At 73.3% G+C, this 54,071-nt stretch carries 55 protein-coding genes and 1 other RNA gene (2 of these 56 running past the window's edge); 28 read left to right on the plus strand and 28 right to left on the minus strand.

Annotated features, from left to right (window positions below; genetic code table 11):
* The 3 genes in view from ACFYUS_RS33540 to ACFYUS_RS33550 are tightly spaced (at most 29 nt apart) and all read left to right on the plus strand, a layout consistent with a single transcriptional unit that may run on beyond the window.
* On the plus strand, nucleotides 1–8 hold the end of the coding sequence (locus tag ACFYUS_RS33540) for a MaoC/PaaZ C-terminal domain-containing protein (protein WP_388860873.1). Its footprint begins 847 nt before the window's first position; 8 of the gene's 855 nt are visible here — the last part of the coding sequence; its start codon lies off the left edge, out of view; it ends in the stop codon at nucleotides 6–8.
* Nucleotides 9–37: 29 nt separating this feature from the next.
* Nucleotides 38–1,114 carry a Zn-dependent alcohol dehydrogenase gene (locus ACFYUS_RS33545; RefSeq protein WP_388860876.1) on the plus strand — a complete coding sequence of 359 codons (1,077 nt, stop codon included), beginning with the start codon at nucleotides 38–40 and terminating at the stop codon, nucleotides 1,112–1,114.
* 10 nt (nucleotides 1,115–1,124) lie between these two features.
* Nucleotides 1,125–2,066 carry a 3-oxoacyl-ACP reductase gene (locus tag ACFYUS_RS33550; RefSeq protein ID WP_388860879.1) on the plus strand — a complete coding sequence of 314 codons (942 nt, stop codon included), beginning with the start codon at nucleotides 1,125–1,127 and terminating at the stop codon, nucleotides 2,064–2,066.
* An 85-nt stretch (nucleotides 2,067–2,151) separates the two neighbouring features.
* On the opposite strand, the gene ACFYUS_RS33555 is transcribed toward ACFYUS_RS33550, so the two are convergent.
* On the minus strand, nucleotides 2,152–2,307 hold the full coding sequence (locus ACFYUS_RS33555) for a hypothetical protein (RefSeq protein WP_388860882.1): 156 nt from the start codon (nucleotides 2,305–2,307) through the stop codon (nucleotides 2,152–2,154).
* Nucleotides 2,308–2,354: 47 nt separating this feature from the next.
* Nucleotides 2,355–3,506 (minus strand): hypothetical protein, encoded by a 1,152-nt coding sequence (locus ACFYUS_RS33560; protein ID WP_388860884.1) that lies wholly within the window; start codon nucleotides 3,504–3,506, stop codon nucleotides 2,355–2,357.
* Nucleotides 3,507–3,901: 395 nt separating this feature from the next.
* On the opposite strand from ACFYUS_RS33560, the gene ACFYUS_RS33565 reads away from it, so the two are divergent.
* Genes ACFYUS_RS33565 through ACFYUS_RS33580 form a run of 4 tightly spaced genes read left to right on the plus strand, consistent with a single transcriptional unit; the run spans nucleotide 3,902 to nucleotide 7,921 of the window.
* On the plus strand, nucleotides 3,902–4,720 hold the full coding sequence (locus ACFYUS_RS33565; protein ID WP_388860887.1) for a Nif3-like dinuclear metal center hexameric protein: 819 nt from the start codon (nucleotides 3,902–3,904) through the stop codon (nucleotides 4,718–4,720).
* Entirely contained in the window at nucleotides 4,717–5,460 is a 744-nt protein-coding gene (locus ACFYUS_RS33570) for a zinc ribbon domain-containing protein (protein WP_388861158.1), read from the plus strand. Before ACFYUS_RS33565 ends, ACFYUS_RS33570 begins: the two co-directional genes overlap by 4 nt.
* The gene (locus ACFYUS_RS33575; protein ID WP_388860890.1) at nucleotides 5,460–7,037 is read left to right on the plus strand and encodes a bifunctional RNase H/acid phosphatase; all 1,578 of its coding nucleotides are present in this window, start codon (nucleotides 5,460–5,462) and stop codon (nucleotides 7,035–7,037) included. The genes ACFYUS_RS33570 and ACFYUS_RS33575 overlap by 1 nt, the downstream gene beginning before the upstream one ends.
* Before the next feature lie 50 nt (nucleotides 7,038–7,087).
* Nucleotides 7,088–7,921: a GNAT family N-acetyltransferase gene (locus tag ACFYUS_RS33580; protein ID WP_388860893.1), complete on the plus strand. Its 834-nt coding sequence runs from the start codon at nucleotides 7,088–7,090 to the stop codon at nucleotides 7,919–7,921.
* Here the strand turns inward: ACFYUS_RS33580 and eda are convergent.
* Nucleotides 7,911–8,555, minus strand: a complete 645-nt coding sequence (eda, locus tag ACFYUS_RS33585) for a bifunctional 4-hydroxy-2-oxoglutarate aldolase/2-dehydro-3-deoxy-phosphogluconate aldolase (RefSeq protein WP_388860896.1) — start codon at nucleotides 8,553–8,555, stop codon at nucleotides 7,911–7,913. The two genes, ACFYUS_RS33580 and eda, sit on opposite strands and share 11 nt — an antisense overlap.
* 99 nt (nucleotides 8,556–8,654) lie before the next feature.
* Nucleotides 8,655–9,422 (minus strand): peroxide stress protein YaaA, encoded by a 768-nt coding sequence (yaaA, locus tag ACFYUS_RS33590; RefSeq protein WP_388860899.1) that lies wholly within the window; start codon nucleotides 9,420–9,422, stop codon nucleotides 8,655–8,657.
* A gap of 95 nt (nucleotides 9,423–9,517) precedes the next feature.
* On the opposite strand from yaaA, the gene ACFYUS_RS33595 reads away from it, so the two are divergent.
* On the plus strand, nucleotides 9,518–10,960 hold the full coding sequence (locus ACFYUS_RS33595; RefSeq protein ID WP_388860902.1) for an RNB domain-containing ribonuclease: 1,443 nt from the start codon (nucleotides 9,518–9,520) through the stop codon (nucleotides 10,958–10,960).
* On the opposite strand, the gene ACFYUS_RS33600 is transcribed toward ACFYUS_RS33595, so the two are convergent.
* Together ACFYUS_RS33600 and ACFYUS_RS33605 are read right to left on the minus strand one after the other, a co-directional pair.
* On the minus strand, nucleotides 10,905–11,540 hold the full coding sequence (locus ACFYUS_RS33600) for a hypothetical protein (protein ID WP_388860905.1): 636 nt from the start codon (nucleotides 11,538–11,540) through the stop codon (nucleotides 10,905–10,907). The genes ACFYUS_RS33595 and ACFYUS_RS33600 overlap by 56 nt on opposite strands.
* Entirely contained in the window at nucleotides 11,537–12,307 is a 771-nt protein-coding gene (locus ACFYUS_RS33605; protein WP_388860908.1) for a MerR family transcriptional regulator, read from the minus strand. The genes ACFYUS_RS33600 and ACFYUS_RS33605 overlap by 4 nt, the downstream gene beginning before the upstream one ends.
* Nucleotides 12,308–12,385: 78 nt before the next feature.
* Between ACFYUS_RS33605 and rnpB the strand changes: the two genes are divergently transcribed.
* Nucleotides 12,386–12,784, plus strand: an RNA gene (gene rnpB, locus ACFYUS_RS33610) — RNase P RNA component class A.
* Nucleotides 12,785–12,828: 44 nt separating this feature from the next.
* Here rnpB and ACFYUS_RS33615 read toward each other — a convergent pair.
* Complete coding sequence (locus ACFYUS_RS33615) at nucleotides 12,829–13,488, minus strand: response regulator (RefSeq protein WP_388860911.1); 660 nt, start codon at nucleotides 13,486–13,488, stop codon at nucleotides 12,829–12,831.
* Nucleotides 13,479–14,636, minus strand: coding sequence for a sensor histidine kinase (locus tag ACFYUS_RS33620; RefSeq protein WP_388860914.1), 1,158 nt, complete (start codon nucleotides 14,634–14,636; stop codon nucleotides 13,479–13,481). Before ACFYUS_RS33620 ends, ACFYUS_RS33615 begins: the two co-directional genes overlap by 10 nt.
* 245 nt (nucleotides 14,637–14,881) lie before the next feature.
* Between ACFYUS_RS33620 and ACFYUS_RS33625 the strand changes: the two genes are divergently transcribed.
* Nucleotides 14,882–16,114, plus strand: coding sequence for a serine hydrolase domain-containing protein (locus ACFYUS_RS33625; protein WP_388860917.1), 1,233 nt, complete (start codon nucleotides 14,882–14,884; stop codon nucleotides 16,112–16,114).
* 10 nt (nucleotides 16,115–16,124) lie between these two features.
* Here the strand turns inward: ACFYUS_RS33625 and ACFYUS_RS33630 are convergent, their stop codons facing one another.
* Nucleotides 16,125–16,622, minus strand: coding sequence for a DUF1203 domain-containing protein (locus ACFYUS_RS33630; protein ID WP_388860920.1), 498 nt, complete (start codon nucleotides 16,620–16,622; stop codon nucleotides 16,125–16,127).
* Between the two features lie 141 nt (nucleotides 16,623–16,763).
* Here ACFYUS_RS33630 and ACFYUS_RS33635 point away from each other — a divergent pair, with 141 nt between their 5' ends.
* The 3 genes from ACFYUS_RS33635 (at nucleotide 16,764) to ACFYUS_RS33645 (ending at nucleotide 18,747) form a co-directional block, all read left to right on the plus strand.
* Complete coding sequence (locus tag ACFYUS_RS33635; protein WP_388860923.1) at nucleotides 16,764–17,225, plus strand: VOC family protein; 462 nt, start codon at nucleotides 16,764–16,766, stop codon at nucleotides 17,223–17,225.
* A gap of 85 nt (nucleotides 17,226–17,310) precedes the next feature.
* Nucleotides 17,311–18,345: an excalibur calcium-binding domain-containing protein gene (locus ACFYUS_RS33640; RefSeq protein ID WP_388860926.1), complete on the plus strand. Its 1,035-nt coding sequence runs from the start codon at nucleotides 17,311–17,313 to the stop codon at nucleotides 18,343–18,345.
* 78 nt (nucleotides 18,346–18,423) lie between these two features.
* The gene (locus ACFYUS_RS33645) at nucleotides 18,424–18,747 is read left to right on the plus strand and encodes a nuclear transport factor 2 family protein (RefSeq protein ID WP_388860929.1); all 324 of its coding nucleotides are present in this window, start codon (nucleotides 18,424–18,426) and stop codon (nucleotides 18,745–18,747) included.
* 28 nt (nucleotides 18,748–18,775) lie between these two features.
* On the opposite strand, the gene ACFYUS_RS33650 is transcribed toward ACFYUS_RS33645, so the two are convergent.
* Nucleotides 18,776–19,552, minus strand: a complete 777-nt coding sequence (locus ACFYUS_RS33650; RefSeq protein ID WP_388860932.1) for an SDR family oxidoreductase — start codon at nucleotides 19,550–19,552, stop codon at nucleotides 18,776–18,778.
* Between the two features lie 102 nt (nucleotides 19,553–19,654).
* Here ACFYUS_RS33650 and ACFYUS_RS33655 point away from each other — a divergent pair, with 102 nt between their 5' ends.
* Nucleotides 19,655–21,286: an alkaline phosphatase D family protein gene (locus tag ACFYUS_RS33655; RefSeq protein ID WP_388860935.1), complete on the plus strand. Its 1,632-nt coding sequence runs from the start codon at nucleotides 19,655–19,657 to the stop codon at nucleotides 21,284–21,286.
* On the opposite strand, the gene ACFYUS_RS33660 is transcribed toward ACFYUS_RS33655, so the two are convergent.
* A complete protein-coding gene (locus ACFYUS_RS33660) occupies nucleotides 21,273–22,268 on the minus strand; it encodes a Gfo/Idh/MocA family protein (protein WP_388860938.1) in 996 nt (331 codons plus the stop codon). The two genes, ACFYUS_RS33655 and ACFYUS_RS33660, sit on opposite strands and share 14 nt — an antisense overlap.
* Before the next feature lie 92 nt (nucleotides 22,269–22,360).
* Here ACFYUS_RS33660 and ACFYUS_RS33665 point away from each other — a divergent pair, with 92 nt between their 5' ends.
* Both ACFYUS_RS33665 and ACFYUS_RS33670 read left to right on the plus strand, forming a co-directional pair.
* On the plus strand, nucleotides 22,361–23,644 hold the full coding sequence (locus tag ACFYUS_RS33665; protein WP_388861161.1) for a Bcr/CflA family multidrug efflux MFS transporter: 1,284 nt from the start codon (nucleotides 22,361–22,363) through the stop codon (nucleotides 23,642–23,644).
* Between the two features lie 9 nt (nucleotides 23,645–23,653).
* A complete protein-coding gene (locus ACFYUS_RS33670; protein ID WP_388860941.1) occupies nucleotides 23,654–24,640 on the plus strand; it encodes a small ribosomal subunit Rsm22 family protein in 987 nt (328 codons plus the stop codon).
* Here ACFYUS_RS33670 and ddaH read toward each other — a convergent pair.
* On the minus strand, nucleotides 24,637–25,467 hold the full coding sequence (ddaH, locus tag ACFYUS_RS33675) for a dimethylargininase (RefSeq protein ID WP_388860944.1): 831 nt from the start codon (nucleotides 25,465–25,467) through the stop codon (nucleotides 24,637–24,639). The two genes, ACFYUS_RS33670 and ddaH, sit on opposite strands and share 4 nt — an antisense overlap.
* 153 nt (nucleotides 25,468–25,620) lie before the next feature.
* Between ddaH and ACFYUS_RS33680 the strand changes: the two genes are divergently transcribed.
* Both ACFYUS_RS33680 and ACFYUS_RS33685 read left to right on the plus strand, forming a co-directional pair.
* Nucleotides 25,621–26,274 (plus strand): TetR/AcrR family transcriptional regulator, encoded by a 654-nt coding sequence (locus ACFYUS_RS33680; RefSeq protein WP_388860947.1) that lies wholly within the window; start codon nucleotides 25,621–25,623, stop codon nucleotides 26,272–26,274.
* Nucleotides 26,275–26,367: 93 nt separating this feature from the next.
* Entirely contained in the window at nucleotides 26,368–27,135 is a 768-nt protein-coding gene (locus tag ACFYUS_RS33685) for a bifunctional DNA primase/polymerase (protein ID WP_388860950.1), read from the plus strand.
* 45 nt (nucleotides 27,136–27,180) lie between these two features.
* On the opposite strand, the gene ACFYUS_RS33690 is transcribed toward ACFYUS_RS33685, so the two are convergent.
* Genes ACFYUS_RS33690 through efeO form a run of 4 tightly spaced genes read right to left on the minus strand, consistent with a single transcriptional unit; the run spans nucleotide 27,181 to nucleotide 31,509 of the window.
* Nucleotides 27,181–28,206 (minus strand): hypothetical protein, encoded by a 1,026-nt coding sequence (locus ACFYUS_RS33690; RefSeq protein WP_388860953.1) that lies wholly within the window; start codon nucleotides 28,204–28,206, stop codon nucleotides 27,181–27,183.
* A complete protein-coding gene (efeU, locus tag ACFYUS_RS33695; RefSeq protein ID WP_388860956.1) occupies nucleotides 28,175–29,044 on the minus strand; it encodes an iron uptake transporter permease EfeU in 870 nt (289 codons plus the stop codon). Before efeU ends, ACFYUS_RS33690 begins: the two co-directional genes overlap by 32 nt.
* Before the next feature lie 18 nt (nucleotides 29,045–29,062).
* Complete coding sequence (efeB, locus tag ACFYUS_RS33700) at nucleotides 29,063–30,340, minus strand: iron uptake transporter deferrochelatase/peroxidase subunit (protein WP_388860959.1); 1,278 nt, start codon at nucleotides 30,338–30,340, stop codon at nucleotides 29,063–29,065.
* Between the two features lie 14 nt (nucleotides 30,341–30,354).
* A complete protein-coding gene (gene efeO / locus ACFYUS_RS33705; protein WP_388860962.1) occupies nucleotides 30,355–31,509 on the minus strand; it encodes an iron uptake system protein EfeO in 1,155 nt (384 codons plus the stop codon).
* Between the two features lie 257 nt (nucleotides 31,510–31,766).
* Between efeO and ACFYUS_RS33710 the strand changes: the two genes are divergently transcribed.
* A complete protein-coding gene (locus ACFYUS_RS33710; protein ID WP_388860965.1) occupies nucleotides 31,767–32,435 on the plus strand; it encodes a PhzF family phenazine biosynthesis protein in 669 nt (222 codons plus the stop codon).
* Between the two features lie 4 nt (nucleotides 32,436–32,439).
* Here ACFYUS_RS33710 and ACFYUS_RS33715 read toward each other — a convergent pair whose 3' ends face one another.
* Together ACFYUS_RS33715 and map are read right to left on the minus strand one after the other, a co-directional pair.
* On the minus strand, nucleotides 32,440–33,090 hold the full coding sequence (locus tag ACFYUS_RS33715) for a heme oxygenase (biliverdin-producing) (RefSeq protein WP_388860968.1): 651 nt from the start codon (nucleotides 33,088–33,090) through the stop codon (nucleotides 32,440–32,442).
* 114 nt (nucleotides 33,091–33,204) lie between these two features.
* Nucleotides 33,205–34,062, minus strand: coding sequence for a type I methionyl aminopeptidase (map, locus tag ACFYUS_RS33720; RefSeq protein WP_388860970.1), 858 nt, complete (start codon nucleotides 34,060–34,062; stop codon nucleotides 33,205–33,207).
* 61 nt (nucleotides 34,063–34,123) lie between these two features.
* Here map and ACFYUS_RS33725 point away from each other — a divergent pair, with 61 nt between their 5' ends.
* The gene (locus ACFYUS_RS33725) at nucleotides 34,124–34,357 is read left to right on the plus strand and encodes a hypothetical protein (RefSeq protein WP_388860973.1); all 234 of its coding nucleotides are present in this window, start codon (nucleotides 34,124–34,126) and stop codon (nucleotides 34,355–34,357) included.
* 177 nt (nucleotides 34,358–34,534) lie between these two features.
* Here ACFYUS_RS33725 and ACFYUS_RS33730 read toward each other — a convergent pair whose 3' ends face one another.
* Nucleotides 34,535–35,839, minus strand: a complete 1,305-nt coding sequence (locus tag ACFYUS_RS33730) for an MFS transporter (protein ID WP_388860976.1) — start codon at nucleotides 35,837–35,839, stop codon at nucleotides 34,535–34,537.
* Between the two features lie 128 nt (nucleotides 35,840–35,967).
* On the opposite strand from ACFYUS_RS33730, the gene ACFYUS_RS33735 reads away from it, so the two are divergent.
* The 3 genes from ACFYUS_RS33735 (at nucleotide 35,968) to ACFYUS_RS33745 (ending at nucleotide 37,606) form a co-directional block, all read left to right on the plus strand.
* The gene (locus tag ACFYUS_RS33735; protein ID WP_388860978.1) at nucleotides 35,968–36,570 is read left to right on the plus strand and encodes a hypothetical protein; all 603 of its coding nucleotides are present in this window, start codon (nucleotides 35,968–35,970) and stop codon (nucleotides 36,568–36,570) included.
* A 45-nt stretch (nucleotides 36,571–36,615) separates the two neighbouring features.
* Nucleotides 36,616–37,314, plus strand: coding sequence for an NADPH-dependent F420 reductase (gene npdG, locus ACFYUS_RS33740; protein WP_388860981.1), 699 nt, complete (start codon nucleotides 36,616–36,618; stop codon nucleotides 37,312–37,314).
* Nucleotides 37,315–37,417: 103 nt separating this feature from the next.
* On the plus strand, nucleotides 37,418–37,606 hold the full coding sequence (locus tag ACFYUS_RS33745) for a hypothetical protein (RefSeq protein ID WP_388860984.1): 189 nt from the start codon (nucleotides 37,418–37,420) through the stop codon (nucleotides 37,604–37,606).
* Here ACFYUS_RS33745 and ACFYUS_RS33750 read toward each other — a convergent pair.
* Nucleotides 37,603–38,397 carry a site-2 protease family protein gene (locus ACFYUS_RS33750; protein WP_388860987.1) on the minus strand — a complete coding sequence of 265 codons (795 nt, stop codon included), beginning with the start codon at nucleotides 38,395–38,397 and terminating at the stop codon, nucleotides 37,603–37,605. The genes ACFYUS_RS33745 and ACFYUS_RS33750 overlap by 4 nt on opposite strands.
* Before the next feature lie 158 nt (nucleotides 38,398–38,555).
* On the opposite strand from ACFYUS_RS33750, the gene ACFYUS_RS33755 reads away from it, so the two are divergent.
* Nucleotides 38,556–41,894, plus strand: a complete 3,339-nt coding sequence (locus tag ACFYUS_RS33755; protein WP_388860990.1) for a BTAD domain-containing putative transcriptional regulator — start codon at nucleotides 38,556–38,558, stop codon at nucleotides 41,892–41,894.
* Nucleotides 41,895–41,909: 15 nt separating this feature from the next.
* Here ACFYUS_RS33755 and ACFYUS_RS33760 read toward each other — a convergent pair whose 3' ends face one another.
* The 3 genes from ACFYUS_RS33760 to panB form a co-directional block, all read right to left on the minus strand.
* A complete protein-coding gene (locus tag ACFYUS_RS33760) occupies nucleotides 41,910–42,770 on the minus strand; it encodes an ABC transporter permease (protein WP_388860993.1) in 861 nt (286 codons plus the stop codon).
* Nucleotides 42,767–43,777 (minus strand): ATP-binding cassette domain-containing protein, encoded by a 1,011-nt coding sequence (locus ACFYUS_RS33765; protein WP_388860996.1) that lies wholly within the window; start codon nucleotides 43,775–43,777, stop codon nucleotides 42,767–42,769. Before ACFYUS_RS33765 ends, ACFYUS_RS33760 begins: the two co-directional genes overlap by 4 nt.
* A gap of 122 nt (nucleotides 43,778–43,899) precedes the next feature.
* Nucleotides 43,900–44,763, minus strand: coding sequence for a 3-methyl-2-oxobutanoate hydroxymethyltransferase (gene panB / locus ACFYUS_RS33770; protein WP_388860999.1), 864 nt, complete (start codon nucleotides 44,761–44,763; stop codon nucleotides 43,900–43,902).
* A 193-nt stretch (nucleotides 44,764–44,956) separates the two neighbouring features.
* Here panB and ACFYUS_RS33775 point away from each other — a divergent pair, with 193 nt between their 5' ends.
* From ACFYUS_RS33775 to ACFYUS_RS33785, 3 genes are all read left to right on the plus strand, one after another.
* On the plus strand, nucleotides 44,957–46,591 hold the full coding sequence (locus tag ACFYUS_RS33775; RefSeq protein WP_388861002.1) for an MFS transporter: 1,635 nt from the start codon (nucleotides 44,957–44,959) through the stop codon (nucleotides 46,589–46,591).
* Between the two features lie 93 nt (nucleotides 46,592–46,684).
* Nucleotides 46,685–47,356: a TetR/AcrR family transcriptional regulator gene (locus ACFYUS_RS33780; protein WP_388861005.1), complete on the plus strand. Its 672-nt coding sequence runs from the start codon at nucleotides 46,685–46,687 to the stop codon at nucleotides 47,354–47,356.
* 179 nt (nucleotides 47,357–47,535) lie between these two features.
* Entirely contained in the window at nucleotides 47,536–48,558 is a 1,023-nt protein-coding gene (locus tag ACFYUS_RS33785; protein ID WP_388861008.1) for an endonuclease/exonuclease/phosphatase family protein, read from the plus strand.
* Between the two features lie 63 nt (nucleotides 48,559–48,621).
* Here the strand turns inward: ACFYUS_RS33785 and ACFYUS_RS33790 are convergent, their stop codons facing one another.
* Nucleotides 48,622–50,376, minus strand: a complete 1,755-nt coding sequence (locus ACFYUS_RS33790; protein ID WP_388861011.1) for an NAD+ synthase — start codon at nucleotides 50,374–50,376, stop codon at nucleotides 48,622–48,624.
* Nucleotides 50,377–50,480: 104 nt separating this feature from the next.
* Here ACFYUS_RS33790 and ACFYUS_RS33795 point away from each other — a divergent pair, with 104 nt between their 5' ends.
* Nucleotides 50,481–51,959: an APC family permease gene (locus ACFYUS_RS33795; protein WP_388861014.1), complete on the plus strand. Its 1,479-nt coding sequence runs from the start codon at nucleotides 50,481–50,483 to the stop codon at nucleotides 51,957–51,959.
* A 55-nt stretch (nucleotides 51,960–52,014) separates the two neighbouring features.
* Here ACFYUS_RS33795 and ACFYUS_RS33800 read toward each other — a convergent pair whose 3' ends face one another.
* The 4 genes from ACFYUS_RS33800 to ACFYUS_RS33815 form a co-directional block, all read right to left on the minus strand.
* Nucleotides 52,015–52,434, minus strand: coding sequence for a CBS domain-containing protein (locus ACFYUS_RS33800; RefSeq protein ID WP_388861017.1), 420 nt, complete (start codon nucleotides 52,432–52,434; stop codon nucleotides 52,015–52,017).
* 114 nt (nucleotides 52,435–52,548) lie between these two features.
* Nucleotides 52,549–53,157: a DUF305 domain-containing protein gene (locus ACFYUS_RS33805; RefSeq protein WP_388861164.1), complete on the minus strand. Its 609-nt coding sequence runs from the start codon at nucleotides 53,155–53,157 to the stop codon at nucleotides 52,549–52,551.
* A 17-nt stretch (nucleotides 53,158–53,174) separates the two neighbouring features.
* Nucleotides 53,175–53,852: a DUF3105 domain-containing protein gene (locus ACFYUS_RS33810; RefSeq protein WP_388861020.1), complete on the minus strand. Its 678-nt coding sequence runs from the start codon at nucleotides 53,850–53,852 to the stop codon at nucleotides 53,175–53,177.
* A 69-nt stretch (nucleotides 53,853–53,921) separates the two neighbouring features.
* Nucleotides 53,922–54,071, minus strand: partial view of a hypothetical protein gene (locus ACFYUS_RS33815; RefSeq protein WP_388861023.1) — the end only. It continues 219 nt past the right edge of the window; the window shows 150 of its 369 coding nt (coding positions 220–369); the start codon falls outside the window, past its right edge; it ends in the stop codon at nucleotides 53,922–53,924.

Genomic DNA, 54,071 nt, shown 5'->3' on the forward strand with positions numbered 1-54,071 from the left:
ACTCCTGATCGCCTGTTCGCCTGATTGGAGCCGCACCATGCGCGCAGCCGTACTGCACGAGATCGGCCAGGACAAACTCGAAGTCGTCGACGACGTCGAGGCGGTGGGCTTCGGCCCGGGCAAGGTGCGGATCCGGGTGAGGGCCACCGGCCTGTGCCACTCCGACGTCTCCGCGATGAGCGGGGTCCTCCCGCAGCCCGCGCCCTTCATCCCCGGCCACGAGGGCGCCGGCGAGATCCTCGACGTCGGCGACGGCGTCACCGGACTCAGTCAGGGCCAGCGCGTCCTGCTCTGCTGGCTGCCCGCCTGCGGCAGCTGTCCCGCCTGCAAGCGCGGCCAGACCCAGCTGTGCCTGGCCGGCTTCATGAACGCCGGCATCCCCAACTTCAAGCGCCCCGGCGGTGACGTCTTCGGCTTCGCCGGCACCGGCACCTTCACCGAGGAGGTCGTCGTCGACGCGGGCTGCGCCGTCCCCATCCCCGACGACGTGCCCTTCGACATCGCCGCCCTCATCGGCTGCGGCGTCACCACCGGCCTCGGCGCCGCCATCAACACGGCCAAGGTGGAGGCCGGTTCGTCGGTCGCCGTCATCGGCTGCGGCGGCGTCGGCATCTCCGCGATCCAGGGCGCCAAGCTCCAGGGCGCCGCCCAGATCGTCGCCGTCGACCCCGTCGAGTCCCGGCGCGAGGCCGCGCTGAGGTTCGGCGCCACCGAGGCGGTCGCCCCGGAGGCGCTCGCCGACGCCAAGCAGCGGATCACCGGCGGCGAGGGCTTCGACTACGTCTTCGAGGTCGTCGGCAAGTCCGCCACCGCCCGCACCGCGTACGAGACGACCCGCCGCGGCGGCACCCTCTGCGTCGTCGGCGCGGGCGCCCTCGACGACTTCCTCCAGCTCAACATGTTCGAGCTGTTCTTCGACGAGAAGCGGATCCTGCCCTCGATGTACGGCGGCGGGGACGTGATCCGCTCGTACGAGCGGGCCATCGCGCTCTGGCGGGCCGGCCGCATCGACCTGGAGTCGCTCATCACCCACCGGGTGCCGCTGGCGGGCATCAACGAGGCCCTGGAGCAGATGCGGACCGGCGCGGCCCTCCGTACCTGCATCGAGATCTGAGGAGACTTCGATGTCACTGCCTCTTGAGGGGCTGAGCGCGATCGTCACCGGCGCCGGGCGCGGTCTCGGCCGCGCCGAGGCCCTGGAACTGGCCCGGCTCGGCGCCGCCGTCGTCGTCAACGACTACGGGCAGCCCGGCCGCGACGGCTCGGGCGAGGCCTCCGCCGCACCCGCCGAGGAGGTCGCGGCCGAGATCCGCGCGGCGGGCGGCCGGGCCGTCGCCCACCTCGGCGACGTCTCCGACTTCGAGACGGCGCGGGCCCTGGTCGACCTGGCGGTGTCCGAGTTCGGGAAGCTGGACGTCCTGGTCAACAACGCGGGCATCCTGCGCGACCGGATGGTCTTCTCGATGAGCGAGGACGAGTGGGACTCGGTCGTACGGGTCCACCTCAAGGGCCACTTCAACACCACCCACTTCGCGGCGGTGCACTGGCGGGGCCGCTCCAAGGCGGGCGAGACCGGCGTCTACGGCCGCATCGTCAACACCTCCTCGGAGGCCTTCCTCGCGGGCTCGGCCGGCCAGCCCAACTACGCGGCCGCCAAGGGCGGCATCGTGGGCCTGACCACCTCGTCGGCGCTCGCGCTCGCCCGGTACGGCGTGACCGCCAACGCGATCTGCCCGCGGGCCAGGACGCGGATGACCGAGGACGTCTTCGCGGGCTTCGGGGAGCCCGGGGAGGGGGAGCTCGACCCGCTGTCCCCGGACCACGTGGCGCCGCTCGTCGGCTATCTGGCCTCCCCGGCGGCGGCCGGGGTCAACGGCCAGCTGCTCGTCGTGCACGGCGGGATGGTCGCGATCGTGGACCGGCCGAGGGTCTCGGCCAAGTTCGACACGGCCAAGGAGGCCTTCACGTACGAGGAGCTGGACTCCCTCCTGACCCCGCACTACGCGTCCCGGCCGGCGGGCGAGACGTTCGCGGCCTCGGAGGTGCTGGGTCTGAAGAAGGGCTGAGCCACGGGGGTGGTGGTGGGGAAGGAAGCAGGGCCCCGGGGGAGACCCCGGGGCCCTGCTCGTCTTCTCCTCTTACCGCTTCCGCCTACCGCGCGTGGGCCATCTGCCTGTCGCGCGCGGCCTCGGCCTCGCGGCGGTGCCGGCCGTGCGGGGAGGACGTGGAGTCCTCCGCCGGGGACGCCTGGCCGCGGTGCTTCCCGGAGCCGTGCGACTCCGTACCCTGCGTGCTTGCTTCGGACATGCTGGAACTCACCCCGTTGGTCGTGCTCTTGCTGTGCGGCGGAGAGTCTAGCCAGCCGGTCTGCGGTCCGTCAGAGGAGCCTGCTGCAAAGGCACCGGGCGGCAGACCCGGGGCTCCTCGACGGTCACCGGCCCGGGCCCGGGCTCCGGCTCCGGGGGCACTTCCAGGGCGGCGAGACCGCACGGCGCCCCGGCCGTCGCGTACGGCAGCCGCAGCACGCCCCCGGCCGTCCACAGGCCCGCCCCGGCCAGCCAGCCCTGGGGCGCCGCCATGGGGGCCATCCGGCGGGACGAGGGCTGCCAGACGCCCACCCAGCTGCCGCCCGCCGCGTCGATCCGCAGCGCCACCGCGCAGCTCTCCGGCATCAGCACCTGTCCCGGCTGCACCGCGAACGGCGTCACCGCCGCGTCGTCGAGCCGCAGGCACTCGGGGAACCGCACCGGCAGCAGACTCCCGAGCACGCCCCAGCCGAGCCGGTCGTGCCCCGGGGACGGGGCGTCGGAGCGGATCAGGAGCAGCCCGCTGTCCGGGTCCGCGAGCAGCAGCCGGTCGTCGCTCTCCTCGGTGATCTGGAGCAGCGGCGTCACCTCCCCGCCCCGCTCCAGGTCGACGGCGACCGCCTTCACCGGGCCGTCGTCGAGCCGCCGGTCGAGCGCGAGCATCCGGCCCGTGCGGTCCAGCCACACCCCGCCCGAGCAGTGGCCCCTGACCTCCGCCACCTTCTCCGGGCCGAAGGCCCCGCCCGCCACCAGCCACAGCGTCGTCGTGTCGGGGCCGACGCACATCGCGTACGCGCAGATGCCGTCCGGCGAGGGCGGGAGCAGCACCAGGTGCTCGGAGCCGGGCGCCTCCACGGCGCCGAGCTGGAGCTCGCCGGTGGCCGGGCCGGTGGGGTAGAGCAGGGAGAACGTGTTCCGCCGCCCGTCGACGCGGCGGGCGACGAGGACCCGGCCGTCGGCGAGGGGCAGCAGCCGGGTGCAGGGCTCCTCAGGCTGGCCGAGGGGGAGCGGCACGGCGTACGGCTCCGGGCCGTCGAGGGTCCACCTCTCCACGTACAGGGCGTCACCGTCGCCCGCGAGCCTGGCCGCGTACGCGCCGTTGGCCGTGATCGTGAACCCCGTCGGCCGGCCGCCGTCACCGCCGGGAAGCCCCGCGCGGTCGTCGTCCTCGGCCGTGGTCTCGATGGCACACGCTGTCATCGACTCGTCACCTCCGGCCACGAAGCTAGTTTTCGCACTTCCAGCCGAACAACACGAGTGGGGTCACTTCACACATAAGGGTGGCCGTGCGGCGGTTCTGCTGAGGGGGAGGGGGTGGGTGTGCTGGAGTGACGCGTGGTGAGGGAGGTAAGGCGAACCTAAGTGGAGGCTCCGCCTCCGGTGTCCGCGGGTTCCCGCTGGTGTCCCTGCCGGCGTCCCTGCCGTGTTCCTGTCGGTATCCCTGCCGTGTCCCTGCCGGCGTTCCTGCCGTGTCCCTGTCGGCGTTCCTTCCGGGGTGACCCGTGCGGGAGCCCCGTGAAGCGGCGCCGGACCGTCCGGCCGGGTTATCCACAGGCCAGGGCGGCGGGACGCGGGGGCCAGGTAGCCTTTCCCTCGTGCCCCGTCTGTCTGAAGTCATCGCCGAGCTCGACGCCCTCTGGCCGCCAGAGCGAGCCGAGTCGTGGGACGCCGTCGGCACCGTCTGCGGCGACCCCGACGCCGAGGTCACCCGCGTCCTCTTCGCCGTCGACCCCGTCCAGGACATCGCCGACGAGGCGATCGCCCTCGGCGCCGACCTGATCGTCACCCACCACCCGCTCTATCTGCGCGGGACGACGACGGTCGCCGCCGGCCACTTCAAGGGCCGCGTCGTGCACACCCTCATCAAGCACGACATCGCCCTCCACGTGGCGCACACCAACGCCGACACCGCCGACCCCGGCGTCTCCGACGCCCTCGCCGGCGCGCTCGACCTCCGGGTCACCGGCCCCCTCGTCCCCGAGAACAACCTCGGCCGGATCTGCGAGCTCGACCACCCCGAGACCCTCGCCGAGTTCGCCGCCCGCGCCGCCAAGCGGCTGCCCGCCACCGCGCAGGGCATCCGCGTCGCCGGCGACCCCGGCATGATCCTGCGCCGCGTCGCCGTCAGCGGCGGCTCCGGCGACAGCCTCTTCGACGCCGTACGGGCCGCGGGCGTCGACGCCTTCCTCACCGCCGACCTGCGCCACCACCCGGTCTCCGAGGCGACCCAGCAGTCGCCCCTGGGCCTGGTCGACGCCGCCCACTGGGCCACCGAATGGCCCTGGTGCGAGCAGGCCGCCGCGCAGCTCGACTCGATCTCCGACCGCCACGGCTGGGACCTCCGCGTCCACGTCTCGAAGACGGTCACCGACCCCTGGTCCTCCCACCACACCTCTCCTGGAGCCCCCAACTGAACGCCGCGCCCGCCGACCAGATCCGCCTCCTCGACGTCCAGGCCCTGGACGTCCGCCTCCAGCAGCTCGCCCACAAGCGCCGCTCGCTGCCCGAGCACGCCGAGATCGAGGCGCTGACCAAGGACCTCACCCAGCTGCGCGACCTGCTCGTCGCCGCGCAGACCGAGGAGAGCGACTGCGGCCGCGAGCAGACCAAGGCCGAGCAGGACGTCGACCAGGTCCGCCAGCGCGCCGCGCGCGACCAGCAGCGCCTCGACTCCGGTGCCGTCTCCTCCCCGAAGGACCTGGAGAACCTCCAGCGCGAGATCGTCTCCCTCGCCAAGCGCCAGGGCGACCTGGAGGAGATCGTCCTGGAGGTCATGGAGCGCCGCGAGTCCGCCCAGGAGCGCCTCGCCGAGCTGACCGAGCGGGTCGCCGCCGTGCAGACCAAGGTCGACGACGCCACCGCGCGCCGCGACGCCGCCCAGGCCGAGCTGGACGCCGAGTCCGCCTCCGTCACCAAGGACCGCGAGGTCGTCGCCGGACCCCTCCCGGAGGACCTGCTCAAGCTGTACGACCGCCTGCGCGAGAAGCAGGGCGGCGTCGGCGCGGCCCGGCTCCACCAGCGCCGGTGCGAGGGGTGCCGCCTGGAGCTCGACATCACCGAGGTGAACGAGATCCGCGCCGCCGCGCCCGACAAGGTCGTCCGCTGCGAGAACTGCAGCCGCATCCTGGTCCGCACCGCGGAGTCCGGCCTGTAATGCGCGAACTCGTGGTCGAGGCCGACGGCGGCTCCCGGGGCAACCCGGGGCCCGCCGGATACGGCGCGGTCGTCCTCGACCCGGCGACGGGGGAGACCCTCGCGGAGGCCGCCGAGTACATCGGCGTGGCCACGAACAACGTCGCCGAGTACAAGGGCCTGGTCGCGGGCCTCAAGGCGGCCCGGGAGCTGTTCCCCGACGCCGCCGTCCACGTCCGCATGGACTCCAAGCTGGTCGTCGAGCAGATGTCCGGCCGCTGGAAGATCAAGCACCCGGACATGAAGCCGCTCGCCGCCGAGGCCGCCCGCGTCTTCCCACCGGGCCAGGTCCGCTACGAGTGGATCCCCCGCGAGCGGAACAAGCACGCCGACCGCCTCGCGAACGAGGCGATGGACGCCGGCAAGCACGGCCGCCAGTGGCAGCCCTCCGCCTCCACGGCCGGGCTGGACGCCTCGGCCGCCCGCAACGCCGCGACCCCGCCGCCCTCGGGCCCGCCCGGAGACGCGGCAGCGGGCGCGGCCCGCGCCCGCGCGGCACTGGCGACGTCGTCCCCCGGACCGGCGGCCGCCCCGGGCGGTACGGGTACGGGCGCCTGGCCGAGCGCCGTGGCGCGCCCGACGAACTCCGCCGAGACGCTGGACGACGGCCTGTTCGCCGCCGAGGAGGCCGTCGCGGCCTCGGTGGCCTCCGGTGACTTCGAGGCCGAGGCGGGCGCCCTGGCGCCGACGGGCCACGCGGCCCGCGCCCACGCGCCGGCCACGCCGCCCACGCCGCCCGGGACGGGCGAGCGGCCCCTCGCGCCCGAGCCGGCGCGCGACACCGCCGCGCCCGCGCAGGCGCCGGCCCAGGACGCCACGGGTCTCGCCGCGCCCGCGCACGGCGATGCCACCGCCCCGGCGGCTCGGCCGCAGGCCCCCGCCGCCTCCGGCCAGGGCTGGGCCGGCCCCGACATGGGGGCGCCCGCGACCTTCGTGCTGCTGCGGCACGGGGAGACCGCGCTCACGCCCGAGAAGAGGTTCTCGGGGAGCGGGGGCAGCGACCCCGAGCTGTCGGCGGCCGGGCTGCGGCAGGCCGAGGCCGTCGCGGAGGCGCTGGCCGCGCGCGGCACCATCCAGGAGATCGTGAGCTCGCCGCTCACCCGCTGCCGCCAGACGGCGGGGGCCGTCGCCGCCCGGCTCGGGCTGGACGTGCGGATCGAGCAGGGGCTGAGGGAGACGGACTTCGGTGCCTGGGAGGGCCTGACGTTCGGCGAGGTCCGGGAGCGCCACCCCGAGGACCTCGACGCGTGGCTGGCCTCGGCGAGGGCCGAGCCGACCGGCGGAGGCGAGAGCTTCGCGGCCGTCGCCCGGCGCGTCGCCGCGACCCGGGACCGGCTGGCCGCCGCGTACGCGGGCCGTACGGTCCTGCTCGTCACCCACGTGACGCCGATCAAGACGCTGGTGCGGCTCGCGCTCGGCGCCCCGCCGGAGTCGCTGTTCCGGATGGAGCTGTCGGCCGCGTCGATCTCGGCCGTGGCGTACTACGCGGACGGCAACGCGTCCGTACGGCTCCTGAACGACACCTCGCACCTGCGGTAGCGGCGCAAACCGGTGGCGGCGGGCCCCGTCCCCGTACCACCATCACCCGCATGACGTGGTCCTTCACCGACAGCCCCGCCGCCTTCCGGGCGGCCGCCGCAGAACACCTTGTCGCCGACGCCGCCCGCAACACCGCCGTACTCACGCTGATGGACACGGCCGGTCGGCTCGGCTGGTGGGAGGAGGCGGACGGCCGGGTCACCGGCGTCCTCGTCGTCTCCCCGCCCGGCGCGCCCTCCCTCGGGGCCATGACGGAGGAGGCGGCCCGCGCGCTCGCCCTCCCCGGAGGACTCCCCGGTGGACTCCCCGGAGGACTTCCCGGCGGCGAGGAGCCGACGGAGGTGCGCGGCGAGACCGCCGCCGTCGAGGCGTACGCGGAGGCCACCGGACGCCCCTGGGCGCCCACCACCCGCATGCGGCTCTTCCGGCTCGGCGAGCTGACCCCGCCGGACCCCGCCCCGGAGGGCCGCGCCAGGGTCGCCGCCGGGGCCGACGTCCCGCTCGTCGCCGCCTGGACCAGGGAGTTCGTGGCGGCCATCGGCGAGGAGCCCGCCGAGGACTACACCGGCTTCGTCACCGAGCGGGTCTCCGAGGGACGGCTGTGGCTCTGGGAAGGACCCGACGGCCGCCCCGTCTCGATGGCCGCCGTCTCCCGCACGATCGAGGGCCAGGCCCGCGTCCACCTCGTCTACACCCCGCCCGCCGAGCGCGGCCGGGGGTACGCGGCCGGGGCCACCGAGGCGGTCAGCCGGGCCGCGCTCGACGGGGGCACCGCGCAGGTCCTGCTCTTCACGGACCTGGCCAACCCCACCAGCAACGCCCTGTACCAGCGCCTCGGCTACCGGGCCGTCACCGACCACCTCACCGTGACGTTCACGGGCTGACCGGCGCCCGCAGCCCCGCCGCCCCGCGCGCCAGCGCCTCCACCCGCGCCCAGTCGCGGGCCGCGAGGGCGTCCGGCGGCAGCATCCACGTACCACCGACGCAGCCGACGTTCGACAGGGCGAGGTAGGCGGGGGCGGAGGCCGGGGAGATGCCGCCCGTGGGGCAGAAGCGGGCCCGGGGGAGCGGGCCCGCGAGGGACGTGAGGTACGGGATGCCGCCCGCCGCCTCGGCCGGGAAGAACTTCATGTCCCGCACGCCGTGTTCGAGGAGGGCCACCACCTCCGAGGCCGTCGACACCCCCGGCAGGAACGGCACGCCCGAGTCACGCATCGCGCCGAGCAGCCGCTCGGTCCACCCCGGGCTGACCAGGAACCGCGCCCCGGCGCCCACCGCGTCGGCGACCCCGGCCGCGGAGACGACGGTGCCCGCGCCGACGACCGCCTCCGGCACCTCGGCCGCGACCGCGCGGAGGGCGTCGAGCGCGGCCGGGGTCCGCAGGGTGACCTCGATCAGCGGCAGCCCGCCCGCCACCAGGGCCCGCGCCAGCGGCACGGCGTCGGCGGCGTCCTCGATCACGACGACGGGGACCACGGGGACGGTCGGGGCAAGGCCGAACACGCTCGTCGAGGACATGGGCGTCATCCTGCCCAGCACGAGCGTCACCCGCAACGAGCGTTGCGGAGGGCGCAACGCGGTCTGGGGTCCGTCCGGCGGATCGGGGTCGGACAGGCCCTAGTGGACCTCGTCCACGAGGACGTCGAGCGCCCCCGCCTTCCCGCCCTCCTCCACCACGTACCGCAGATCCCGCAGCGTCTCCGCCAGCTCCGCCGGCGATCCCGGCTCCGCGCCCGCCTCCAGGAGGCTCCGTACGATCCGGCCCTTCGTCGCCTTGTTGAAGTGGCTGACCACCTTCCGGGTCGGCGCGTGCAGCACCCGCACCGTCGCCGTCCGGGCCGCGACCTCACCCTTCGGCTTCCACGCCGACGCGTACGCCGAGGAGCGCAGGTCCAGGACGAGCCCGTCCCCGGCCGCCTCCGGCAGCACCGAGGCCATCGCGCCCCGCCAGTGCGCGCCGAGCGCCCCGAGGCCCGGCAGCTTGATCCCCATCGAGCAGCGGTAGGACGGGATCCGGTCCGTCACCTTCACCGCGCCCCACAGGCCCGAGAACACGAGCAGCGAGTCCCCGGCCCGCTTCCGCGCCGCCCCGTCGAGCGTCGCCAGACCCAGCGCGTCGTACAGCACGCCCGTGTAGATCTCCCCGGCCGGACGCGCGCCCGCCGTCCGCAGCTCCGCGTTCTTCGCGACCTCGCCGCGCAGCCCCTCGCTCAGGCCCAGCACCTCGCGCGCCTTCTCCTCGTCGGCGGCGCACAGCTCGACCAGCTCGTCCAGGACCGCCGCCCGCGCCTCCGCGAGCCCCGGCAGGGACAGCGACTCCGGCTTCAGCGGCGCCCCGCGCCCCGAGGAGGCCTTGCCTTCGGAGGGCGGCAACAGCACGAGCACGGTGGTTCTCCTTCGTCCGTACGGGGATGGGGGTGCGGCCCCGGCCATCCAGCCTACGAGGTGCCGCACCCCCCTCCAGCTCATACGCTCGGTCCATGCCCCGCCGCCACATCCACGTGACCGGCGCAGCCGAGGCTCCGCTGCGGGCCGCCCTGCGCGCACTCCGTACCGGGCTCGCGATCCCCGAGGGCTTCCCGCCCGCCGTCCTCGCCGAGGCCGAAGCCGCCGCCGAGAACCCCCGGCTCCCCTCGTACGACGCCACCGACCTCCCCTTCCTCACCATCGACCCGCCCGGCTCCACCGACCTCGACCAGGCCATGCACCTGGCCCGCCGGGCCGACGGCGGCTACCGCGTCCACTACGCCATCGCCGACGTCGCCGCCTTCGTCACCCCCGGCGGCGCGCTCGACGCCGAGGCCCACCGGCGCGTCCTCACCCTCTACTTCCCCGACGAGAAGGTCCCCCTCCACCCCGCCGTCCTCTCCGAGGGCGCCGCCAGCCTCCTCCCCGGCGAACCCCGCCCCGCCCTCCTCTGGCGCATCGACCTCGACGCCGACGGCCGGCGGGTCGCCACCGACGTCCGCCGCGCCCTCGTCCGCAGCCGCGCCCGACTCGACTACGCGGGCGTGCAGCGGCAGATCGACGACGGCACGGCGGAGGAACCCCTCGCCCTCCTCCGGGACATCGGCCGCCTCCGCGAGGCCCTCGAAGCCGAACGCGGCGGGATCTCCCTCAACGTCCCCGAACAGGAGATCGTCGAGCGGGACCACACCTACACCCTCGAATACCGCGCCCCGCTCCCCGCCGAGGCCTGGAACGCCCAGATCTCCCTGCTCACCGGCATGGCCGCCGCCGACCTCATGACCGCCGCCGGCACCGGCATCCTGCGCACCCTCCCCACCGCCCCCGACGGCGCCGTCGCCCGGCTGCGCCGCTCCGCCCAGGCCCTCGGCGTCGACTGGCCGCACCACGTCTCGTACGCCGACGTCGTCCGCTCCGCCGACCCCGCCAACCCCCGCCACGCCGCCTTCCTCCAGGAGTGCACCACCCTCCTGCGCGGCGCCGGCTACACCGTCTTCACCGACGGCCACGTCCCCACCCCGGCCGTCCACGCCGCCGTCGCCGACGAGTACACCCACTGCACCGCGCCGCTGCGCCGCCTCGTCGACCGGTACGCGGGCGAGCTGTGCGTGGCGGCCGTCGCCGGGGACGAGCCGCCCGAGTGGGTACGGGCCGTGCTGCCCGCCCTCCCCGACGAGATGGCCGGCGGCGCCCGCCGCGCCAACACCGTCGAACGCGAGAGCGTCGACATCGTCGAGGCGGCGCTCCTGAAGGAACGGGTCGGCGAGATCTTCGACGCGTACGTCATCGACGTGAAGGAACGCGAGCCGGCCGTCGGCACCGTCCACCTGGAGGACCCGGCGGTCGTCGCTCGCATCGAGGGCGGCGAGGCGAAGTTGCCGCTGGGGGAGTGGCTGCGGGTCAGACTGTCGGAAGCGGACCCGGGGACGGCGAAGGTGCTGTTCGCGCCCGCGTGAGCGCGTCGACGAGGGCCCTGGGGTCGTCCGCGTGCAGCCGGATCAGCCGTACGGGACGGGGCGCGCCGAGCAGCCGGGGCGCGTCGACCGGCTCGGTCAGCTCGATCGTGACGGAGGTCTGCGAGCCGACGGCGAGGTTCAGCTCGCCCTCCCCCTTCTCGTGCGAGAAGAGGGACTCGCGCCGGACGGCCGCGATCCGGTCCACCGGGACGCGCACATCGACGTGCGCGGCCTGCCGCACCCGCAGGACACCCCCGGTGAGCGTGTGCGGACGGGTCGCCGAGGCGGCGTGCAGCCCGAGCACGAACAGCACCGTGTAGACGTCGAGGACGAGCACGACCGCGTGGACGAGGGGCCGGTCGGCCAGCAGGTACGACATGCCGACCGTCTCGACCGCGCACACGAACCCGAAGCCGTACATCAGCGCCGCCTGGTCCCGGGCGTACGGAAACACCCCGCCCGCCCCCGCCACCCCGTCCGGCCGCCGCCCCACCCACCGCACGAGGCTCACCATGAGCCGCAGCTCGTGCCCGACCAGCCGCAGAACGGCCTCGCCCGGCCGCCGCACGGTGCTCGTCATCGGTCCGCCACCCCTTCCTCCGTCCTCTCCGTCCGTCGAGCCGCCACCAGCTCCACCGCCCGTCGCAGCGCCGCCGACTGCGCCGGGGCGAGGTCCGCGAAGAACGTGTCGGCGAGGCCCCCGGCACCCTCCGCCGGCAGTTCCACCGCCATCTCGTCGGGCAGGACGGCGGCCAGGGCCCGGGCCGCCCCCTCGACCCGGGGGTCGTCCGGCTCCGCGTCGGCGAGGGCGTCCAGGAGGCCGTACAGCTCCCGTGCGCTGCCCGCCGCCCCGTGCATCAGCTCCATCAGCCGGGCCCGCTCCGCCTCGGGCAGGACGGTGTCGAGGAGGGCGAGGACCTCCCGGTCCTTCGCCGCCATCGGGGACCCGAACTGCTCGCCGAGACCCGCGAGCAGCGCCGTCAGCTCCGGCGAGAGAGGGCCCTCGGCGGGCAGGCGGCCGGCGCGGGCCTCGGCGAGCAGCGGGGCGAGGCGTTCCCGACGCTCCCGGATCACCGCCTCCTGACGGGCCAGGTCGTCCGACAGCTCCTCCAGGACCTCCACGAGCCCCCGCCCCTCGTCGTCCGCCAGCACGTCCCGCACCTCGTCGAGGCCGAGCCCCAGCTCGGTCAGCCGCCGGATCCGGGCGAGCAGCACGGCGTCCCTGACCCCGTACTCCCGGTACCCGTTGGCCCGCCGCCCCGGCTCGGGCAGCAGCCCCGACTGGTGGTAGTGCCGCACGGCCCGGGGGGTCACCCCGACGAGCGCGGCGATCTCTCCGATCCTCATGCGCCCAGTAGAAACCCTGACGCTGCGGCAGGGTCAAGCACGACCGGCGGCGACAGGTAGCATGGTCGGCACGGCAGACGAGCCGGGCGGACGGCCGCGTGGAGATCCTCGGATCTCCCCGAGGAACGTCCGGGCTCCACAGAGCAGGGTGGTGGCTAACGGCCACCCGGGGTGACCCGCGGGACAGTGCCACAGAAAACAGACCGCCGGGGACCTCGGTCCTCGGTAAGGGTGAAACGGTGGTGTAAGAGACCACCAGCGCCTGAGGTGACTCAGGCGGCTAGGTAAACCCCACTCGGAGCAAGGTCAAAAGGGGACACCCCGGTGTCCCTGCGCGGATGTTCGAGGGCTGCTCGCCCGAGTCCGCGGGTAGACCGCAGGAGGCCGGCGGCAACGCCGGTCCTAGATGGATGGCCGTCGCCCCGACGACCGCGAGGTCCCGGGGCACAGAACCCGGCGTACAGCCCGACTCGTCTGCCCCCTTCAGCGAAGACCCCTCACCGGGGCCCCTTCCCGACGGCTCAACCGGACTCCGGGCCGCCGTGGTGGCGGAGGTAGGCCAGGACGGCGCGGACCCTGCGGTGGCCGCTGTCGCCGGAGGACAGGCCGAGCTTGAGGAAGACGCCGCCGATGTGTTTGTGGACGGCGTTGTCGGTGACGAAGAGCCGCTGGGCGATGCCGGCGTTGTCGTGGCCTTCGGCCATCAGCGCCAGGACCTCGCGCTCGCGGGGGGTGAGGGCCTCGACGGGGTCGCCGCGGACGGCGAGGAGCTGGGCGATGACCTCGGGGTCCATCGCGGTGCCGCCGGAGGCCACGCGGCGCAGGGCGTCGGTGAACTCGGCGATGCGGCTGACCCGGTCCTTGAGCAGGTAGCCGATGCCGCCGCGGGTGTCGGAGAGGAGACGGCCGGCGTACTCCTGCTCGACGTACTGGGACAGGACGAGGACGGGAAGCCCGGGGTGGTCGCGGCGGGCCTGGAGGGCGGCGCGGATCCCCTCGTCGCGGAAGGCCGGGGGGAGCCGCACGTCGACGATGGTGACGTCCGGGCGATGGGTCTCGACGGCGGCGAGGAAGCCGGGGGCGTCCCCGGCGATCGCGGCGACCTCGAAGCCCTGGGAGCCCAGGAGGAGTTCGAGCCCGGAGGCCAGCAGGACGTTGTCCTCGGCGATGACTACGCGCACGGCAGCTCCACGGTGATGACGGTCGGCCCGCCCGGCGGGCTGCTGATCTTCATGGTGCCGTCCAGGGCGGCGGCGCGGCGGCGGATTCCGTCCAGACCGCTGCCCCGTGCCGCGTCCGCCCCGCCGGCCCCGTCGTCGGTGATCCGTGCGGACAGCGTCGCGCCGTCGCGGGCGACGCGGACGGCGGCCTTGGCGGCCCGGCTGTGCCGGGCGATGTTCGCCAGCGCCTCGGTGACGGCGAAGTAGACGACCACCTCGACCGCGGCGGGGACCTCGCCGAGCTCGCCGACGTCGATGCGGGTCGGCACGCCGGCCCGGGGGCCCAGGGTGCCGAGCGCGCCGGCGAGACCCTGGTCGGCCAGGACCGGGGGGTAGATGGTGCGGATGACGGAACGCAGCTCGGTCATGGCCTCCTCGGTCTCGGCCTGGGCCTGCCGCACGAGGGCACCGGCCGCGTCCGGATCACGCGGAAGGGTCTCCCCGGCCACCGCGAGCCGCATGGCGATGGCCACGAGCCGGGCCTGGGTGCCGTCGTGCAGGTCGCGTTCGATCCGGCGGAGTTCCGCGCCGTGCGCCTGGAGGACGTCCGTCCGCGTCCGGGTCAGTTCGCTGACCCGCGCGGCCAGCCGGTCCGCCGGGGACGGCGCCAGGACGGCCAGGCAGCACCGCGCGTGCAGCCGGGCGAGCGGCGGCAGGACGACGGCCGCCAGCACCGCGAGGAGCAGGAACTGCGCCAGGTTGAGCGTCAGCGCGGGACCCCAGCCGTCGACGCGCGCGCCGGACAGCAGCAGCCCGGGCGGATCCTCCGCGGGGAAGGCCCACCACCCCACGGTGACGACGAGCGTGAGGAGCAGATTGCCCAGGCACAGCAGGGCGAAGGCCCCCGCGGGCAGGCCGAGGACCACCTGCGTCACGAGCCAGGCGAGGTCACGGCGGGAGGCGCGCGGGCGCGGCTCCACCGGTCGGCCGAGCAGCGCCCCGGCCCGCCGGCGCTGGCGCTCCGCCCAGGGAGCCGCCAGCGACGGCACGCACAGCAGCGGCGCCGCGACGAGCGAGACCGCCGCCGTCATCAGGGTGTCGAGCAGGTAGCGTCCGCCGCGCCCGGTCTCGACCGACCGTGCGCGGGCCTCGCCGATCACGCGGTGCACCGGTCCGTCCTCGCTGTCGTACGGGAGCTGTCGTACAGGAACTGTCGTACGGGAGTTGTCGTACGGGAGTTGTCGTACGGGGCCGGGAGCGGCCCCTCGGCCCGTCCGGCGGATCAAGATCGGACAGGCCCTCGGCGCGTCACTGTACGGGCCGGTCGCCCCCGCGGCACTACAGCAGGCTGTAGGCCGGGAGCGGCCACGCGCGGTAACGACGCGCGCAGGGGCGCCTCCCTAGCGTGGCGTCCATGACATCCACGACCCCGGCCTCCGCGCCGCAGCGCCACCCGTCCCCGCAGCGCCACCGCCGGATCGGCCGGAAGTGGCTGGCCGTCGCGGCGGCCGCACTCGGCACGGTGGGGGCGGCCATCGCCCTCCAGCCCGCCGACGGCGCGTCCGCGCCGCCCGCGTCCGGCTACCGGCAGGCCGACCTGAGCCGGGACACCGAGGCCCTCCGGGCGCTGGGGATCACCGGCGTCCAGGCGCGGGTGACCACCGCCTCCGGCCGGGACCTGGTCGCCACCGCCGGCGTCGCCGTCGCCGGCGCGAACCGCCCGGTGCCCCGCGACGGCTACTTCCGGATCGCCAGCACCGGCAAGGCGCTCATGGCCACGGTGATCCTGCAACTGGTCGACGAGGGCAAGCTGTCGCTGGACGACACGGTGGACAGCCGGCTGCCCGGAGTGATCGCCGGAAACGGCAACGACGGACGGAAGATCACCGTCCGTCAGCTCCTGCAGAACACCAGCGGCCTCCACGACGACCTGCCCGGCTTCGACACCCCGCAGCAGTACCGGCAGCACCGCCACGACACCTACACGCCCGAACAGATCGTCGCCCGGGCGATGAGGCACCACCCGGACTTCGCCCCCGGCACCGGCTGGGGCTACTCCAACACCGGCTACGTCGTCCTCGGCATGATCGTCGACGAGGTCGCCGGCCGCCCGTGGCAGGAGGAGGTCGAGAGCCGGATCCTGGAACCGCTCGGCATGCGGCACACGTACCTCTCGGGCGCGGAGTCCACCCTCCGGAGCCCGCACGCCGACGGCTACCAGGTCTTCTCCACCGGCGAACGCGTCGACGTCACCGAGCAGATCGTCCCCGACCTCGGCGGCTACGTCTCCACGACGGCCGACGTCAACCGCTTCCTCCAGGGACTCCTGGGCGGCGAACTGCTGTCCGAGGCGCGGATGGCCGAGATGAAGCACACCGTCCCGGTCCCCAAGCCCTTCGACACCTTCTGGCCCGGCGGACGCTACGGCCTCGGCCTGGTCGAACGCCCCTTGAGCTGCGGCGGCGGCTACTGGAGCCACGAGGGCGGCGAGGCCGGCTACATCACCCTGAACGGCGCCACCGCCGACGGCCGCCGCACCGTCACCGTCTCCCTGACCACCAGCTTCAACGACATGAACAAGACGATCCGGCAGCAGAAGGCCGCCAGCGACCTCGTCGACCGCGCGCTGTGCGGACGGGGAGAGTAGCCCTCGGGGGTCAGGGGCGCCGGACCTCGAAGTGGAAGCAGCCGTACTCGACGGCCCGGACGTGCACCAGGGCGACGGCCGGATCCGCGAAGGCCTCCGCGAAGGCCCGGTCGAAGCCCTCGGCAGGGGTCTCGGGCAGCTCCAGGAGGCGGCCGCCGATGATCCGCCCGCCCGCGTCGTAGCGGCGCAGGGTGCGGAGCGCCCCCGCACGGGAGAAGGGGTACGCCTCCGAGGGCGCGGGCCCGCCGCAGTCCTCGGCGTGGATGAAGACGGGACCCTGCTCGTCGTACGCGCCGGGCTCGGCCCCGCTCTCGGCGGCCCAGCGGCGGAGCGGCGCGTACGAGACGAGGGCGATCCGCTCGCCGGGCTCGGACGGGCGCAGGCAGCAGCGGAGGGGATGGCCGCCGTCGGTGGCGGTGTACGGCGCGCAGGCGCGGCCGGCGTCGTCGGTGACGCGCAGCCGGTCGAGGGCGGAAGGGGCGATGGGGCGGGCGGAGTAGGTGTTCATGGCGTCAGGATCACGTGGGGCGGCACCGTGGCGCTGGCGCAATTCGGACGCCGCGCTCGGCCGGGCGTTCCGCGGGCCGACTGTCAGTGGGCTTCGGTACGGTCGCAACGCGAACCGCTACGAACCGAACGGAGCCTTCCGATGAGCCGTCAGTTCCAGGTCACCTTCGACGCCCACGACCCCCGGGCCCTGTCCTCCTTCTGGCGTGACGCGCTGAAGTACGTCCACCCCGGGCCGCCCGGGGTCGAGTTGCCCGAGGGCGCCGACCCGCTGGCCGCCTGGGACGAGTTCCTCGCCCGGATCGGCGTACCGGAGGAGCAGCGCAACACGCGGTCGGCCATCGAGGACCCGGAGGGGCGGGGCCCCCGGGTGTTCTTCCAGCGGGTGCCCGAGGACAAGGTCGCCAAGAACCGCGTCCACCTCGACGTCCGGGCCGCCCCCGGGCTCCAGGGGGAGGAGCGGATGGCGGCCCTCGAAGCCGAGTGCGACCGGCTCGTGGGGCTCGGGGCGAAGCGGGTGCGCCGCTTCGAGCCCGTTCCGCCGATGAGCGCCGGGCACATCGTGATGACCGACCCCGAGGGCAACGAGTTCTGCCTCGACTGACCGGCCCCACCCTGGCGGCGTCCGGTGAAAGCGCAGGTCATACCCTGTGTGGCGCTGAGATGTCGTCAGGGAGGGGCGGGGCCGGGTGGGCGTGTCGCTGGACAAGGGACCGGGACAGGGGCTGGGGCAGGGGCCGGTACGGGAGTCGCGGTGGCGGCGGCCCGGAGTCATCGTCCTCTGCCTGGTCCTCCTGCCGCCCCTGGGGATCGTCCTCGCCTGGCGGAGCCGCTGGTCGCCGGGGCGCAAGGTGCTCGCGACCGTGCTGTCCGCCGTCTGGTTCGTGACCGTGGGCACGAGCGACCCGCCGGCGGACAAGCCCGCGGTCGCCGACGCCGCGCCGAAGGCCGACGCGTTCCCGTCGTACACCCCGTACACCCCGTACACCCCCACGCCGACCCCCACCGTGCGCCGGGTCGTCGTCGACTACACCGGCCAGAACCTGGAGACCGCGTCGCAGGCCGCGTACGAGGCCGGTTTCCGGGCGCGTTCGCACGACGCCACCGAGGACGACAAGGCGCAGTTCGTCGACCGCAACTGGAAGGTCTGCTTCCAGGAGCCGGTCGCCGGGGAGACCGTCACCGCCGACGAAGGACGGCGGACCCGCATCGAGTTCGCCGTCGTCGAGAAGAGCAGTCCCTGCCCGGCGCGCGACGGCGAGGCCGTCGTCTTCCCCAAGGTGCCGCACGTCGTCGGCAAGACCTTCGCGACCGGCTCCGCGGTGCTCCGCAAGGCGGGCCTCACCGAGATCCGGGGCACGAGCGTGTACACGGACGTCGACCTGGCGGCCCGTCACGACGACTGGCGGATCTGCTTCCAGGACCCGGAGGCCGGTGAGGACATCGAGCGGCCCGCCTACATGTCCGTACGCCTCTCCCTCGCCCGCCCCGGCCTCTCCTGCCCCTCCGAGGACTACGCCCAGCTGAACCCGCACCCGGACCCGAACCGCCACGGCAGCGGAAGCAGCGGCGGCTCCGACGGCTCCGGGGGTGGCGGCTCCGCCTACTACAAGAACTGCGACGCCGTCCGCGCCGCCGGCAAGGCCCCCATCTACGCCGGCCAGCCCGGCTACCGCTCCGGCCTCGACCGCGACGGCGACGGCAAGGCCTGCGACTGGTCCTGACGGTTCCGGGCCGCTGTCGGAGGGACCTCGCGGCCGGGGCGCACGGGGACAGGAGTCCCGCGGGTGTACGGGTGGGGCATGACCATTCCCGTGCATCAGCTCAGTGACCCGACCGTGCGCGACTTCGTCACCGCCCTCAACGCCAACGACCGGTCGGCCCTCTTCGGGCTCCTGGCGCCCGGTGTGACCATGTCCGACGACGGGTCCGACCGGGAGGTGGGGGACTGGCTCGACCGTGAGGTGTTCTCCTCGAACGGGCACATGGACGTCGAGAGCGAGACGGGCGGGGGCCGGGAGCTCGTCGCCACCTATCGCAACGACACGTGGGGAGCGATGCGTACCGCCTGGCGGTTCACCGTCGAGGGCGGGAAGGTCGCGCGGTTCGAGACCGGGCAGGCCTGACCTCCCGTGCCGTCGGCCGGGGCGCGCGCTAGCCCCGGCCGATGTACGGCATCGTCGTCGCCATCACCGTGGCGAACTGCACGTTCGCCTCCAGGGGGAGCGAGGCCATGTGCACCACCGTGGCGGCCACGTCCGCCGCGGCCATCACCGGTTCCACCGCGGTCTCGCCGTTGGCCTGGAGGATGCCGGTCCGCATGCGGGCCGTCATGTCCGTGGCGGCGTTGCCGATGTCGAGCTGGCCGCAGGCGATCCGGTACGGGCGTCCGTCGAGCGAGAGGGACTTGGTGAGGCCCGTCATCGCGTGCTTCGTCGCCGTGTACGCGATCGAGTGGGGGCGGGGCACGTGGGCCGAGATGGAGCCGTTGTTGATGATCCGGCCGCCCTGGGGGGTCTGGTCCTTCATGGCGCGGAAGGCCGCCTGGGCGCAGAGGAAGGCGCCCGTCAGGTTCACGTCGACGACCGAGCGCCAGACCGCAGGGTCCAGGTCCTCGACGGGGACGCCGCCGCCCGCGAACGTGCCGGCGTTGTTGAAGAGCAGGTCGACCCGGCCCCAGCGGTCCCGTACCGCCGCGAAGAGGGCGGTGACCTCCTCCTCCGAGGTCACGTCCGTCGGGACGCGCAGGAAATCGCCGGCCGGGAGGGCCGCGGCCGTCTCCTCCAGGGCCTCGGCCCTGCGGCCCGCGAGGGCCACCGACCAGCCGGCCGCCGCGAGGGCCAGCGCCACGCTCCGGCCGATGCCCGAACCGGCTCCCGTCACCACTGCGATGCTCATGGGCGCGCAGCGTACGCGAGACGTGTGCCCCATGAACTCATCCGTCCGACACGTGGATGTTCTGTACTCGACAAGGTGGAGTCGCCCCGTCCCCCTCGAATGAGGGACGGACAGCATCCGTCTGGGGAGGGGTACATGAACCACGTACAGGAGCATTCCGAGGAACTCCGCGCCGCCGCACGCCACTTCGGGCGCCGCCGGTTCCTGACCGTCACCGGCGCCGCCGCCGCGCTCGCCTTCGCCACCCAGCTGCCCGCGGCCGGCGCCGCGGCCGCCGCCGAGCTCGACGCCCGGCGTGTCACGGAGGACCCGTTCACCCTGGGCGTCGCCTCCGGCGACCCGCTGCCCGGCTCCGTACTGCTCTGGACGCGGCTCGCGCCCCGCCCCTTCGAGCCCGAGGGCGGACTGCCGGCCGAGCGGGTCTCCGTGCACTGGGAGCTCGCCCGTGACGAGCGGTTCACCCGGATCGTCCGGCGCGGCCTGGCCGTCGCGCACCCGGAGTTCCGGCACGCGGTCCACGTCGAGGTCGAGCACCTCGAATCCGACCGGGTGTTCTTCTACCGCTTCCGGGCCGGCGACTGGATCAGCCCGGTGGGGCGGACCCGCACCGCCCCCGCCCCCGACGCGCGGAACAGCGGGCTGAAGCTCGCCGCCGTGTCCTGCCAGGCCTACCACGACGGGTACTTCACGGCCTACCGCCACCTCGCGGACGAGGACGTCGACGTCGTCTTCCACCTCGGCGACTACCTGTACGAGTACGCCGTCGACGCCACCGGCGGCGCCCGCGCCTACACCGACCGGACCCTCCCGGACGTCTTCGGCAGGGAGACCCTCACCCTGGAGGACTACCGGCTCCGCTACGCGCTCTACAAGTCGGACCCCGACCTGCGCGCCGCGCACGCCGCCCACCCCTTCGTCGTCACCTGGGACGACCACGAGACCGAGAACAACTACGCGGGCGACGTCCCCGAGAACGACGTCCCGCCGGAGGAGTTCCTGCTCCGCCGCGCCGCCGCCTACCGCGCGTACTGGGAGCACCAGCCGCTGCGCCGCCCCCAGCTGCCCGAGGGCCCGGACATGAGGCTGTACCGGCGGCTGCGCTTCGGGCGGCTCGCCCAGTTCGACATCCTCGACACCCGCCAGTACCGCTCCGACCAGGCGTACGGGGACGGCTGGCAGGTCCCCGGGCCCGAGTCCGAGGACCCGGCGCGCACCCTGACCGGCGCCGCGCAGGAGCGCTGGCTGCTCGACGGCTGGCAGGCCTCCGGCGCCCGCTGGAACGTGCTGCCGCAGCAGGTCGTCTTCTCCGAGCGCCGTGACCGCGCCACCGCAGGCTTCAAGGTCTCCATGGACTCCTGGGACGGCTATCCGGCCTCCCGGCAGCGGATCCTGGCGGGGGCGGAGGCCGCCGGCGTCGAGAACCTGCTGGTGCTCACCGGCGACGTCCACGTCGGCTACGGCCTGGACATCAAGGCCGACTTCCGCGACCCGGCCTCCCGGACCGTCGGCACCGAGATCGTCGCCACCTCGATCACCAGCGGCAAGGACGGAGCCGACCGGCCCTCGAACTACGACAAGCTCATGCGGGCCAACCCGCACCTGCGGTTCTTCAACGGGCGGCGCGGCTACGTGACGGTCGCCCTCGGCGAGGAGAGCGCCCGCGCCGACTTCCGTACGGTGCCGTACGTGACCCGGCCGGGCGCTCCCGTCACCACCGCCGCGTCCTACGTGACGGAGGCGGGCGACCCGGGGCTCAAGCCGGCGTGATCTCCTGCGGGTAGCGGACGCCGACGCGGTCCCGTACCGCGTCGAGCGTCCGCATCACCGCGAGCGAGCCGTCGAGGGGGACGAGCGGGGACTCCGTCTCGCCCGCGCGGAGCGCGCGCGTCACCTCGGCGGCCTCGTGCCGGAAGGAGAGCGGGTCGTCCGTCGACACGTACTCCTCCGGCTCGTGGCCGTGGCGGTGCAGGACGAACCGCTCGGGGAAGAAGAAGCCGCGCGGGATGTCGATCCGGCCCTCCGTGCCCGTCACCGAGGCCGTCAGCGGCGTGTCCGCCTCCAGCGAGCAGGACAGCAGCGCCGAGGCGCCCGAGTCCCAGCCCAGCAGCATCCCCGTGTTCAGGTCGACGCCCTCCGGCGAGAGCAGCGCGTGCGCGTGGACCGTGGACGGTTCGCCGAGCAGCAGGTGCGCGAACGACACCGGGTAGACGCCCAGGTCGAGCAGGGCCCCGCCGCCCACGGCCGGGTCCCGCAGCCGGTGGCCGGCGTCGAAGGGGCCCTGGAGCCCGAAGTCCGCCTGGACGGTCCGGACCTCGCCGATCGCCCCGTCGCGGACCAGTTCCGCGATCCGGCGGATCAGCGGATGGCAGTACATCCACATGGCCTCCATGAGGAAGAGCCCGCGGCCCCGGGCGAGAGCGACCAGTTCCTCCGCCTCGCGGGCGTTGAGCGTGAGAGCCTTCTCGCAGAGCACCGCCTTGCCCGCCTCCAGGGCGAGGCCGGCCGCCGCGCGGTGCGCGTGGTGCGGAGTCGCCACGTACACCACGTCGACGTCCTCGTCGGCGAAGAGCCCGGCCCACTCCCCGTACGCCCGGGGAATCCCGAACCGGTCCGCGAAGGCGCTCGCCGACGCCTCCGTGCGGGACGCCACCGCGACGACCTCGGCGCCGTCGAGCGCCAGCAGGTCCGTGGTGAACCGCTGTGCGATGCCGCCCGTCGCCAGGATTCCCCAGCGCACCGTGTCACTCATCTTCCCCACCCGTCCCCGTCCACCCACAGAGGTCTCGACCACACCGGTCGAACTGAGAGCATAGGTAAAGATTCAACGAAATGGAGCAGTCGATGCCGGAGAGCGGCCAGAAGACGATTCAAGGAACCATGGCCGAACCCGCCCCGGCCGCCGCCACCCGACGGGCGGGGCTTCTCGTCACCCTCGTCCTGGGCGGACTCACCGCCCTCCCCCCGCTCTCCATGGACATGTACCTCCCGGCCCTCCCGGAGGTCACCGGCGCCCTGCGGGCCCCCGCCGCCACCGTGCAGCTCACCCTCACCGCCTGCCTCGCCGGCATGGCCCTCGGCCAGCTCGTCGTCGGCCCCATGAGCGACAGGTGGGGACGCCGGCGCCCGCTGCTCATCGGCATGACCGTGTACGTCCTCGCCACCGCCGTCTGCGCCCTCGCGCCCACCGCCGAGCTCCTCATCGGCTTCCGGCTGCTCCAGGGCCTCGCCGGCGCCGCCGGCATCGTCATCGCCCGCGCCGTCGTCCGCGACCTGTACGACGGCGTCGAGATGGCCCGCTTCTTCTCCACCCTGATGCTGATCTCCGGTGCCGCCCCGATCATCGCCCCCGTCATCGGCGGCCAGATCCTGCGGCTCACCGACTGGCGGGGCGTCTTCCACGTCCTCACCGTGATCGGCGTCCTGCTCACCCTCGTCGTCTGGCGCTTCCTCCACGAGACCCTGCCGCCCGAGCGGCGGCACGAGGGCGGCGTCGGGCAGGCCCTGCGCACCATGCGGGGGCTCCTCGCCGACCGGGTCTTCACCGGCTACATGCTGACCGGCGGACTCGCCTTCGCCGCCCTCTTCGCCTACATCTCGGCCTCGCCGTTCGTGATCCAGGAGATCTACGGCGCCTCCCCGCAGACCTTCAGCCTGCTCTTCGGCCTCAACTCCGTCGGCCTCGTCGCCGTCGGCCAGATCAACGGCAAGCTCCTCGTCGGCCGCGTCAGCCTCGACAAGGCGCTCGGCTTCGGCCTCGGCCTCCTCCTGCTCGCCGCGCTCGCCCTCACCCTCATGACCACCGGCGTCCTCGGCGACGTCGGGCTCGTCCCCGTCGCCGCCGGACTCTTCGTCCTCATGTCCGCGATGGGCCTGGCCACGCCCAACACCAACGCCCAGGCCCTGATGCGCACCCCGCACGCCGCGGGCTCCGCCTCCGCACTCCTCGGCACCTCCTCCTTCCTCATCGGCGCCCTCGCCTCCCCGCTCGTCGGCATCGCCGGCGAGCACACCGCCGTCCCCATGGCGGTCGTCCAGCTCACCTGCGCCGTCCTCGCCGTCGCCTGCTTCCTGCTCCTGTGCCGCCCCGGCGCCCGCCGGAACCCCGGGCCCGGCGAGCGCGCCTAGACTGTCTCGGTGAACGCCCTCACCTCCGCCTCCGCCGACTCCCTGCGCGCCGCGCTCGCCGCACTCCTCGACGGGCTGCCGCCCAACCGGGCGGCGCAGGCCGTCGAGCGGCTGATCGCCAACTACCGGGGCACCACCCCGACGGACGCCCCCGTGCTGCGCGACCGCTCCGACGTCGCCGCGTACGCCGCGTACCGGATGCCGGCGACCTTCGAGGCGGTACGGGGCGCCCTGTACGCCCTGCGGGAGGCGGCGCCCGACTGGGAGCCGCGCGGCCACACCGACGTCGGCGGCGGCACGGGCGCGGCGAGCTGGGCCGTCGCCGAGGCCTGGGGCGAGGAGCCGCCCCGCACCACCGTCCTCGACTGGGCGGAGCCCGCCCTCGCGCTCGGCCGCGAGCTGGCCGCCGGGGTCTTCGACGCCGAGTGGCGGCGCGAGCGGATCGGCGGCGCGCTGCGCCTGGCCGAGGCCGACCTCGTCACCGTCTCGTACGTCCTCAAGGAACTGACCGAGGCCGACCGGACCGCGCTCGTCACCGAGGCGGCCCGCGCCGCGCAGGCCGTCGTGATCGTCGAGCCCGGCACCCCCGACGGCTACGAGCGGATCATCGCGGCCCGTACGCAGCTGGTCGACGCCGGTTTCACGGTCGCCGCGCCCTGCCCGCACAGCGGGGCCTGCCCGATCGTGCCCGGCACGGACTGGTGCCACTTCTCCGCCCGGGTCAGCCGCTCCTCGCTGCACCGGAAGGTGAAGGGCGGCTCGCTGCCGTACGAGGACGAGAAGTACGCGTACGTCGTCGCCGTCCGGTTCCCGGTGACCCCGGTGCCCTCCCGCATCATCCGCAGGCCGCAGATCCGCAAGGGCCAGGTCCTCCTGGAGCTCTGCGGGCCCGAGGGCCTCGGCCGCGACACGGTCACCAAGCGGCACGGGCCCCTGTACAAGCAGGCCCGTGACGCGGAGTGGGGCGACGCCTGGCCGCCGGAGGACGAGGACTAGGGGCGCAGCTCCTGGGTGCAGCACTTCACGCTGCCGCCGCCCTTGAGGAGCTCGCCCAGGTCCATGCCGAGCGGTTCGAAGCCGCGGGCGCGGAGGGGGCCGAAGAGGCCCACCGCGGTCTGCGGGAGCAGGACGTGCCGACCGTCGCTGACCGCGTTGAGGCCGAGGGCCGCCGCGTCCTCGCCGGTCGCGATCAGGGCGTCGGGGAAGAGCCGGGCGAGCACCGCGCGGCTGCCGGGGGAGAAGGCGTCCGGGTAGTACATGACCTCGTCCCGGGCGTCGTCCAGGACGCACAGCGCCGTGTCCAGGTGGTAGTAGCGCGGGTCCACCAGCTCCAGGCCGATCACCGGGCGGCCGAAGAACTCCTGCGCCTCGTCGTGGGAGAGCGGGCTGGAGCGGAAGCCGCGTCCCGCGAGGATCCAGGAGGCGGTGACGGCGAAGTCGCCCTCGCCCTCGTTCACGTGCTCCGGGACCCGCACGGCGTCGTCCGCCCAACCGTTCCCGCGGAACCAGGACAGGTGGGCCGCGGCCTCGTCCGCGCGCTCCGCGTGGGCGAACTTCGCGCCGAGGACCCGGCCCTCGACGACCGTCGCGCCGTTCGCCGCGAAGACCATGTCCGGCAGCGCCGGTTCGGGTTCCAGGAGCTCCACGGTGTGGCCGAGCGAGCGGTAGCGGTCGCGCAGGTCCTCCCACTGGGCGAGGGCGAGCGGCAGGTCGACCGGTTTCGTGGGGTCCATCCAGGGGTTGATGGAGTACGTCACCGTGAAGTGCGTGGGTGGGCACATCAGATAACGGCGGGGCGAGGACGTGCGCGGAGTGGGGCGCAATGAAGGCTCCTCACGGGGGCGGTCGGTGATCGGTGGACGATCGGAGGACCCCATGGTCCGCTCTCGTCGGCCTTCGCGCTGTGGACCGTTCGGGTGGTTCGAAGCCGTTCGAGTGGCGAGACGTCTCGTCTCGCCCGCTGCTAGATTGTGCCCATGTCCGATCCCGTGTCCGCGCCCAGGCCCGCCAAGGCCGCCCCCGACGCCTCCCGCCGCAGCGAGCGCTCCCGCCGCGCCATCTTCGACGCCGCCCTCGCCCTCGTCTCCGAGACCGGCTACGCGAAGACCACCATCGAGGGCATCGCCGCCCGCGCCGGCGTCGGCAAGCAGACCATCTACCGCTGGTGGCCCTCCAAGGCGGCCGTCCTCCTCGACGCCTTCCTCGACCTGGCCGCCCGCGCGAACGAGACGCTGAGCGGTGACGCCGACAGTGAGATCCCCGACACCGGAGACCTCGCCGCCGACCTCAAGCACGTCCTGCGCGCCACCGTCGACGAGCTGACCGACCCCGCCTTCGACGGCCCCACCCGCGCCCTCGCCGCCGAGGGCGTCGTCGACCCCGAGCTCGGCGCCCGCTTCACCGAGGCCCTGCTCGAACCCCAGCTCCAGTACTACGTCCGCCGCATCCGGGCCGCCCAGACCAAGGGCGACATCGACCCGGACGTGGACCCCCGCGTCGCCGTCGAGCTCCTCGTCGGACCGCTCCACCACCGGTGGATCCACCGCACCCTGCCGCTCACCCACGCCTACGCCGACACCCTCGTCGATCTCGCCCTGCGCGGCCTCGCCCCCCGCTCCCGGACGGTGTGACCAACCCCGGTTCCGCACTCCGGTCACCCGGAGCGCAGGATGGTGGGACCATGGGCAGAGCCGAACGGGCGAGCATGAGGTGTGAGGGGATAGATGGGCGACGGCATCGGCCGCTACCGCGGCACGGAGAGCAAACTCGCACAGTGGCTGCGCAGGCGCCCCAGACGCACCGCGGCCGAGGTCGAGAACGACCGCGAGAAGCTGCTCCTGGCCACCGCCGCCGCCGGGCTGCCCCTGGCCCCCGCCGCGTACCCCGTCGGCTACAGCTGTTCCTGTGAGCGGATCGGCTGTCCCACCCCCGCCCGGCACCCCGTCTCCTTCGCCTGGCAGACGCAGTCGACCACCGACCGCGCCCAGATCGAGCGCTGGGCCCGCAACGAGCCGCGGGCGAACTTCATCACCGCCACCGGCATGGTCCACGACGTCCTCGACGTCCCGCTGGCCGCCGGCCGCGCCGCCCTGGAGCGGCTCCTCGCCGAGGGCGTCGAGGTCGGCCCGGTCTCCGAGGCCGCCGACGCCATCGGCGACGGCGGACGGATGTTCTTCTTCACCGCCACCCGCGGCACCCCCGAGGACGAGGACGAGTGGTGGCCGTGTGAGCTGGACTGCCACCCCGAGACGATGGACGAGCACCCGGGGCTGCGCTGGCACTGCCGCGGCAGCTACGTCCTCGTCCCCCCGGCCCGCCTCCCCGGCGACGAGGACGCCCACCCCGTCGTCACCTGGCTCCGCGGCCCCGAGCACCCGCTCCCCGACCCGCTGAACCTCCTCGAAGCCCTCCAGGACGCCTGCGCCCGCCACGCGGCCGACCGCGACGGAGAACACCCGGCCCACGAGATCGCCTGGCCGCTGACGCGCTGATCCGCACCGGACCGGCCGCCGCCCCGCCGCCGGAGGCGAGCGGCGTCACGAGCCCTCCGCGCCCACCACGCCCTGGAGGCGGCTCGCGATGGTGATGCCGTTCCGGTCGGTGCCCGTGGGCTTCACGAGGGCTGCCTGGCTGGAGACCCACTCGCGGGTGACCGTGTTCTTGATCTCGCCGGTCAGCATGGCCTTGGTGTCGGGGCCGACCTTGGGCCGGTAGCCCTTCGCGGCCGTCTGGCGCTCGAAGTACCGGGTCGCGAAGAAGACGAGGGCGCCGCCGTCCCGGGTGCGCAGCCCGAGCGGGGCGAAGTCCCCCTGGTCGGCGACGCGGTCGAGGTACTGGGTGGCCATGCCCGGCCGCTTGGCGTCCTTCTCCCGCTGGGCGCGCCACTCCGTGGTGTGCGGGCCCGGCGCGAACGGCCCCGGCTGCCCGTCCTTCAGATACGCGACGTACTTCGCGCCGAGGTCCTCGGGCGCGGCGGCGAGCGTGTCGGTGTCCGCGGCGACCGGCACCGCGTACCCCTCCTCCTCGGCGAACTCGGGGACGTCGCCCCGGGAGAGGATCGTGAGGTACGCGGCCTCCCACAGCTGCTCGGGGCCGTTGCGCACGAAGACCAGGAGCCAGCGCTGGTCGCCGGCGGCCCGGTTGGACGCGGTGTCGGCGACGAACCAGCGCGGCCAGCCGGCCTTCCGGGGCAGCACGAACCGCGCGTCGGTGAGGGCGAGGGGCTTGTGGTCCGGGTTGCCGCCGGGCGTGTTGATCGACCGGGCCCGCAGCCCGGCCTGGTTGATGGCCCCGAGCGGACCGGTGACCCGGTCCTTGTCGAGGGCCGGGTCATAGGCCTTGTCGGCCCGGTTGTAGGCGGTCGTGAAGTCGGCGAGGGCCTGCGCGGCCTCGGCCTTCGAGGCCGGCGGCAGCAGCGCGAGCTCGCCGTGCACGGTCACGCAGCCGCTCGCCGTCAACGACAGGACGGTCGCCGCCGCCGTCGCCGCGAGGAACCTCGCCGGCCGGCGGCCCGGGGAGGGCGATCGCCGATCAAGCGCTCGCCTCAGCCTCAGCCTTCTCATCGGTCGCCTTCTGCTTCTTCACCCGCACGGACGGACCCGACCCTATCGGGGCGAGGAACAGCGCGAGCGTCGGGATCAGATACAGCGCCCACACCGTGACCTGAAGGACCGTCGGATCCGGCTGGAAGTTGAACACGCCCTTGAGGAGCGTGCCGTACCAGCTGTCCGGCGGGATCGTCGCCGAGATGTCGAAGGCCTTGTCCGCGAGGCCGCCGAGGAAGTTCGCCTCCTGGAGGTCGTGCACGCCGTACGCGAGCACGCCCGCCGCCACCACGACCAGCATCCCGCCGGTCCAGGTGAAGAACTTCGCCAGGTTGATCTTCAGCGCGCCCCGGTAGAACAGCCAGCCGAGCAGGACCGCGGTGAGCAGGCCGAGGACGACGCCGACCAGCGGCCCGTACGTGCCGTCCGAGGAGGCCCGTACCGACGCCCACACGAAGAGCGCCGTCTCCAGGCCCTCGCGGCCCACCGCCAGGAAGGCGGTGGCGACCAGCGCGCCCGTTCCCATCTGCAGGGCCGCGTCCAGCTTGCCGTGCAGCTCCGACTTGAGGTGCCGGGCCGTGCGCCGCATCCAGAAGACCATCCAGGTCACCAGGACGACCGCGACGATCGACAGCGAGCCGCCGAGCAGTTCCTGCGCCTCGAAGGTCAGCTCCTGGGAGCCGAACTCCAGGCCGGCGCCGAAGGCCAGGGCCACGCCGACGGCCACGCCGATGCCGATCCAGATCGGCTTCAGCGCGTCCTTGCGCCCGGTCTTCACCAGGTACGCGATGAGGATGCAGACGACCAGGCTGGCTTCGAGGCCCTCACGCAGGCCGATCAGATAGTTTCCGAACACGTCGGTTCTCCTCCTCGATTACGCGAACAGCGCCCGGCCCCACCAGTCGTCCTTGTCCCGGACGCCCGGCGGGATCGCGAACAGCGCCGAACCCACGTGCTGGATGTATTCGTTGAGGGCGTCGGACGCCAGCGAGGTCTGCACCGGGATGAAGCCGGTACGGACGTCCTTCATGTACGCCAGGAAGAACAGGCCCGCGTCCAGCCGGCCGAGGCCGTCCGTGCCGTCCGTGAAGGAGTAGCCGCGGCGCAGGATCGTCGCCCCGTTGTTGCTGTCGGGGTGGGCGAGCCGGACGTGCGAGGTCGGCTTCATCGCCTTCAGGAACGGCTCGTCGTGTTCCTTGGCCTTGCCGACCGGGGCGCCTTCCTTCTTGTCCCGGCCGAAGATGTCCTCCTGCTCGGAGAGCGGAGTGCGGTCCCAGGTCTCGATGTTCATGCGGATGCGGCGGGCGACGAGGTACGAGCCGCCGTCCATCCAGGCCGCGCCGCCCTCGGCGTCCTTGCCGGAGACCCACACGTGCTTCGCGAGCCGCTCGGTCTCGGTGCCCGCGATGTTGCGGGTGCCGTCCTTGAAGCCGAAGAGGTTGCGCGGGGTCTGGGCGTCCGGGGTCGTCGAGGACGTCTTGCCGAAGCCCAGCTGCGACCAGCGCACCGCGACCTTGCCGAAGCCGATCCGGGCGAGGTTGCGGATGGCGTGCACGGCGATCTGCGGGTCGTCCGCGCAGGCCTGCACGCAGAGGTCGCCGCCGCTGCGCGCCGGATCCAGGTTGTCGCCGGGGAACTTGGGCAGCTCCACCAGGGCCCCGGGCCGCTTGTCCTTCAGCCCGAAGCGCCCGTCGAAGAGCGAGGGGCCGAAGCCGATCGTGAGGGTGAGACGGGAGGGCTTGAGGCCGAGGGCCTCGCCCGTGTCGTCCGGCGGCGCCTCCGGCAGGCCGCCGTACGCGCCCTCGCCGACCTCGGCGCCGGCCGTCATCCGCTCGGCGGCCCGCGTCCACTCCTTGAGGAGCTGGATCAGCTCGTCGCGGTCCTTCGTCTTCACGTCGAAGGACGCGAAGTGCAGGCGGTCCTGCACGGCGGTGGCGATGCCGGCCTGGTGCGCGCCGTGGAAGGGCACGGCCCCGCCGCTGTCGGCGACCGGGGCGGTGGCGTCGCCGTCGCGGGTTACCAGGGCGGCGGCGCCGCCGGCCGCGGCGGCACCGAGCGCGAGCCCGGCACCGCCCCAGCCGATGACCTTGCGGCGGGAGGGCGCCTGCTCCGGGGCGGCGGCCTGCTCCGTGGTGGTGGTCTCGTCGGTCATGATCGCTCCCCCTGTTACTTCACGACCGCGGCGGCGAGCTTGGAGAGCGGCTCGGCCAGGGCGTTGACGCCGTCGGACAGTTCCTTGCGCTCGGTCTGGCCGACCTTCTCGTACGAGGTGAAGACGTAGCCGCTCTTGTCCGTGCGGTACTTGTCGAGCAGCGTGTTCAGCGCGGCGAACTGCTTGTCGAGTTCGGCGACGAGCTTCGGGTCGTTCTTCACGGCGACCGGCTTCAGGAGGTCGAAGGACTTCTGCGCGCCCTCGACGTTCGCCTTGAAGTCGACGAGGTCGGTGTGGGAGTAGCGCTCCTCCTCGCCGGTGACCTTGCCCTTGGCGACCTCGTCCAGGAGCTCCTTGGCGCCGTTGGCCATGGAGGTCGGGGTGATCTCGGCCTTGCCGACCCGCTTCTCCCACTCCGCGAGGTCCTTGTCGAGGAGGTCGGCGAGCTGCTTCTCGCGGTCGCCGATCTTCTTGTCCTGCCAGAGCGCCTTCTCCAGGCGGTGCCAGCCGGTCCAGTCCTTCACCGGGTCCTGGCCGTCCTCCAGGCCGTCCTCGCGGACGTCGACCTTGGGGTCGATGTCGCCGAAGGACTCGGCGACCGGCTCGGTGCGCTCCCAGCCGATGCGGGAGTCGGCGTAGGCCTTCTTCGCGGCCTCGATGTTCCCGGCGCGGACGGCGTCGGTGAAGACCTTCACCTTGGGGAGGGTCTCCTCGGCCTGCTCCTCGACGTACTGGCGGTAGGCGGCGACGGCGGCGTCCATCTCGGGGGAGCGCTTGGCGGCGGCCTTGCCGCCGGTGGCCTTGACGGCCTGGCGGATGCCGTCGCCCTTCATGCCGGGCTTGCAGGCGATGAAGTAGTCGCCGGACTTGAACTCGGCGGTGATGGTGACCTTGGTGCCGGGGCCGATGTTCTCGCGCTCGGTGACGATCCGGTCGTCCGGGAAGAGGACGTAGACCTCGGTGATCTTGGAGCCGCGGTTCTCGACGGCGAGCTTCACGTGCCCGGCCGGGAACTCCTTCTTCGAGACCTCGCAGGAGTCGTCCTTCGCGACGACGGTGATCGCGTCGGCGTCCGCCTTGGAGTCGCTTTTCTCGGCGCAGCCCGTGACGGCGGTCAGAGCCGCCGCGGTCGCGGCGGCGGTGACGACGGAGAGACGGACGGCTCGCATGGGGACTCCAGGAACGCGGGGACGGACTGAGGCGGACCTAACTTAACCGAGGCTTACCTCAGCAATACCCACGGGTCCAGTGATTCAGCTCTCAGGCCGGGCGTTCCGGACACGATGGGGTCACAAGGCTTCCATGTGGCGCTCATGTCTTGGTCAAGGGAGAGTCAAGCGGGGTGGATTGTCCCGATTGTTGCTACTCGTCGGTACAGAGAGGCGAGCCCTCCGCGACCGCCCTTCCCGGGTGGTTGAATTCCGCCATGAACACGACCGTCACTGACATCGACGTCCTCCGGGTCTTCTGCGCGGGCGACGGCCGGTACGGCAACCGTCTCGGAGTCGTACGGGACGCCCGTACCCATCCCGACGAGTCCTCCCGGCAGGCGCTCGCCAAGGAGCTCGGCTTCAGCGAGACGGTGTTCGTCGACGACCCCGAGCGCGGGATCGTCGACATCTACACGCCCGGCCTGCGGCTGCCCTTCGCCGGACACCCGCTCGTCGGCACCGCCTGGCTGCTCGACCTGGAGGTCGTCCACCCGCCGGCCGGCGAGGTGTGGGTGCGCGGCGACGGGGAGTTCACCTGGATCGAGGCGCGCGCCGAGTGGGCGCCGCCCCGCACCCTGCGCCGGTACGGCTCCGTCGCCGAGGTGGAGGCCCTCGACGTGCCCGAGCCGGGGGAGTGGATCTATGCCTGGGCCTGGGAGGAGGAGGCCGCGGGCCGCATCCGGGCGCGGGGCTTCCCGGGCCGCGGCGACGGCATCGACGAGGACGAGGCGACCGGCGCGGCGGCGCTGCTCCTCACGGCGGAGCTGGGGCGGGCCCTGAACATCACGCAGGGCCGGGGCTCGCAGCTGCTCACGGCCCCCGGCCCCGACGGCATCGTGGAACTGGGGGGACGGGTCCTCCTGGAGGGAACGATGACCCTCTGAGCGCTCAGGCGCTCAGGGGGAACTCCCCGCCCAGCTCCCGGAAGACCGCGCTGTTGAAGTCGAAGGCGCGCTTGCACTCGTCGACGATCCGCTGCTTCTCCAGGTCGTCGGCGTTCACCCCGTCGAGCAGCTCCCGGTACGCCCGCTTGAACGCGGCCGGGTTGCCGATCTCCTCGAACACGTAGAAGCGGACGCCGTCGCCCTTGCGGTCGAAGCCCCAGGTCCGCTCCGCCCGGTCGCGGATGATCTGGCCGCCCGACAGATCGCCCAGGTAGCGCGTGTAGTGGTGGGCGACATAGCCGGCGGGCCAGTCGCGGGCGCACTCGGCGACCCGCTCGGCGTACGCGGCGGTGGCCGGCAGAGGGGAGGCCCCTTCGCGCCAGCCGGGGCCGCGCAGGTGTGCGAGGTCCTGCTCCAGGGCGGCCGTGCGGAACAGTTCGGTCCGTATGAACGGCCCCGCGACCGGGTCCTCGCGCAGCGTCTCCGCGCCCTCCTCCAGGGCCCGGTACACGAACCAGAGCTGCTCCGTGTACCGCGCGTACGCGTCGACGGCCAGGCGCCCGCCCAGCAGGTCGCCCATGAACGACGAGGTCTCCGCCTCCGTGTGCTGCTCGTGCGAGGCCGTACGGATCAGGGTGGAGAAGGGCGTTTCCAAGGCGTGCCTCCGAGACCGATGGGACGGGAACCGGTGGCGATCCTGCCTACTTAGGCTCACCTAAGTCAACCGGTTCCCGACGTCCTGTCGGTAAAAAGCTACCCCTTCGGGCGGTCAGGGCAACGTAAGGATTTCCGCCCCGGTCTCGGTCACCACGAGCGTGTGCTCGAACTGCGCGGTCCGCTTCCGGTCCTTGGTCACCACGGTCCAGCCGTCGTCCCACATGTCGTAGTCGTGCGTGCCGAGCGTCAGCATCGGCTCGATCGTGAACGTCATGCCGGTCTTGATCTCGGTGGTGTGGTGGGGCGAGTCGTAGTGCGGGACGATCAGGCCGGAGTGGAACGACGAGTTGATGCCGTGCCCCGTGAAGTCCCGCACGACGCCGTAGCCGAAGCGCTTGGCGTACGACTCGATGACCCGCCCGATGATGTTGATCTGGCGGCCCGGCTTCACCGCCTTGATCGCCCGGTTCAGGGACTCCCGGGTCCGCTCCACGAGCAGCCGCGACTCCTCGTCGACGTCGCCGCAGAGGTAGGTGGCGTTGTTGTCGCCGTGGACGCCGTTGATGTACGCGGTGACGTCCAGGTTCACGATGTCGCCGTCCCGCAGGACGGTGGAGTCCGGGATGCCGTGGCAGATGACCTCGTTGATCGAGGCGCACAGCGACTTCGGGAAGCCGCGGTAGCCCAGCGTGGACGGGTAGGCGCCGTGGTCGCACATGTACTCGTGCGCGACCCGGTCGAGCTCGTCGGTGGTGACGCCCGGAGCGATGTGCTTGGCGGCCTCCTCCATCGCCTGCGCGGCGATGCGGCCGGCGATCCGCATCCGCTCGATGGTGTCGGAATCCTGCACCTCGGGCCCCGTGTACGGGGTCGGTGCGGGCTTCCCGACGTACTCGGGGCGGCGGATGGAGCCCGGGACGGAGCGGTGGGGGGAGAGCTCCCCCGGTACGAGAAGCGACTGGCCAGACATGCCAGCGAGTCTAACGACCGGGTCTGGGGCAGCATGGTCCCGAAGGAAGGAGCCGAAGACGATGGCCCTGTTCAAGAAGCGCACCGTGGGCAAACCGGGCGAGTGGTACTACTGCCTGGAGCACAAGAAGGTCGAGGAGGGCCCCGAGTGCCCGGCGAAGAACCGGTTCGGCCCGTACGCCAGCCGTGAGGAGGCCTCCCACGCCATGGAGACCGCCCGCGAGCGGAACCTGGAGTGGGAGACGGACCCCCGCTGGCACGAGACCGGCGGCAAGGACACACCGCCGGAGGACTAGGAGCCAGAGCCCCGCCCCCACCCGGCGGCCCCGGCCCCACCCGGCGGCCCCGGCCTCCGCGGGGCCGGGCCCGTCCGGGGTTCCGGGCCTCCGTGAGGCCCGGGCCAGTCCAGGGGGGCCAGGTCCGTCCGGGGCCCAGGGGCGGTCCGTAGGTCCTGCGGGGGGCGCGGGGGCCGCTCAGGTGGTCTCGGCGGTTTCCCGCCGGGTGGCCTCCTGTTGGGCCTTGCGGCGCAGTGAGTCCTCGTCGGTCGCGGAGTCGTACGCGAGGAGCTTGGGGAGTGCCAGGCAGAGGAGGCCCACCGAGGCGACGCAGGCCACGCCGCCCGTCCAGACGGACGCGCGCGTGCCGGTCCAGCCGGCCATCGCGCCCGCGCGGACCTGGCCCAGCTGCGGGCCCACGCTGTAGGAGAGGACCTCGATGCCGGCGAGCCGGCCGCGCAGCTCCTCCGGGATCGTCTGGTTCCAGATCGTGGCGCGGCCGAGCCCGCTCAGCATGTCGCCCGCGCCCGCGAAGGCCAGGCACAGGAGCACCAGCCACACGTTCCCGAACCAGCCGGCCGCCGCGATCGCCAGGCCCCAGCCGGCCGCGCCCCCGGCCACGAGCAGCCCGTGCCGCCGGACCTTCGAGGTCCAGCCGCTGGTCAGACCGAGGACGAGGGAGCCGACCGAGCCCGCCGCGTACATCAGACCGAGCGACCAGTCCGCGTCCAGCTCGTCCGCGAGGAACGGGAAGATCGTGTTCGGGAAGGCGAAGAGCATCGCCGCCAGGTCGACCGCGTACGTGCCGAGCAGCACCGGCCGCGACCAGGCGTACCGCGCCCCCTCCGCGATGCCCCGCAGCGAGGGCTTCTCCGCGTCGTGCGCGGGCGGCGCGGGCGAGAGGCGGCGGCACATCAGGACCGAGACCGCGAAGCAGGCGACCGTCACCCCGTACGCGGGCGCGTGCCCCGCGTACGCCACCACCAGACCCCCGAGCGCCGGGCCCGCGATCGAGCCGATCTGCCAGCGCAGCGAGTTCAGCGCGGCCGCCGCCGTCTGCTGGTCGTGCGGCACGATCCGGGCGAGCAGCGAGTCGAGCGCCGGACGCTGGAGCCCCGCGAGCACCGACACCCCGGCCGCGACCACGTACAGCGGCCAGAGCATCGGATCCGGGAGCAGCGCGTTGAGCAGCAGGAGCGCGGCGAGCAGCCCGAGCCCCGCCTCCGTCCAGAGGATCACCTTCCGCCGGTCGACCGCGTCCGCGAGCGCCCCGCCGTACAGGCCGAACACCACCAGCGGCACCAGCTCGACCGCGCCCATCGCGCCGACCGCGAACGGCGAACCCGTCAGCTCCTTGATCTGGAGCGGCAGGGCGATCATCGCCACCGCGCTGCCGAAGTACGTGACGAGCCCCTGCACCCACAGGAGCCGGAAGTCGCCGGAGGAACGCCACGGCGCGAGATCGGGCAGCAGGGCGGAGAGCCTGGAGAGAGGGGAGGACACGAGAGGCCATGCTCCGACCGCCCCACGCCGGGGGCAACCGAATTACGGGCGCCACGGCCGCTCCCGTACGGGTGGAAGCTCCCCGATCGGCCCGCGCGCGGGCCCCCGCTCGGGCAGGATGCGGGCCCATGGATGCCGTACGGGTCGCGTTGCTGCGGGAAGTGCTCGCCGGGACGGAGTGGCCCGGGGCGGCCCGCCGGTTCGCGGGCGCGCTCCGGTCCTCCGTCGTCCCGCACCGGGGCGGTCTGCTCCTGGTCGGCACCGAGGCGTACGAGCCCTGGCACCTGGCGGCCCACCTCGTCGACGAGTCCGCCTGGTCCGGGCTGCCGGAGCTGGCGCCGACCCTCGTACGGCACCGGGTGCGGCCCGGCGCCCCCGCGCACCTGGCCGTCGGACTCGGCCGCCTGGAGGCCGCCGGGCGCGGGGCGACGCTCCTCATGGTGGCGCCCGGCCGGCCGGACGCGGGGCTGCTCCAGCGGGTCCACGACGCCCGGCGCGCGGGGGTGACCGTGCTCTCGCTCGACGGGGGCGACGAGGAGCTGCGGGGCCTCGCGCACGAGACGCTCACCGTGGCCGAGGACGCCGGGGTCGACCTCGACACGGTGCAGCACCTGGTGAGCGCGGCGGCCGGCGAGAACAGCCTGCCCTCGCAGCGCGGCGGCCGCCGCTTCCGGGACCGGCTCTCGGGCCTCGCCGACCGGCTGACGGCCCCGCCGCCGGCCCGCTGGTAGCGCGGGGGACCCCCACCGGCCCGACCGGTCGGTAATGTCGGGGCCATGACTACGACTGAGAGCAAGCCCGCCCCCAAGGACCCCTGGGACCTCCCCGACGTCTCCGGCCTCGTCGTCGGCGTCCTCGGCGGCACCGGCGACCAGGGCCGCGGCCTCGCCTACCGGCTCGCCAAGGCCGGCCAGAAGGTGATCATCGGCTCCCGCGCAGCCGACCGCGCGCAGGACGTCGCCGCGGAGATCGGCCACGGCGTCGAGGGCGCCGACAACGCCGAGACCGCCCGCCGCAGCGACGTCGTCATCGTCGCCGTCCCGTGGGAGGGCCACGCCAAGACCCTGGAGTCCCTGCGCGAGGAGCTCGCCGGGAAGCTCGTCGTGGACTGCGTCAACCCGCTCGGCTTCGACAAGAAGGGCGCCTACGCCCTCAAGCCCGAGGAGGGCTCCGCCGCCGAGCAGGCCGCCGCGCTCCTCCCCGACTCCCGGGTCGCCGCCGCCTTCCACCACCTCTCCGCGGTCCTCCTCAAGGACACCTCCATCGAGGAGATCGACACGGACGTCATGGTCCTCGGCGAGGAGCGCGCCGACGTCGAGATCGTCCAGGCCCTCGCCGGCCGCATCGCCGGCATGCGCGGCGTCTTCGCCGGGCGGCTGCGCAACGCCCACCAGGTCGAGTCCCTCGTCGCGAACCTGATCTCCGTGAACCGCCGCTACAAGGCCCACGCGGGCCTGCGGGTCACCGACGTCTAGACCCGTGTCCGGGCCGACACCCGAGCCGGTCCCGTCGCGTACCGGGGCATGGGGGACACTGGACGGGCAGCATCAGCCGTACCGCCCGACAGGAGCCGACCCCATGCCCCGCCTCGCCCTCTACGCCCTCGTGGTCTGCGCCCTGGCCGTCGCCGCGGCGGTCGTCTCCTTCGTCCAGGGCAACTTCCTGGGCGTGATCTGGGTCCTCCTCGCGGGCCTCTCCTCCAACATGGCCTGGTACTACATCCGCCGCGCGAAGGCCGAGAAGGCTGCCGCCGCCCCCCAGGGCTAGACCCGGCAGAACTCCGGGGCCCCCTCCCAGAACCGGAACAGCTGCGAACCGCAGTACCGGCTCACCTCCGGCACCCCCAGCGACCGCATCAGCGCGTCGATCGTGTCGAAGAAGGCGTTGTTGACCGCCGGCACGAACAGCAGCGCGATCACGATGAAGAAGCCGTACGGCGCGTACGGCTCGATCTGCCGCTTCACCCTGTACGACAGCCAGGGCTCCACCACCCCGTAGCCGTCGAGCCCCGGCACCGGCAGCAGGTTCAGCAGCGCGGCCGTCACCTGGAGGAACGCCAGGAACGCCAGCGCGAACCGGAACGCGAGCGGCACGCCGTCGAGCGCACCCAGCCAGAACGGCGCCGTGCACACGAGCGCGAACACCACATTGGCCAGCGGGCCCGCCGCCGAGATCAGACTGTGCTTCCAGCGCCCCTTGATCCGGCCCTGCTCGATGAAGACCGCCCCGCCCGGCAGACCGATCCCACCCATGATCACGAACAGCACCGGCAGGACGATGCTCAGCACCGCGTGCGTGTACGCGAGCGGGTTCAGCGTCAGATAGCCCTTGGCCCCCACGGTGATGTCCCCGCCGTACAAGGCCGTCCGCGCATGCGCGTACTCATGCAGGCACAGCGACACCACCCACGCCGACGTCACGAACAGGAACACCGCGAGACCCGGCGAAGCGGCGAAATCCGTCCACACCGCCCAGCCGGTGACGGCCATGACGGCGAGGATCGCCAGGAAGACGGGACTGATCCGCCGCTCGTGGCGCCGGGTGGTGGCCGTGGTCATCGCGGGGGCTCCCAGGGGACGGAGGGCTGGTGCCCGGGAAACGTACCGGGTCCCGACGGGAGTTCCACCCGCCCACCCCCGTTGTGGGCCGCGCCCGCCCGCGCGGAGGGGGCGGTCCCGGCGCAGGCGTTCGGCGTGGGCTCGCGGAGAATGGGGGCGTGCGTTATTCCGTGCTCGGGACGACCCTCGCCCGCACCCCCGACGGCACCGCCCTCCCCGTGGGCGGCCCCCGGCTCCGTGCGCTGCTCACCGTGCTGGCGCTGAGGGCCGGACGGACCGTCTCCGTGTCCGATCTCGTCGACGAGGTGTGGCACGGGGACGAGCCGCCGGCAGACGCGCCGGCCGCGCTCCAGGCACTGGTGGGGAGGCTGCGGAGGGCCCTGGGCCGGGACCGGGTGCTGTCCGCGGAGGGCGGCTACCGGCTCGACGCCCGGCCCGAGGACGTGGACGCGCGCCGCTTCGAGCGGCTCGCCGCCGAGGGGGTGGCCGCGCTCGGCGCCGGGGACCCGGCCCGCGCCGCAGCCCTCCTCGACGAGGCCCTCGGGCTCTGGCGCGGGCCCGCCCTCGCCGACCTGCCGGACCGGGACGCGGAGGCCGCCCGCTGGGAGGCCCGCCGGCTCGACACCCGCAGGGCCAGGCTCGACGCGGCCCTCGCCCTCGGCGACGCGTCCGCCGCCCTCCCCGAGCTCACCGCCCTCTGCGCCGACCATCCGCTGGACGAGCCGCTCCAGGCCCTCCGGATCCGCGCCCTGCGGGACACCGGCCGGGCGGCCGAGGCGCTCGACGCGTACGCGTCGGTGCGCCGCGCCCTCGCCACCGGCCTCGGCACCGATCCGTCACCCGCCCTGCGCGCCCTCCACGCCGAACTCCTCGTCCCGAGGCCCGCCGCCCCCGCACGGGGCAACCTGCGCGCGCGGCTCACCAGCTTCGTCGGACGCGAGGAGGAGATCGCCCTCGTACGGGACGACCTGCGCGGCGCGCGGCTCGTGACGCTGCTCGGGCCCGGCGGGGCCGGGAAGACCCGGCTGTCGCAGGAGGCGGCCGAGCGGGGCACCGAGGACTGGCCGGACGGCGCCTGGGCGGCGGAACTCGCGCCCGTACGGGACCCGGAGGCCGTCCCCGAAGCGGTCCTCGCGGCCGTCGGCGCCCGCGAGACCGTGCTGCGCGGCGCCGGAGCCGAGGAGCTGCGCGGCGGCGGCGACCCGATCGCCCGGCTCGTCGAGCACTGCGCCGGGCGCCGGATGCTGCTCCTCCTCGACAACTGCGAGCACCTCGTCGCCGCGGCCGCCGAACTCGCCGAGACCCTCCTCGCGCGCTGCCCGGAGCTCCGGGTGCTCGCCACGAGCCGGGAGCCGCTCGGCGTCCCCGGCGAGACGGTCCGGCCGCTGGGCCCGCTGCCCGACGGGATGGCGCTGCGGCTGCTCGGGGAGCGGGGCGCCGCGGTCCGTCCGGGCTTCCGCGTCGAGGACGACCCGGTGGCCGCGGCCGAGGTCGTGCGGCGCCTCGACGGCCTGCCGCTGGCGGTCGAACTGGCGGCCGCCCGGCTGCGGATGCTGACCCTGCGCCAGATCGCGGACCGGCTCGACGACCGCTTCCGGCTGCTGACCTCGGGCGCCCGGACCGTACTGCCCCGCCAGCAGACCCTGCGGGCGGTCGTGGACTGGTCGTGGGACCTGCTCGACGGGGCCGAGAGGGGCGTGCTGCGCCGCCTCTCCGTCTTCACGGGCGGCTGCGACCTGGAGGCGGCCGAGGTGGTGTGCGCGGGCGGGGAGGGCGCCGATGGGTACCGGACCGGTGACGAAGGCGCCGGCGTGCGGGGTGCCTTCGGGCACGGCGGCGGGACCGCCCCCGTCCTCGACGTGCTCGGGGCGCTCGTCGACAAGTCCCTCGTCGTCGCCGTCCCCGGCGAGACCGGGATGCGCTACCGGCTCCTGGAGACCGTCGCCGAGTACGCCGGCGAGCGGCTCGACGAGGCCGGGGAGCGGGCCGCCGCCGAGCGCCGGCACCTCACGCACTACCGCGAACTCGCCCGCCGCACCGACCCCGAGCTGCGCGGCTCCGGCCAGGCCGCGGCCGTCGCCCGCCTCGGCAGCGAGTACGGGAACATCCGCTCCGCCCTGCGCCGGGCCGTCGACGCCCGGGAGGAGGACGAGGCGCTCGTCCTCCTCCACTCGATGCTCTGGTACTGGCAGATGCGCGACCTGCGCGGCGACGCCCTGTACTGGGCCGAGTCCGTCGTCGCGCTCGGCCCCGACCCCTTCGGGACGCCCGCCGCCCCCGTCGTACCGCTGCACGAGCCGTGCACCGCCGGGCCGCCGCCGCTCTCCGAGGAGCAGCGCTGGGAGGCCCGGCGCGGGGCGCGGCTGATCGAGCTGCTCAACATGGACCACGAGACCGGCCGCTGGACCACCCCGGAGGGGGTGAAGCGGCTGCGGCGGATCAACGAGGTCTATCCGCCGGGGCTCCCGCAGACCTGCCGGCTGCCCGGCTCCTTCGCGGTCTTCGCCGTCCTCCTCATCGGCGAACCGGGCCGCATGGGCGAGGCCCTGGAGGCGCACGTCGCCGCCTGCCGCCGCTACGGCTACGACTGGGAGCTCGCCAACGCCCTCCAGTTGCGCGCCAACATGCTCGCCAACCGGGCCGACCTGGCCGGGCGGGCGGGTGCCGACGCCGAGGAGAGCCTGGGGATCTTCGTCCGTCTCGGGGACTCCTGGGGCGCGGCCGAATCGCTGTCCGCGCGGGCCGAGGCCCGGGAGCGGCTGCTCGAATTCGAGGGCGCTGCCCAGGACTACGCCGACGCCATCGCGTACGCGGAGCGGATCGGCGCCCAGTCCCAGATGGCCCTGCTGCGCGCCCGGTACGCCGACATGCTGATCGAGACCGGCCGCGGCGAGGAGGCGGAGCGGATCCTGCGCGAGGTGGTGGAGGGCGAGCACGGCCGGGGCCACGAACCGATGCTGGCCGCGCGGATATTCCTGGCGCTGCTGCTCGGCAGGACCGGCCGGACGGCCGAGGCCCGGGCGCATCTGGAGCGGCTGCTCGACGAGTTCAGCTCGGAGACCTTCTCCATCTTCGAGGGCTTCACGCTCGGCAGCCTGGCCTGGGTGTTCGACCTCGAAGGACGGTACGGCCCGGCGCTCGGGCTGGCGCGGAAGGCGTACGAGCGCTCCCTCGGCGCCCTGTCGCTGATGGTCGCCCCGCAGATGCCGGCGATCCACCTGGTCAGCGCCGCCTGGGCGCTCGCGGGGCTCGGCGGCCCCTCGTCCCGTACCGCCGCCGTCCTCCTCGGCGCGTACGAGGGGCTGCTGCCGCCCGGTCACCTGTCGCCGCCCATGGAGCGGGAGAACCTGCGGCGGGCCACGGAACTGAGCCGGTCCGCGCTCGCGGACGGGGAGTTCGAGGCCGCGTACGCGGAGGGCGGCGGCCTCTCTCTGGAAGAGGCCGCCGCCCTGCTCGGTCGCGCCGCCGACGCGATCAGTGAGCGCGCCGAGTCATGATCCCCCGGTCGGGACTCAGGTCTTCTTGCGGAACTTGGCGACCGCGAGCGGTGCCGTGATCACCGTGATGACGACCGACCAGCCGAGGGTCATCCACACCGAGTGGGCGACCGGGCCGCCGTTGATGAGGTGACGGGCGGCGTCGGCGAGGTTGGACAGCGGGTTGTAGTCGGTGAAGGTCTGCAGCCAGCCGGGCATCGTCGTCGGCGGGGCGAAGATCGAGGAGCCGAACTGGAGCGGCATCAGGACGAGCATGGCCACGCCCTGGACGGCCTGGGCCGTCTTCATGGTGAGGCCGAGCAGGATGAAGATCCACATCAGGGCGGCGCCGAAGACCATCGACAGACCGATCGCGGCGAACAGGTGCAGGACCGAGGTGTGGATCGTCAGGCCGAGCAGGAAGCCCATGCCGAGCAGGATCGAGGTGGCGATGAGCATCCGGCCCACCTCGACGACGATCTTCGCGATGAGGACCGAGGACCGGGCGATCGGCATGGTCCGGAACCGGTCCATGACGCCCTTCTTGAAGTCGTCGTTGATGCCGGTGCCGACGCCCATCGCGATGTTCATGCCCATCATGGCCATCAGGCCGGGCGTCACGTAGTTGACGTAGACGTCGTTGTGGCCCTTGCCGGCGATCGCGCCGCCGAAGACGTACACGAACAGCAGGATGAAGATGATCGGCATCAGGACGGCGTCGAACATCGACTCCGGGTCCTGCTTGATCTGGAGGGCGTTGCGCCGGGCCAGGGCGCCGATGTGGCGCAGGTTGGCCCGCAGGCCGATCCGGCCCTCCGCGGCGGGCGCGGTGCGCGCGGCGGCCGGGCGGGAACCGCCGGTCTGCGCGGGGGACTTGGTGACAGTGGTCGTGCTCACGCGGCGACCTCCTCGTTGATCGCGTCGGAAAGCTCGGCGTCGGCGGTCTTCTGGCCGGTGATCGCGAGGAACACCTCGTCCAGGCTGGGCAGGTGGGTGCCGATGTGGGCGATGCCGAAGCCGCGGGCGCCGAGCAGGCCCACGACGGCCGTCAGCTGCTCGTCGGTGAGGATCGGCACGTACAGCACGCCCTCGTCGGGCACGACGGTCGAGCCGGCGACCCCGTCGAGGCCGGTCTCGCGGAGCGCGGCGGCCATGGCGGGCAGTTGGCCCGGGTCCACGGGGCGGACCTTCAGGGTCCGGCCGCCGACCTTGGCCTTCAGCTCGTCGACGCCGCCCTTGGCGATGACCTTGCCCTTGTCGATGACGGTCAGCTCGCTGGCGAGCTGCTCCGCCTCCTCCATGTACTGGGTGGTGAGCAGGACGGTCGCGCCCTCGGAGACCATGCGCTGGACCTCGTCCCACACCTCGTTGCGGGTGCGGGGGTCGAGGCCGGTGGTGGGCTCGTCCAGGTAGAGGACGGCGGGCTGTCCGATCATCGAGGCGGCGAGGTCGAGGCGGCGCCGCATGCCGCCGGAGTAGTTCATGGCCGGGCGCTTGGCGGCGTCGGTGAGGGAGAAGCGCTCCAGCATCTCGTCGGCGCGGGCGCGGGAGTCCTTGCGGGAGAGGTCGAGCAGCCGCCCGATCATGTAGAGGTTCTCCCAGCCGGACAGCTTCTCGTCGACCGAGGCGTACTGGCCGGTGAGGCCGATGGTGCGGCGCAGCTGGCGGGGGTGCTTCACCACGTCGTAGCCGGCGACGGTGGCGGTCCCGGCGTCCGGGACGAGGAGGGTGGACAGGCAGCGGACGAGGGTGGTCTTGCCGGCGCCGTTGGGCCCGAGGACCCCGAGGACCGTGCCCTCCCGGACGTCCAGGTCGACCCCGTCGAGGGCCTTCGTCGCGCCGAAGTGCTTCACGAGGCCCCGGACCTCGACGGCGTTGGTGTGTGATCGCGTCATGTCCACCATGGAACAGGGCGTCACCGACAATCCCCCGACAGACGACCGACAGCCCGCCGATGGGGGATGTCGGCGGGCTGTCGGAGGTGCCGCAGTGGTCCTACGGGCCTGGTGGAGCGGGCTCCACGGGCTCAGTGGAAGGTGTGCTCCTCGGCGGGGAACGCCCCGCCGCTGACGTCCTCGGCGAAGGCGCGGGCGGCGTCGCCGAGCGTCTCGCGGAGGTTGGCGTACTGCTTGGTGAAGCGCGGCACCTTGCCGCCGGTCAGGCCGGCCATGTCGGTCCAGACGAGGACCTGCGCGTCGGTGCCGGCGCCGGCACCGATGCCGATGGTCGGGATGTGCAGGGAGCGGGTGACCTCGGCGGCCAGTTCGGCCGGGACGAGCTCCAGGACGACGGCGAAGGCGCCCGCGTCCTGCGCCGCCTTGGCGTCGCTGAGGAGCCGGTGGGCGGCCTCGTCGGAGCGGCCCTGGACCCGGTAGCCCATGGTGTTGACGGACTGCGGGGTGAGCCCCAGGTGGGACATGACGGGGATGCCGGCCTGGACGAGGAGCTCGGTCTGCGGCAGCGAGCGCTCGCCGCCCTCCAGCTTGATCGCGCCGACGCCCGCGTCCTTGACGAGCCGGGTGGCGTTGCGCAGGGCCTGGACGGGCCCCTCCTGGTACGAGCCGAAGGGCAGGTCGCCGACGACGAGGGCGCGCTTGGTGCCCCGTACGACGGCGGCGGAGAGCAGGGTCATCTCGTCCATCGTGACGGGCACGGTGGTGTCGTAGCCGAGGTGACAGTTGCCCATCGAGTCGCCGACGAGGATCACCGGGATGCCGGCCTCGTCGAAGACGGAGGCGGTCATCGCGTCGTAGGCGGTGAGCATCGGCCACTTCTCGCCGCGGACCTTGGCGGCGGCGATGTCGTGGACGGTGATGCGGCGGGTGCCCTTTCCTCCGTACAGCGCCTTGCTGCTGTCGGCGGGCGTCTTCTGGGCAGCCTGAAGCGTCATGGTGAACGGCTCCTCTGTTGTGTCATCTCGAGGCGCCCCGTGGCGTCCCCGGACCACGTCCATGGTGGCACTTCGCCGGGCGGGCGGGGAAGTGGGCCGGAGTGGTGCTGTTCACACCGCGGCAACGTAAAGACTTTCTCAGCGTTTTCGATACGAGACGGTCTCGTATCGAAATGGCTCTAGGGTGGTGGGCATGTCACAGCCGTCCACCGCACCCGCACCGCCCGCCGGGCCCCGCGTCCCCGAGGCCGTCCACCGGCGCCGCTGGGCCGTCCTCGGCGTCCTCATGCTCAGCCTGCTGATCGTCGTCCTCGACAACTCGATCCTGAACGTCGCGGTCAAGACGATCGCCGCCCCCGCGCCCACCGGCATCGGCGCCACCCAGAGCGAGCTGGAGTGGTCCATCAACTCCTACACGCTCGTCTTCGCCGGACTCCTCTTCACCTCCGGCCTGCTCGGCGACCGCCTCGGCCGCAAGAAGGTGCTGCTCTTCGGCATCACCGTCTTCGGCATCGGCTCCGCCCTCGCCGCCTTCTCCGGCTCCCCGGGCGAGCTCATCGGCTACCGGGCCGTCATGGGCTTCGGCGCCGCCTTCGTCATGCCCTCGACGCTCGCCGTCCTCATGAACGTCTTCGAGCGCGACGAGCAGCCCAAGGCCATCGGCATCTGGGCCGGCAGCGTCGGCCTCGCCATCGCCATCGGCCCCATCACCGGCGGCATCCTCCTGGAGCACTTCTGGTGGGGGTCGATCTTCCTCGTCAACGTGCCCGTGGTGCTGCTCGCCCTCGCCCTGATGCTGTGGCTCGTGCCCGACTCCCGGGACCCGAACCCCGGCCGCGTCGACATACCCGGCGTGCTGCTCTCCGTCGTCGGCCTCGTCCTCCTCGTGTACGGGATCATCCGCGGCGGCGAACTGGCGAGCTTCACCGACGTGACCGTCCTCGCCCCCGTCCTCGGCGGCCTCGCGGTCCTCGCCGGCTTCGTCCTCCACGAGCGGCGCAGCGACCACCCGGCCATCGACATGGCGTACTTCAGGAAGCCCGCGTTCGCCGCGGCCGTCGCCGCGATCGCGCTCGTCTTCTTCGCCCTCATGGGCGTCACGTTCTTCTCCGCCTTCTACCTGCAGAGCGTCCGCGGCTACACCGCGCTGGAGTCCGGGCTGCTCATCCTGCCGCTCGCCGTCGCGCAGATGGTCTTCGCGCCCCGGGCCCGGCTCGTCGTCGAACGCTTCGGCGCGCGGGCGGTCTGCACCGCCGGCATGCTCCTCGTCGCCGCCGGCCTGGCGGCCTTCGCCCTCTTCGAGGCCGACACCCCCGTCTGGGCCCTGGAAGCCGTCTTCTTCGTCCAGGGCGCGGGCATGGCGCACATCATGCCGCCGGTCACCGTCGCGGTCATGCAGGCGCTGCCCCGCGAGAAGGCGGGCTCCGGCTCCGCGATCAACAACACCTTCCGGCAGGTCGGCGGCGCGCTGGGCGTGGCCGTCCTCGGCTCGGTGCTCTCCACCACGTACCGGGGCGAGATCGAGGGACACCTGGGCGGCGTCCCGGCGGCCCTGCGCGCCACGGCGGGCGAGTCCGTCGAGGCCACGCTCGCGGTCGCGGAGAAGCTCGGCCCGGCGGGCAAGGACCTGGTCGCCCCCGCGTACCGGGCCTTCCTGGACGCCATGCACGTCACGGCCCTCGCCTCGGCCGCGATCGCCCTGGCCGGCGCGGTCGTCGTCGCCGCCTTCCTCCCGGGCCGCCGGGCCCCGGGCGGCGCCCCGGGCGGCGGTACGGGCACGGCGCAGGGCGCCGACGAGGCCGCACCGGAGGTGCGGGCCGAGGCCTGAGCCGACGAGCCGCGGGGCGGGGCCGCCGCCCCGCGGCCGGCGCGGGAGAATCGGGGGACCACAGGAAACACCCGGACGAGAGACGGAGCGCACGTGTCCTTGCAGGACGGCGGGACCCCCGAACCCCAGGACGACGGACCGGCTCCGGCGGCGGAGGGCGGGACCCCCGCCGAGCCGGTGGCGCCCCGCCGGGGGCGTCCGCGGTCCGAGGCGGCCGAGCAGGCGATCTTCGACGCGGTCGTCGGGCTCCTGGAGGAGGGCGTGCCGCTCACCGAGCTGTCCATCGAGCGGATCGCCCGCACCGCCGGCGTCGGCAAGGCCACCATCTACCGCCGCTGGCCCGGCAAGGAGGAGCTCTTCGTCGAGCTGCTCCGCTCCGTCGAACCCCCGGACCCGGTGCTCACCGGCACCTCCGTCCGGGACGACCTCGTCATGCTCCTGGAGATGCTGCGGCAGCGCGGCCTCGCCAAGCGGTCCTCCGCCCTGCTCCACAACGTGTTCTCGCAGATGCAGGCCTATCCCAAGCTGTGGGAGGCCTACCAGAGCACCGTCATCGAACCGCGCCGCCGCCTCGGCCTCGACACCGTGCGGCGCGGCATGGAGCTGGGGGAGATCCGCGACGACCTCGACGTCGAGTTCGTCAACGACCTCTTCACCGGCCCCCTGCTCCTGCGCACCGTCATCCGGCCCGGCGCCGACCTGGAGCCCGGCCTCGCCGAGCGGGTCGTCGACGCCGTCATGGAAGGCCTGCGCCCCCGCCCCTGAACCGTACGAATGTGCGCGTTCTGTCACAGCCTGCCCGCCCGCGCCACCAGCAGGAACCCGCCACGCGCCCGTGTCGTCCCTCGGGGAGTACGACGGACCCGTCATCGCCTAGTGTCGACGTCGGGTCACGGAGCGGGACGGCACGGCGGCAAGACCAGCAAGGCAGTGAGGACAGTGCGATGGCGCGGGTGGGCATGACGGAGAGCGACCACTACGGGGCGGGGAACGAGCGTCCCCGGTCCCGGTTCCGGACCGCCCTCCGCGGGCTCCGCCACGACCGGGGGATCTGGCGCAGAGGCATCCTGCTCGCCGTGATCGCCGTGGCGCTGACCCTGCTCATGGTGTTCCACTCCGACATCCCCAACAGGATCGGCAACCTGGGCAGCCTCACCGAGACCTTCCTGCCCTGGCTCGGCCTCTTCGTGCCGCTCCTGCTCGTGCTCGCCCTCCTGCGCCGCTCCGCCACCGCGCTGATCGCCCTGCTGTTGCCGGCCGTGGTGTGGCTCAATCTTTTCGGCGGTCTCGTCGCCGACAAGTCGGCCCCGGGCGGCGACCTGACGGTCGCCACCCACAACGTGAACGCCGACAACCCCGACCCCGAGGGCACGGCCCGTCAGCTCGCCGCCTCCGGCGCCGACGTGCTCGCCCTGGAGGAGCTGAAGGGCGACATGGTCCCGGTCTACGAGAAGGGCCTCGCCGGGACCTACCCGTACCACTCCGTCCAGGGCACCGTCGGGCTCTGGAGCAAGCTGCCGCTGCGCGCCGCCCAGCCCGTCGACATCCACATGGGCTGGACCCGCGCCATGCGCGCCTCGGTCGTCACCCCGAAGGGCGAGGTGGCCGTGTACGTCGCCCACCTGCCCTCCGTACGGGTCAAGCTGAACGCCGGCTTCACCGCCACCCAGCGCGACACCAGCGCCAACGCCCTCGGCGAGGCCATCGCCGACGACCGGCACGAGCGGATCGTCCTCCTCGGCGACCTCAACGGCACCATGAACGACCGCGCCCTCAACGCCGTCACCTCGCAGCTGCGTTCCACCCAGGGCGCGGCGGGCGACGGCTTCGGCTTCAGCTGGCCGGCCTCGTTCCCGATGGCCCGCATCGACCAGATCATGGTCAAGGGCGTGGAGCCGATGTCCTCCTGGGCGCTGCCGGAGACGAACAGCGACCACCTGCCGGTCGCGGCCCGCGTGAAGCTCTGAGCCCGCGTGAAGCTCTGGGCCCGCGTGGAGCCCTGAGCCCGCGTGGAGCCCTGAGCCCCTTCCTCACGTCGTCTCGCGCCAGCCGTTCGTGATCGGCAGCCGCCGGTCCTTGCCGAAGCCCTTCGCCGAGATCTTGGTGCCCGGCGGGTACTGGCGCCGCTTGTACTCCGCCGTGTCCACCATCCGCAGCGTCCGCGTCACCAGCTCCTCGTCGAACCCGGCCGCCACGATGGCGTCCCGGCCCTGGTCCCGGTCCACGTACAGCGCGAGGACCGCGTCCAGGACCTCGTAGTCCGGCAGCGAGTCCGTGTCGACCTGCCCGGGGCGCAGCTCGGCGCTGGGCGGCTTGGTGATCGAGCTCTCCGGGATCGGCGGGGTCTGGCCGCGCTCCTCGGCCGCCCGGTTGCGCCAGCGCGCGAGGCGGAAGACGTCCGACTTGTAGACGTCCTTGATGGGGCCGAACGCGCCGACGGAGTCGCCGTACAGCGTCGAATAGCCCACCGCCAGCTCCGACTTGTTGCCGGGCGCGAGGACGATGTGGCCCTCCTGGTTGGAGAGCGCCATCAGCGTCGTGCCGCGCAGCCGCGACTGGAGGTTCTCCTCGGCGAGCCCGGTGAGCCCGAGCGCGCCCATGTACGCGTCGAACATCGGCTCGATCGACACCGTGCGGAAGTGCAGCCCGGTCCGGCGGGCCAGTTCGGCCGCGTCGCCGCGCGAGTGGTCGGAGGAGTACTTCGAGGGCATCGACACGCCGTACACGTGGTCCGCGCCGAGCGCGTCGCAGGCGATCGCCGCGACGAGCGCCGAGTCGATGCCGCCGGACAGGCCGACGAGGACCGAGCGGAAGCCGTTCTTCGCGACGTACGCCCGCAGCCCGATCACCAGCGCCGAGTACACCTCCTCGTCGTCGTCGAGCCGGTGCGCGTAACCGCCCGTCAGCTCCGGCTCGTACGCGGGCAGCGGCTCCTCCGAGAGCACCACCCGGTCGATCCGCAGCCCGTCGTCGACCAGGCCCTCGGGCGCGTCCGCCGAGGCCGCCGGAAGCTCCAGGTCGAGGATCACGGTGCCCTCCACGAACTGCGGGGCGCGCGCGACCACTTCGCCGGCCGCGTCCACGACGATCGAGTCGCCGTCGAAGACCAGCTCGTCCTGACCGCCCGTCATCGCCAGGTACGCGGTGACGCACCCGGCCTCCCGGGCCCGCTTGCGGACCAGTTCGAGCCGGGTGTCGTCCTTGTTCCGCTCGTACGGCGAGGCGTTGACCGAGAGCAGCAGACCGGCGCGGGCGCTGCGCGTCGCCGGCACCCGGCCGCCCTCCTGCCAGAGGTCCTCGCAGATCGCCAGGGCCACGTCGACGCCGTGGACGCGGACCACCGGCAGGGTGTCGCCCTGCACGAAGTAGCGGTACTCGTCGAAGACGCCGTAGTTCGGCAGGTGGTGCTTGGCGAAGCGCAGCACCACCTCGCCGCCGTACAGGACGGCGGCGGCGTTCTCCGGGGACCCGGCGGGCCGGCCGAGGCGCGGCACGGCCCGCTCGGAGCGGTCGAGGTAGCCGACGACGACCGGCAGCTCCCCGAACCCCTCGTCCGCGAGGCGCCGGGCGAGCCCGCGCAGGGCCGTCCGGGACGCCTCGACGAAGGAGGAGCGCAGCGCGAGGTCCTCGACGGGATATCCGGTCAGCGCCATCTCGGGGAACGCGACGAGATGCGCGCCCTGCCCGGCGGCGTGCCGGGTCCAGTGCACGATCGCCTCGGCGTTCCCGGCGATGTCTCCGACGGTCGAGTCGATCTGATTCAGTGCGAGGCGTAGTTGAGGCACCCGCCCAGTGTAATCGTCAGACCGACGCTATGTCCTGGGATACGGCCGAGCGGTGTCCCGCCCGCCGACATGCGGGGCGGCCGCACCCCGCTGATCATGGCCCCATGACGACCACTGACGAACCGGCAGAGTCGGAACGGCCCGCCGCGACCGGCACGGCGGTCGCGCAGGACGACGGCACCAGGCGACAGTTCATCTCCTGGCTGACCCTCGCCTTCATGACCACGGCGTCCGTCGCCTCCCTGCGCCCCGCGCCGACCATGGCCATCTACGGGCTGGCCGCGATCTTCCTCTACCTCCTCCCCGCCATCGTCTTCCTCCTCCCCACCGCCCTCGTCGGCGCCGAGCTCGCCTCCGGGTGGTCCGGCGGCATCTACCGCTGGGTCAGCGAGGCCCTCGGCAAGCCCCTCGGCTTCCTCGCCGTCTGGTGCCAGTTCGCCATGACCATCGCGTACTACCCGAGCCTGCTGGCCTACGTCGCCTCGACCTTCGCGTACGTCATCGACCCCTCGCTCGCCGAGAACGGCCTCTACGTCGCGATCGTCATCGTCACCGTCTACTGGTCCGGCGTCTGGATCTCCTCGCGCGGCACCAAGGCCATCGCCGGACTCTCCTCCTTCGGCCTGATCGTCGGCACCCTCGTCCCCGGCGTGCTGCTCGTCGTCCTCGGCCTGGTCTTCCTCGGCCAGGGCAACCCCTCCGCCCAGCCCATGAGCGCCGACCACTGGCTCCCGCCCTGGACCGGCCTCGCGAGCCTGGTCCTCATCGTCAACAACTTCCTGTCCTACGCGGGCATGGAGATGAACGGCGTCCACGTCTCCTCGCTGCGCGAGCCCAAGCGCGAGTACCCGAAGTCGATGTTCCTGGCGACCGGCCTCGTCCTGCTGATCTTCATCCTTCCGGCCCTCGCCATCGCCTGGGTCATGCCGTCCGACCAGCTCAGCCTCACCGCCGGCCTCATGCAGGCCTTCGAGGCCTTCTTCGAGCACTTCTCCATCGGCTGGATGACCAGGGTCGTCGGCGTCATGCTGGTCTGCGCCGCCCTCGGCGGCATGCTCACCTGGCTCTCCGGACCCGCCAAGGGCCTCGTCCTGCTCTCCCGGCAGGAGGGTTACCTCCCGCCCGCCTTCCAGAAGTTCAACAAGGCCGGCTCCCCGACCAGCATCATGGTCGCCCAGGGCGTCGTCACCACCCTGATCGGCGTCCTCTACGCCTTCAGCGACAGCGTCTCCAGCTCGTACTGGATGTTCTCCGTCATCACCGTGCAGATCTACCTGATCGCGTACCTGCTGATGTTCGTCGCCGTCGTCAGGCTCCGCCGCACCCAGCCCGAGGTGGAGCGCGGCTTCCGCGTCCCCGCCGTCACCTGGGTCGCCGTCGTCGGCTTCGTCGCCTCCGTCGCCGCGCTCGTCATCGGCTTCGTCCCGCCCGACCAGTTCGACGGCCAGCCGCTCTGGCGCTATCTGCTGATCGTCGGCGGCGGCCTGCTGCTCCTCGGCCTCGTCATCCCCGCCGCCCTCCTCAAGTACCGCAAGCCCGGCTGGGTCCACCCCGACCACCGGGAACCCACGGCCGCACCCTGACGGAGGCACGACGGCCCGGCCGCCCCGCGCGGGGCGGCCGGGCCGCACGGGCGGGTCAGGAAGCGGCGTAGACGCTCGCGCAGAACGCCTTGAGCTGCTCGTCCGAGAGGTGCTGGGCCAGATCGGCCTCGCTGATCATGCCGACGAGCCGCTTGTCCTCGATGACGGGGAGCCGCCGGATCTGGTGGCCCTGCATCTCCTCCAGGACGGCGCCCACGTCCGCGCCCGACTCGACCCAGCGCGGGGTGCCCTTCGCCATCTCGCCGCAGGTGATCTTCGCCGGGTCGTGGCCCATCGCCACGCAGCCGACCACGATGTCGCGGTCCGTGATGATGCCGCAGAGCCGTTCCTTCTCGTCGGCGATGGGCAGCGCGCCCACGTTCAGGTTGCGCATCATCTGTGCGGCGCGGTCGAGCGTCTCGTGTGCCGGGATCCACTGGGCCCCGGGATGCATGATGTCCTTCGCCGTGGTCATGGGGTGCGTACCTTTCGTCGAACGTGTCGTACGAACTCCCCGAGCCCACCCATTGTCGGCGCACGGCACGGCCCCCGCGACCGCAGTGGTCACGGGGGCCGTGGCGCCCGGGGATCAGGCCCCGCGCTCCTTCAGCATGTCCGCCATCAGCGCGATCTCGGACTTCTGGGCGTCGACCATGCCCTGTGCGAGCTTCCGCTCGATGTCCACGGTGCACTTCTGGACGCAGCCCTCGGCCATGTGGACCCCGCCCCTGTGGTGCGCGGTCATCAGCTTCAGGTACAGGACCTCGGCATCCCGGCCGCTGGCCCTGCGCAACTCGTCGAGCTGCGCGTTGGTCGCCATGCCCGGCATCAGGGCCCCGTCCGTGTCGCCCATGTCACCCATGTCGCCCATGCCCATCCAGGCCATCGGCGCGACCCCGGACTCGTTCTTCGGCAGCCCCCACAGGTCGAGCCAGCCGAACATCATGCCCCGCTGGTTGGCCTGCGTGTTGGCGATGTCGTACGCGAGGCGCCGGACCGCCTCGTCCTTCGTCCGGTCCCGGACGATGAACGACATCTCGACGGCCTGCTGGTGGTGGACGGCCATGTCCCGGGCGAAGCCGGCGTCCGCCGACGAGGAGACCGGGGTGGCCGGGGCCTCGTCGCGGTCTGCGGAGGCGACGGTGACCGCACCCCCGGCGAACAGCACCGCCAGGGCGACGGCGGCGACCGCCGCCATCTGCGTGCGGTCGAGCTTCACTGGCCCATCCCCGTGCCGCCCTTGCCGCTCGCGTCCAGGCCGCCGGTGCAGGCCGCGCCCGGCTCCGGGGTCTGCGGGCCGTTCACGTACTTGGTGAAGAAGGCGTCGACGCGCGGGTCGTTCGCGCCGTCCACGGTCACCTGCTTGCCCCAGGCGGACAGCATGATCGCCCCGGCCTGGTCGTCCACGGGGCTCATCAGCGAGTACTTGGTCCTGCCGACCTTGGCGGCCAGCTCCTTCACATCGGCCGGGGAGGCCTTCTTGTTGTACGTCACCCAGACGGCCCCGTGCTCCAGGGAGTGCACGGCGTTCACGTTGGTGATCTTCTTGTCGTAGACCACGCCGTCGCAGTTCATCCAGACCGGGTTGTGGTCACCGCCGACCGGCGGCTCCATCTCGTACTTCACGGCCGTCTGGACGTGGTTGCGGCCGAGCTTCTTCGGGTCCCAGGACTTCTCGCCCGCGATGGGGGCCTTCGCGGCGGCGTCCTTCGCGTCCTGCTCGTCGGACTTCTTCATCAGCACGAAGGTGCCGAAGCCGACCAGGCCCAGCACGACGACGGTCGAGATGCCGATGGTGAGCATGCGGCCGCGGCGCTCACGGGCCTGCTCGGCGCGGCGCATCTCCTCTATTCGGGCGCGGCGGTCGGCGGTGGCGGAGGGGCGGGAAGCCATGGTGATGTCGTCCTTCTTCGGGAGTGGGGTGGAGTTCGGGGAGGGACAAGCGCGGGGCCGGGCGCCCGGCTATGTCCGGAGAACTTGAAGGACGTGCAGGTCCGGAGCGCGCGGCCGGGCGCCCGAACGGCGCGCCGGCCCGTCACCGGAGGGCGGTGCGAGACGCGGCGGCCCGCCCGCCTCGTGGAGCGGGGGGTCGAGCGGGGGCGCGCTGAGCAC

Origin of the sequence: Streptomyces sp. NPDC004284 (genome assembly GCF_042874035.1) — a bacterium.
In the GTDB taxonomy this organism is placed as follows: domain Bacteria; phylum Actinomycetota; class Actinomycetes; order Streptomycetales; family Streptomycetaceae; genus Streptomyces.

Excerpts from the sequence above, each read along its gene's own strand:
- ACFYUS_RS33545 (WP_388860876.1), top strand. The coding sequence starts at position 38 with ATGCGCGCAGCCGTACTGCACGAGATCGGCCAGGACAAACTCGAAGTC.
- ACFYUS_RS33645 (WP_388860929.1), top strand. The coding sequence starts at position 18,424 with ATGACCATTCCCGTGCATCAGCTCAGTGACCCGACCGTGCGCGACTTC.
- efeO (WP_388860962.1), bottom strand. The coding sequence starts at position 31,509 with ATGCGAGCCGTCCGTCTCTCCGTCGTCACCGCCGCCGCGACCGCGGCG.
- ACFYUS_RS33795 (WP_388861014.1), top strand. The coding sequence starts at position 50,481 with ATGACGACCACTGACGAACCGGCAGAGTCGGAACGGCCCGCCGCGACC.
- ACFYUS_RS33550 (WP_388860879.1), top strand. The coding sequence starts at position 1,125 with ATGTCACTGCCTCTTGAGGGGCTGAGCGCGATCGTCACCGGCGCCGGG.
- efeB (WP_388860959.1), bottom strand. The coding sequence starts at position 30,340 with ATGACCGACGAGACCACCACCACGGAGCAGGCCGCCGCCCCGGAGCAG.
- ACFYUS_RS33555 (WP_388860882.1), bottom strand. The coding sequence starts at position 2,307 with ATGTCCGAAGCAAGCACGCAGGGTACGGAGTCGCACGGCTCCGGGAAG.
- ACFYUS_RS33710 (WP_388860965.1), top strand. The coding sequence starts at position 31,767 with ATGAACACGACCGTCACTGACATCGACGTCCTCCGGGTCTTCTGCGCG.
- panB (WP_388860999.1), bottom strand. The coding sequence starts at position 44,763 with ATGACGCTTCAGGCTGCCCAGAAGACGCCCGCCGACAGCAGCAAGGCG.
- eda (WP_388860896.1), bottom strand. The coding sequence starts at position 8,555 with ATGTCCTCGACGAGCGTGTTCGGCCTTGCCCCGACCGTCCCCGTGGTC.
- ACFYUS_RS33660 (WP_388860938.1), bottom strand. The coding sequence starts at position 22,268 with ATGAGTGACACGGTGCGCTGGGGAATCCTGGCGACGGGCGGCATCGCA.
- ACFYUS_RS33735 (WP_388860978.1), top strand. The coding sequence starts at position 35,968 with ATGGATGCCGTACGGGTCGCGTTGCTGCGGGAAGTGCTCGCCGGGACG.
- ACFYUS_RS33785 (WP_388861008.1), top strand. The coding sequence starts at position 47,536 with ATGGCGCGGGTGGGCATGACGGAGAGCGACCACTACGGGGCGGGGAAC.
- ACFYUS_RS33800 (WP_388861017.1), bottom strand. The coding sequence starts at position 52,434 with ATGACCACGGCGAAGGACATCATGCATCCCGGGGCCCAGTGGATCCCG.
- ACFYUS_RS33605 (WP_388860908.1), bottom strand. The coding sequence starts at position 12,307 with ATGAGGATCGGAGAGATCGCCGCGCTCGTCGGGGTGACCCCCCGGGCC.
- ACFYUS_RS33690 (WP_388860953.1), bottom strand. The coding sequence starts at position 28,206 with ATGAGAAGGCTGAGGCTGAGGCGAGCGCTTGATCGGCGATCGCCCTCC.
- ACFYUS_RS33595 (WP_388860902.1), top strand. The coding sequence starts at position 9,518 with ATGCCCCGCCGCCACATCCACGTGACCGGCGCAGCCGAGGCTCCGCTG.
- ACFYUS_RS33580 (WP_388860893.1), top strand. The coding sequence starts at position 7,088 with ATGACGTGGTCCTTCACCGACAGCCCCGCCGCCTTCCGGGCGGCCGCC.
- ACFYUS_RS33810 (WP_388861020.1), bottom strand. The coding sequence starts at position 53,852 with ATGGCTTCCCGCCCCTCCGCCACCGCCGACCGCCGCGCCCGAATAGAG.
- ACFYUS_RS33625 (WP_388860917.1), top strand. The coding sequence starts at position 14,882 with ATGACATCCACGACCCCGGCCTCCGCGCCGCAGCGCCACCCGTCCCCG.
- map (WP_388860970.1), bottom strand. The coding sequence starts at position 34,062 with ATGTCTGGCCAGTCGCTTCTCGTACCGGGGGAGCTCTCCCCCCACCGC.
- ACFYUS_RS33655 (WP_388860935.1), top strand. The coding sequence starts at position 19,655 with ATGAACCACGTACAGGAGCATTCCGAGGAACTCCGCGCCGCCGCACGC.
- ACFYUS_RS33765 (WP_388860996.1), bottom strand. The coding sequence starts at position 43,777 with ATGGTGGACATGACGCGATCACACACCAACGCCGTCGAGGTCCGGGGC.
- ACFYUS_RS33775 (WP_388861002.1), top strand. The coding sequence starts at position 44,957 with ATGTCACAGCCGTCCACCGCACCCGCACCGCCCGCCGGGCCCCGCGTC.
- ACFYUS_RS33805 (WP_388861164.1), bottom strand. The coding sequence starts at position 53,157 with ATGGCGGCGGTCGCCGCCGTCGCCCTGGCGGTGCTGTTCGCCGGGGGT.
- ACFYUS_RS33560 (WP_388860884.1), bottom strand. The coding sequence starts at position 3,506 with ATGACAGCGTGTGCCATCGAGACCACGGCCGAGGACGACGACCGCGCG.
- ACFYUS_RS33575 (WP_388860890.1), top strand. The coding sequence starts at position 5,460 with ATGCGCGAACTCGTGGTCGAGGCCGACGGCGGCTCCCGGGGCAACCCG.
- ACFYUS_RS33600 (WP_388860905.1), bottom strand. The coding sequence starts at position 11,540 with ATGACGAGCACCGTGCGGCGGCCGGGCGAGGCCGTTCTGCGGCTGGTC.
- ACFYUS_RS33665 (WP_388861161.1), top strand. The coding sequence starts at position 22,361 with ATGCCGGAGAGCGGCCAGAAGACGATTCAAGGAACCATGGCCGAACCC.
- ACFYUS_RS33725 (WP_388860973.1), top strand. The coding sequence starts at position 34,124 with ATGGCCCTGTTCAAGAAGCGCACCGTGGGCAAACCGGGCGAGTGGTAC.
- ACFYUS_RS33750 (WP_388860987.1), bottom strand. The coding sequence starts at position 38,397 with ATGACCACGGCCACCACCCGGCGCCACGAGCGGCGGATCAGTCCCGTC.
- ACFYUS_RS33685 (WP_388860950.1), top strand. The coding sequence starts at position 26,368 with ATGGGCGACGGCATCGGCCGCTACCGCGGCACGGAGAGCAAACTCGCA.
- ACFYUS_RS33630 (WP_388860920.1), bottom strand. The coding sequence starts at position 16,622 with ATGAACACCTACTCCGCCCGCCCCATCGCCCCTTCCGCCCTCGACCGG.
- ACFYUS_RS33680 (WP_388860947.1), top strand. The coding sequence starts at position 25,621 with ATGTCCGATCCCGTGTCCGCGCCCAGGCCCGCCAAGGCCGCCCCCGAC.
- npdG (WP_388860981.1), top strand. The coding sequence starts at position 36,616 with ATGACTACGACTGAGAGCAAGCCCGCCCCCAAGGACCCCTGGGACCTC.
- ACFYUS_RS33745 (WP_388860984.1), top strand. The coding sequence starts at position 37,418 with ATGCCCCGCCTCGCCCTCTACGCCCTCGTGGTCTGCGCCCTGGCCGTC.
- ACFYUS_RS33635 (WP_388860923.1), top strand. The coding sequence starts at position 16,764 with ATGAGCCGTCAGTTCCAGGTCACCTTCGACGCCCACGACCCCCGGGCC.
- ACFYUS_RS33650 (WP_388860932.1), bottom strand. The coding sequence starts at position 19,552 with ATGGGGCACACGTCTCGCGTACGCTGCGCGCCCATGAGCATCGCAGTG.